Genomic DNA, 56,267 nt, shown 5'->3' with positions numbered 1-56,267 from the left:
GCTGCGCGACCTGAAACGCAGGAATATCGTCGCCATTGCCGACCTGTGCCATTTTGGTGTGCCGGACTGGATCGGCAATTTCCAGAATCCGGATTTTCCTGCCGAGTTTGCAAAATACGCCCGCGCATTTGCCCAGCGCTACCCCTGGGTACAGGTGTACACGCCTGTCAACGAAATGCAGATCTGCGCCCTGTTTTCCGGCATGTATGGCTGGTGGAACGAGCAGATGACATCCGACCGCGGCTTTGTCACCGCCATGAAGCACATCGTCAAAGCCAATATCCTGGCGATGCGTGCGATCCTGGAAGTGCGGCCCGATGCCTTGTTCATCCAGAGTGAATCAAGCGAATATTTTCACGCCGAATGTCCGGCTGCGATTGCCCAATCCGAATTTCGCAATGCCCGCCGTTTCCTGTCGCTGGACCTGAACTATGGGCGCAGGGTTGATTCCGAAATTTACGAATACCTGATGGACAACGGCATGACGCGCGAGGAGTACCACTTCTTCCTGGATAACAATCTCAAGCACCAGTGCATCATGGGTAACGATTACTACATGACCAATGAGCACCACGTGAACGCCGATGGCGCCACCCGTGCCTCAGGCGAAATTTTCGGCTATGCAGTCATCACCCACCAGTACTACAACCGCTATCGGCTGCCGGTGATGCATACCGAAACCAATTTGATGGAAGGGCCGAACGGCGACGAGGCGGTACGCTGGTTGCGCAAGGAGTGGGCGAACGTGCTCAGGGTGCGCAACAATGGTGTTCCGATTGTCGGATTTACCTGGTATTCGCTTACTGACCAAGTGGATTGGGATGTCGCCTTGCGTGAAAATCGCGGCACGGTCAATCCACTTGGACTGTTCGATTTGCAGCGCAAGATCCGCCCTGTCGGCGAAGCGTATCGTGACCTGATCCGCGACTGGTGCGCTGTCCTGCCTACCCAGAGCATCTGCCTGCGCGTGCCGATCGCGCTGCCGCAAGAACATGAAGAGGTTGCGGCGCAAGCTGCGCCCGCGCCGGACACCGATCAGCCAAGCAGCGAGGCGACGGCCGCACCCACCAATACGGATTGATCGGCTTGCTTACTGAAGGACGAGCTCCACCCGGCGGTTCTTCGCGCGGCCGGCCTCGTCTGCATTGGAAGCGACAGGCGCCAGGCTGGCCACGCCCTTGCTCGCCAGGCGGGCCGGAGCAATCTGGTATTGCTTGGCCAATGCGGTCACCACCGCCTGCGCGCGTTGCTGCGACAGGGCCTGGTTGGCGTCTAGGTTGCCCTGGTTGTCCGTGTGGCCAACGATGTAGACCTTGAGTGCGGGCTGGTTCTTCAGGAGTTTCGCCATTTCGTCCAGCTGGGTTTTGGATTCCGCAGCCTTGATTTCGGCCTTGCCGGTGTCAAAGTAGATGCCGTACAGGGCGATTTTGCCGCTGGCCTGCAAGGCGCTCCTCAAGCCATCCGCATTGACGGTCACCTGGCCGCCTTCCATTGCCTGAGGTTCGGCGATTTCGATGTAGGTGGTGGTGAAGTCGGTGTTATAAACCTTGCCGGAGTTCAGCATGACGTGGACGATCTTGCCGTCCTTGGCCAGAGTACCGTAAGTGAAGTAGAGGTCATCGGTACCAAGCATATTTGAGCCACCCAGGGAACCCATGTATTTATACAGCGCGGAGTTCTCCGGCTGACGGTCCCGGTTGGCGTGGAAATCGGCTTCCTTCATGGCCCGGTAATGGTCGTCGAATCCGTAGCGCATGTGTTCGCAACCTTTATCGCGCGGCGTGCAGCTTATCAGGGCTTTGAATCCGGCCGCCTTCAGTGCCTGTTCGTAGTTGCGATGCACTTCCAGCGGCGTCTTGCCGAGCGGGGCGAAATACACCATGCGGGTAATCTGGCCTTCCACGGTGACCGGCGCCAGGAATTCATTGTGGCTGTCCAAGCCCAGCTTGCCCGGGAAAGTCGTCTGGTCAAAGCCAACCTTCTTGTAGGCCATCATCCAGGAATTGTTGTAACGCTGGATCAGGGGATGATCTTCGCCGCCTGCCACATCCGTTGCCCAGTTGGGACCGGCGACGGCGGTGGCAGCAAATGCGAGGGAAGACAGGCAGAAGGCGGTGGCGATGCAATGGCGCGCCACTTTGGCGGACAGCAGTTTCAAGGAAGATCCTTTCGCGATGAAGTGCAACAGCACGGGGTTAAATTAACAATGATGTCAATTTTATACCATGCCGTTGCACAGCCTCGCGCGGATGAGCTGGCGCTTATTCTTCCAGCAGGCTGCGCAGCATCCAGGCAGTTTTTTCGTGCACGTCCAGGCGCTGGGTGAGCAGGTCGGCTGTCGGCTGGTCGTTGGCTTCATCCACGACCGGCAGCAGGGCGCGGGCGGTGCGCGCAGTCGCTTCCTGGGCGGTGACCAGGTGGCGCACCATGTCCATCGCCTTCGGTACGCCTGCCACTTCCTTGACTGAGGTTAGCTTGCCGAATTCGGCATAGGTGCCAGGGGCGGGGTAACCCAGGGCGCGGATACGTTCTGCGATCAGGTCCAGCGCGGTCCATTGTTCGCTGTACTGGGTCATGAACATCTGGTGCAGGGAATTGAACATGGGACCCTTGACGTTCCAGTGGAAGTTGTGGGTCATGAGGTAGAGTGAATAGCTGTCGGCCAGCAGGCGGGACAAGCCATCGGCAATGCGTGCGCGGCTATCGTCAGAGAGACCGATATCAATTTTGACTGCGTCCATCGTCCATTCCTTTCGGTTGGTTGCGTGCCTTGACGATTATTTCATGATTCCCAAAAGACTGCTGTAGTCGTCAGTCCAGGGCCGGACGCCAGTCGCCGGCGGCAGTTCATGCAGGCTGGCGAAGCGCGCCAGTTGTTCGCGCTGGCCCACCAGCACCCAGGTGGAAGCCTTGAGTCCGCGCGCCTCGTCGGAGCCGCTGGCTGCCAGAAATGCGGCGCGCTTGAATGTGTCGGCAGCCTTTTGGACGATGGGGACGAGGTTGAGGTAGCGGTTCGAAACGTGCACGGCCAGCACGCCATCGGGCTTCAGTTCGCGGAAGTAGATGGCAAAGGCTTCCCGCGTCAACAGATGCACCGGCACGGCATCGCCGGAGAACGCATCCACCGCCAGCATGTCGAATTGCTGCGATGGTTCCGCTGCCATCACCAGGCGGGCGTCGCCTGTTGCTATCTCCTTGTGGGCCGGGCAATTACGCAAGTAGGTGAAGTGTTCGTTGGCGAAGCGCTCCACCAGAGGATTGATTTCGTAGAAGCGGTATGCGTCGCCGGGCCGGCAGTAAGCGGCCATGGTGCCGATTCCGAGGCCGATGATGCCGACGTGCTGCGGGCCGCCGCGGCGGCTGGCGGCGATCGCAATGCCGGCGCCGCCCGACATCCCAAAATACGTTGTTGGCCAGCTTTGCCGCGAGGGATCAAGGAACTGGCGGCCGTGGATGATGACGCCATGCGTGAGCTGGCGAACCAGCGCTTCGCCGCTGCCGGTATCCTTGACTTTGACTGTTCCGTAAAAGTTGCGGCCTTTGATCGTCGGCGTGGATGGCGAGATTGCGTTCGCTGCCCACATCACGCCGAGCAAGGTGGTGCAAAGGATCGTCGCCTTGATGGGGCGGGAGTTCGGCGCCGGTCCTGTCTGGCGATATTGGCAAGCGGCGCCAACGATGCACACTGCCGCAATGCAGGATAAGGCCAGTTCGTAATCGTCGTTGAAGATGCGCGGTGCGACCAAGCCGGTGAATATGCCGCCGATGGCGCCGCCGAGCGCGATCATCAGGAAGTACGCGGTCAGTTGCGCAGGCGGCGGTTTCAGCCGCGCCAGTTCGCCGTGGCAGGCCATGCAATACGTGAAGACTGCGAGGCAGAACAGCAGCGTGGGCCAAACGATCCCCGAAGGCATCAGGCTCGGGTAGGTGCTGCACGCGATCAGGAGCGGCGTAAGGACGGCCATCAACGGCAGGAACAGCCTGCGGCGGTACCAGCGGGCGCTGTCAAAACAGAGGATGTAAGTCAGCAGGTAAATAACGAGGAGAATTACCCATAGCAACGGAACTGGCGCAATGTTTGCCGTGAGGTGGCTGGTGGCTGACATCAGGACCACGGTCGGAATTGCGGCAAGTGCGCACCAGAAGAGGCTGTCGCGTACGCTGGGTTTCTCCAGTGGGGCGGGGACACTCAGGACTGACTGGCTGCGGCCGCGCCTGGCCAGGGCCAGTGCCGCGCAGAATACGGCGAAGAGCGCGAAGCCGGATGACCAGAAAGCTGACATTTCCTTCAAGGTAAAGCGCGGCTCGAACAGAAAAGGGTAGCTCAGTAAGCCCAGCAGTGAAGCGAAGTTGGATAGCGCGAACAGCCGGTAGGGGACGCGGCCAGGACGCTCCTGCGCGAACCAGTGCTGCAGCAGCGGACCGGTAGTCGACAGCATGAAGTAGGGCAAGCCAATGGTCGCGGCAAGCAGGCCGAGCAACTGCATGGCTGGGTCGTCGCCAGTAACCGGCTTCCAGCCCTCGCCAGGGATGATCGGCAGCGTCATCGCGGCCAAGCCGAGCAGCCCTGCGTGCAGGAAGGCTTGCCGGCGTGATGTCAGGCAGCGGCTGCTAAGGTGGGCATACAGGTAGCCCAGTAGCAGAGTGAGCTGGAAAAACAGCATGCACACCGTCCAGGCCGAGGCCGAGCCGCCGAACCACGGCAACACCATTTTCCCGATGATGGGCTGAACCTGGAAAAGCAGGAAGGCACTGAGGAAGATTGTCCCGGCATAAAGTATGAGCATGCGAAATATTAACTCGCAATCTACCTGCGGGTTTCACTTAGTCGCCGAAAACCAACGCCCGAATCCGGCCTAAACTGCAAGAGCGATATCTCGAAAGGAGAATCTATGCAACTGATCGAACCGGGCGAAAAGGCGGAATTTGACGCGATCCTGCGTCGTCATCATCTCGCACAGTCGGACTTTTCGCTGAGCGCCATCGACACAACCGACCCCAAAACGGACGAGCTATCAGGATTGCAGGGCGAGCTTACCGTGACACGCAGGTCAACCGGCCAAACAAAGCAATACTTCATCAGCGACAGTACTTCCTGGCTCGACCTGTTCCGCCATGACATTGCAGACCGGGTCTTTCTCGGGCGGCAGAACGGCGGCACTTAACTCAAGACGAGACCGGCGGCCAGCGTCAGCATGACGGCGCCGGTCAGCCCTTCGATGCATTTCCAGGCCAGCGGACGGCCGAAGACGCCTGCCAGGCGGGTGGCGCCGAAACCCAACGCCGTGAACCACAACAGCGAGGCGGTCATGGCGCCGGCTGAAAAGCCGACGCGCTGGCCGTCCGGATAGCTGCCGCCCACAGAACCGAGCAGCACTACCGTGTCGAGGTAGACGTGGGGGTTCAGCAGGGATAGGGCGACCACACTGGCCAGTGCCTGCCGGGCATCCGGCGCTGGCGCTGCGGCGTCGACCGCCAGCGATTTGGGCGTCAGCATCGAACGCAAGCTGCGCAGCCCGTACCACAGCAGGAAGGCGGCGCCGCCCCAGCGTGCGACGGCCAACAGCAGGGGGGAGTCCTGGATCATGGCGCCGGCGCCCGCCACGCCGAACGCGATGAGCACGATATCGATTGCAATGCACGCGGCAACCGTCAGCGCCACGTGCTGGCGCTTGATGCCCATCCGCAGCACATGCGCATTCTGCGCGCCAATTGCCATGATCAGGCTCGCACCCAGTCCCAAACCATTCACGTAACTCTGCATTGTCGACTCCTGTTGTGGAGCAGGCATTGTGTCGCCGCTAGCCAGTTAAATGAAGCTGAATTAATATATTTCAGTATTGATTAATTTTGCTAAAGGAGTGTGCGTGATGATCCCGGACGCGCGACAGGGGGAGGCTCTGCTGGCCGTGGTGGATGCCGGCAGTTTCGAACAAGCTGCGGCGGCCCTGCACCTGACGCCATCGGCGGTGTCGCAGCGGGTCAGCGGGCTGGAGTCGGCGGTTGGCGCGCCCTTGCTGATCCGCAGCCGCCCGATCCGGCTGACCGGCGCCGGGCAGCGCCTTGTGCAATACCTGCGCCGCAGCCGCTTGATGGAGCAGGAATTCCTGGCTGAATTGACGGCGGAGGAAGCGATGCCGCCACGTATTCCGGTTGCAGTCAATAACGATACGTTGGGAACGTGGTTCCTGCCCGAGTTGAGCCCATTCCTGAACCGCGAAAACATTCTGCTGGAGATCATCCTCGACGACCAGGACCACACTTATTCGCTATTTGAAAAGGGTTTGGTGCTGGCGGGCGTCTCAAGTGAGCCGGAACCGATGCGCGGCTGCCGTTCGCAGCATTTGGGCTTTATGCGCTACCGTTTATTGGCCCAGCCAGCATTTGCTGCGCGCTTTTTCCCTGATGGATTCACACGCGAAGCTGCGCGCAAAGCTCCGGTCATGTTTTTCGACCGTAAAGACTCGCTGCAGGAGATATTCATTGAGCGCGAACTGGGATTGCCGCTGGGCGCCTACCCAATTCATTACGTGCCTTCCAGTGATCCATTCGTGGAATCGATCAAGCTTGGCATGGGCTATGGCATGCTGCCTCGCCAGCAATATAAAGAGCTGGTGGCTTCGGGGGAATTGGTGGATTTGGTGCCGGGAAAATACCTGGATATTCACCTTTACTGGCATTCCTGGAAGATCCAGTCGCCCAAGCTGGAACTGCTGACCGAGCAGGTGCTGGCTGCCGCAGGGCGGGCGCTGGATCGGTAGACTCGAAGCTGGCGCAATCGCGCCAGCTTCTGGCAAGTCCAATTAATACATGTAGAACATGCGCTGCAGTTCTTTGGTATTGGAGGTTTTAGTCAGGCCCAGCATCAGCAGGATGCGGGCTTTTTGCGCGCTCAGGGTGTCAGAAACCACGAAATCCAATTCGTCGTCATTTGCTTCGCCATTGCGGGCGACAATGCCATTACCTACACGGCTGGCGCGCACGATAACCGTGCCATTCTTGCGGGCTGCGGCCAGGTCAGGTTTTACTTTGGCGGCTACGCTGCCATCACCGGTGCCGGCATGGACAATACCCTTGGCGCCAGCGGCGATAAAGGCGTTCAACGCGACCGGATTCATATTCGCATAGCCATAAACGATATCGACTTGTGGCAGGGCGCTCAGGTTCGAAATATCAAATTCGGTTTCGACGGTATGTTTGCGGGTCGAGACGTGATAGAAGTGCGCTTTTGGACCCTGCACATAGCCCAGCATGCCCAGTTCCGGCGTCTTGAACGAGTCCGGGGTCGAGGTATTGGTCTTGGTGACGTCGCGTGCTCCATGGATCTGGTCGCCCAGCGCTACCAGCACGCCTTTGCCAACTGCTTCCGGGCTGCCGGCGATCAGGACCGCGTTGTACAGGTTGATCGGACCGTCAGCAGACAGTGCGGTACCTGGGCGCATGGCGCCGACCAGCACGACTGGCTTGCGCGACTTCACGACCAGGTTCAGGAAGTAGGCGGTCTCTTCCAGCGTGTCGGTGCCGTGGGTGATCACGATACCGTCTACGTTCGGCTGCGCCAGCAAGGTGTTGACACGCTTGCCGAGGGTCAGCCAGTGTTCGTTCGTCATGCTTTCGGAAGCGATCTGGAACACTTGTTCGCCGGTGACGTTCGAAATCTTGGACAGTTCCGGCACTGCGTTTATCAATTGTTGGACGCCGACGGTCGCGGCGGTGTAGCCGACAGTGGTCGTGGAAGTGGCGCCGGAGCCGGCAATCGTGCCGCCGGTGGCAAGGATCGTGATGTTTGGAAGCTTCTCTGCATGAACACTGAATGCAATTAAGAAGGCAAACAGGGTCATAATGAAGTGTTTGGCGGTGCTGCGGTACATGAGTTCTCCTGTGGTTGTTTTATGAGAATGTTGCGCATGGTACTAGATTTGGTGCAACATGGTTATACTTCTAAGCAAGGACAATGCCAGTGGAAACAGACGAACTAAGCCTCGCTGTAGTCATGGAGCGCAAACCATTGAAGAGCAACTGGCAGCCATTCCAGTGGTTGCCGGCGGAGGTCGTGCTGTCGCCTATTCCCGCGGGCGCGCCGCGCTGCTTGCGGGATGATCCTTCCGCGACCTTGTGGCTTTATCCCGGCCTGTCGACGCGCTTGTATTCCGACGAGGCGGAGGGCTACTTCCTGAATCTTGATTCCGGCGCGCCTTGCTGGTTCATCATGTGGCGCATGGAGGGGGAACTGGCCGTGCCGCAGTTCGTGACCTTGTCCTATAACGAAGCCGCACGGCTCATGGACGGCGGTGAGCAGGTAGACACCTTGCCATTGCCTGCGCCAATCATGGAGAAGCTGGGCTCTTTTGTCGTGGAATACTATCGCCCGGAGCCCAAAGGCAAGCGCCGCCGTCCATCATTCGAAGGCGGCGCCGCGGTACAGCAGATGGCGCATGACGAGGGAGGGCGGCGTCATGGCCGCTGAAACTTTCTTTGCCCGCTGGTCGCGCGTCAAAGCGGAGGCGCAGTCGGGCGCCGATTTGCCTTCTGCCGAATCGCCCGAGCTGCCCATCGCCGAAGATCCCGAAGCCGAACGCCCTGCGCCAACGCTCGAACAGGTGGGCCAGCTGACGGCGGATTCCGACTTCACCCCGTTCATTGCACGCGGCGTCGATGAGACTGTGCGCCGCGCTGCGCTGAAAAAGCTGTTCTCGGATCCACACTTCAATGTGATGGACGGGCTGGATACCTACATCGACGACTACAACAAGTTCGAACCCCTGACGCCATTGATGGTGGCAGCCCTCAACCACGCCAAGGACTTTATCGCGCGCGAGATCGCGGCGGAAGAAAACGATGAGCCAAAAGACGAGGATCTGTAACTGCAATAACACCATGCCGTTGGACGGCGCCGCAATCGGCAGCGCATTGGGCGATGGGGCGCTGCCAGTGGCCAGCCAGTTATGCCGCCGCGAAGTCAATCAGTACCTTGAAACCCTGGAGGGAGCGGAGCGCATCATCGTCGGCTGCACCCAGGAAGAACCGCTATTCCGCGAGCTGGCGGAGATGAAACCTGCAGTGGCGCCGCTGCGCTTCGTGAACCTGCGCGAAACCGGTGGCTGGAGCGAGGAGGCGCGGCACGCCATGCCCAAGATGGCCGCTTTGCTGGCCGCTGCCCGTCTGCCCGATCCGGAGCCGGTGCCGGAAGTCGAATACGGCTCGGAAGGCCGCGTATTACTGGTCGGCCCTGCACGGCGCGTGCTTGCGTGGGCACGCAAGCTGGAGCGCCAACTGCAGGTGAGCGTCCTGCTCACGGATGGCGATGAAGCCGCGCTGGCCGGCCACGCCTGGCCAACCTTTAGTGGCAGCGCGCCGCGCGTGAAAGGATGGCTGGGCGCTTTCCAGGCCAGCTGGCAGCAAACCAATCCGATCGACCTTGAGTTGTGCACGCGTTGTAACGCTTGCGTAAAGGCGTGCCCGGAAGGCGCCATCAGTCTCGCATATCAGGTTGATCTCGCTGCCTGCACTTCGCATCGCGATTGCGTCGCGGCTTGCGGTGCGGTGGCGGCAATCGACTTCGAGCGCATTGACAGGGACCGCAGCGGCGAATTCGACCTGGTGCTTGACCTGCACGATGAACCGCTGCTGCGCATGCACCAGCCGCCGCAAGGCTATTTCGCGCCGGGCGCCGATGACGCTGCGGCCGCCCTGGCTGCACTGCAGATATCGGAAATGGTCGGCACGTTCAGCAAGCCGCGCTTCTTTCAATACAAGGAGAGCATTTGCGCGCATAGCCGCAGCAGGCAGCCGGGCTGCAACGCCTGTATCGATATCTGTTCGGCGGAGGCGATTTCCAGTGCTGGCGACCATATCAAGGTGACGCCGCAACTATGCGCGGGATGCGGGGCTTGCACGACGGTGTGCCCGTCCGGCGCGCTGACGTATGCCTGGCCGCGTGCGAGCGATTTCGGTGAGAAGCTGCGTACCTTGCTGGCCACTTACGTCCGTGCCGGTGGCGTGCGCCCTGCGCTGCTGGTGCACAGCGAAGAGGAGGGCGGCGGGCTGGTGCGGCAGCTCGGGCAGCTTGCGGCGGCTGGCGCGGCGCGCGGCGTTCCGGCGCGCGTGCTGCCGGTCCCTGTGCATCACGTCGCATCGGTGGGCATGGACTTGTGGCTTGCAGCCGTCGCCTACGGCGCAGCCGACGTGGCCGTCCTGGCGACCGGCGGGGAAGCGCCGCAATACCTTGATGCGCTCACGGCACAAATGGAAATCGCGCAAGCGATCATCGACGGCTTGGGCTATCACACCGTGCGGCTGCACTTGCTGCGTACGCGCGACGCCGAGGAGCTCGATCGCGAACTGCAGCGCTTTGTCTTGCCGGGGCGGCCGGCCGCCATGCCTGCGGCGGCATTCCACGTTGCGGCGGCAAAGCGTGAGACGCTGGACTTCGCGATCACGCATCTCGCGCAGCATGCGCCAACGCCGCAGGACTGCATAGCCCTGCCACCGGGCGCCCCCTTCGGCGCGGTTGCAATCGACACGGACAAATGCACGCTGTGCATGGCCTGCGTCGGCGCCTGCCCCGAATCGGCCCTGACCGACAACCCGCAGATGCCCCAGCTGCGCTTCACGGAAGCGAACTGCGTGCAGTGCGGCCTGTGCGTGAATACGTGCCCGGAACAGGCGCTGGCGCTGCAGCCGCGCCTTGCGATAGGTGCTGCGGCAAAGCAGGCGCGTGTCATCAACGAAGCGCAGCCTTACCACTGCATCAAATGCCAGAAACCGTTTGGCACCTTGCAAATGGTCGAAAACATGGTCGCCAAGCTCGCCGGCCACGGCGCCTTCGCCGGCAACATCGAGCGCTTGCGCATGTGCCCCGACTGCCGCGTCATCGACATGCTGCAGCCCGAAAAAGAAGTCACCATCTTTGAGGTAAAACGCTGATGACCGAAGACGAAGAATATGCACGCTCCGAACTGTACGGTGTGCTCTCCATGCTGTTCTACGGCCCGCCATCGCAGGCGGTGCTGGACCTGATCGAAGGCGCGGCCATTGAAGGAGACGGCGTGCTGGCCGATGCCTGGCGCGGCCTGCAAACCGCCTGCAGCCAGACCGATGCCGAACGCGCGCGGGATGAATATGAAGCGCTCTTCATCGGCGTCGGCAAGGCGGAGATCATGCTGTATGGCTCGTATTACCTGTCCGGCTTCCTGATGGAGAAACCGCTGGTGGCCTTGCGCAGCGACCTGGCGCGGCTGGGGCTGGAACGCTCCGAACACCTGTCCGAGAGCGAAGACCATTTCGCCGCCCTGTGCGATGCGATGAGGCTGCTGCATGGCAGCATTGCAACACAGAAGGAATTCTTTGGTTCCCATATCCAACCATGGGCGAACCAGCTGTTCGATGCGATCGACGCCCATCCCCGGGCGTCGTACTACCGCGCCGTCGGCGGACTGGCGCGCAGCTTCGTCGAAGTCGAAACTCAGGCGTTCGATATGGACTAGCTTGCTGCAATGTTAAATTATTTGTGCTAGTGTAAAAAGACTAACTGTTGTTGGCTAAGGGAGACCAAGATGTCAACCCAATCCAAACCTGGAAGACGGTCATTCTTCACCGGCATAGGGGCCCTGGCCGCTGCCGGTGTCGCTGCGAAAATGGCGAGCAGTCCGCCCGAAGCGACGGCGCCTGCGGAAGCCGAGCCACCTCCCGGCGACGGCTACCGCCTCACGGAACATATCAAGAAGTACTACCGCACCACCAAGATCTGAGTGGAGGGCAAGATGATGCTCCTGACACGTAAAGGGCCGGCAGGCCCTCGTGCGCCTGGCCGATTCGCAGCGAGCCTGGAGGGCAGCCTGGCGCGCGCCCTGCCAACCATGGACCGGCGCGCCTTCCTCAAACGCTCCGGCATCGGCGTCGGCATCGGGCTGGCGGCGGGGCAGCTTTCGCTGATGCGCAAGGCGCAGGCGAAAGAACCTGCCGCTGCTGGTAACGATAGCAAGCCGGTGGTGCGGCGCACCGTCTGCAGCCATTGCTCGGTGGGCTGCTCGGTGGACGCGGTGGTGCAGAACGGCATCTGGATCCGGCAGGAGCCGGTCTTCGATTCGCCGATCAACCTTGGCTCGCATTGCGCCAAGGGCGCCGCGCTGCGCGAACACGGCCACGGCGAGTTCCGGCTCAAATATCCCATGAAGCTGGTGAATGGCAAATACCAGCGCATCAGCTGGGACCAGGCCCTGCAAGAGATTTCAGCCAAGCTGCTGGAGTTGAAAAAGAAGGATGGGCCGGATTCGGTCTTCTTCGTCGGCTCCTCCAAGCACAATAACGAGCAGTCGGCACTGTTGCGTAAATTCGTCTCCTTCTTCGGCACCAATAACTGCGACCACCAGGCGCGCATCTGCCATTCCACCACCGTGGCGGGTGTGGCGAATACCTGGGGCTATGGCGCCATGACCAACAGCTACAACGATATGCAGAACGCCAAGGCGGCCATGTATATCGGCTCCAATGCGGCGGAGGCGCACCCGGTCTCGATGCTGCACATGCTGCATTCGAAGGAAAACGGCTGCAAGATGATCGTGGTCGATCCGCGCTACACGCGTACCGCGGCGAAGTCGGACCAGTACATCCGCATCCGCTCTGGTTCGGACATACCGTTCCTGTACGGGATGCTGTGGCATATCTTCAAGAACGGCTGGGAAGACAAGGAGTACATCGCCGCCCGCGTCTACGGTATGGACAAGGTGCGCGAGGAAGTCGCCAAGTGGACTCCCGACAAAGTCGAGGAAGCTTGCGGCGTGCCGGAAGCGCAAGTCCTGCAGGCTGCCGAAACGATGGCCAAAAACAGGCCCTCCACCGTGGTCTGGTGCATGGGCCAGACCCAGCACTCCATCGGCAATGCGATCGTGCGCGCATCCTGCATTCTCCAGCTGGCGCTGGGAAACGTAGGCAAGAGCGGTGGCGGCACCAATATCTTCCGCGGCCACGACAATGTGCAGGGGGCGACCGACGTCGGCCCCAATCCGGATTCGCTGCCGGCCTATTACGGCCTGGCTGCCGGCGCCTGGAAGCACTGGTGCGCCGTGTGGGGTGTGGATTACGAATGGGTCAAGAGCCAGTTCGCCTCGCAGGCCATGATGGAAAAATCCGGCACGACGGTGTCGCGCTGGGTTGATGCGGTGCTCGAGAAAAATGAACTGATCGACCAGGACAGCAACGTCAAGGCAGTCATTTTCTGGGGCCATGCGCCAAACTCGCAAACGCGCGGGCTGGAAATGAAGAAGGCGATGGACAAGCTGGATCTGCTGGTCGTGATCGACCCATATCCATCCGCCACCGCCGCCATGGCTGCAATGAAGGTGGATGGGCAGCAGCTTAACGCCAACCGTGCAGTCTACCTGCTGCCGGCGGCGACGCAATTCGAAACCTCCGGCTCGGTGACTGCCTCCAACCGCTCGGTGCAATGGCGCGAAAAGGTGATTGAGCCGCTGTTCGAATCGCGCACCGACCACATGATCATGTACCAGCTGGCGGAAAAGCTCGGCTTCGCCAAACAGCTTGTCGCCAAGATCAAGCTGGTGCCTGGCAAGGGCAATATGATGGAGCCGGAACCGGAAGACATGCTGCGCGAGATCAACCGCGGCAGCTGGACCATCGGCTACACGGGCCAGTCGCCGGAGCGGCTGAAGGCCCACATGCGCAATATGCACATGTTCGACGTGAAGACTTTGCGCTGCAAAGGCGGCAAGGATGCGGAGACCGGCTACGACCTGACGGGCGATTATTTCGGCCTGCCCTGGCCTTGCTATGGCACGCCGGAACTGAAGCATCCCGGCTCGGCCAACCTGTACGACAATTCGCAGCACGTGATGGATGGCGGCGGCAATTTCCGCGCCAATTTCGGCGTCGAGCGCGACGGCGTGAACCTGCTGGCGGAAGACGGCTCGTATTCCAAGGGTTCAGAAATCACGACCGGCTATCCCGAATTCGACCATGTGCTGCTGAAAAAGCTGGGCTGGTGGGACGACCTGACCGAGGACGAGAAGAAGGCGGCCGAGGGCAAGAACTGGAAGACCGACCTGTCGGGCGGCATCCAGCGCGTCTGCCTGAAGGTGCATGGCGTGCACCCGTTCGGCAACGCCAAGGCACGTGCCCTGGTGTGGAATTTCCCTGATCCGGTGCCGCTGCATCGCGAGCCTTTGTTCGGCACGCGGCCGGACCTGGTAGCCAAGTACCCGACGCACGACGACAAGAAAGCCTTCTGGCGCATGCCGACGCTGTACAAGACCGTGCAGCAGAAGGCAGTCGACGACGGACTGGCGAAGAAATTCCCGATCATTCTCACGTCCGGGCGGCTGGTGGAGTACGAAGGGGGCGGGGAGGAAACGCGTTCCAATCCCTGGCTGGCGGAACTGCAGCAGGAGAACTTCGTCGAGATCAATCCCAAGGCAGCGTCGGACCGCGGCATCCGCAACGGCGAGTACGTGATCGTGTCGACGCCGACCGGCGCGCGCATCAAGGTGCGGGCGCTGGTAACGCCGCGCGTGGGCGTCGATACGGCCTTCATTCCTTTCCACTTCTCCGGCTGGTGGCAGGGCAAGGACTTGCTGGAGTATTACCCGGAAGGGGCGGCGCCTATCGTGCGCGGCGAGGCGGTCAACACTGCCACAACCTACGGCTATGACTCGGTCACCATGATGCAGGAGACCAAGACGACCATCTGCAATATCGAACGCTTCGTGGGCTGAGGAGATAGCCATGGCACGGATGAAATTCATTTGCGACACGGAGCGCTGCATCGAATGCAACGCCTGTGCGACGGCATGCAAGAACGAGCACGAGGTGCCCTGGGGCGTGAACCGGCGCCGCGTGGTGACGATCAACGACGGCGTCATCGGCCAGGAAAAATCGGTCTCGGTGGCCTGCATGCATTGCTCGGATGCGCCCTGCATGGCGGTCTGCCCGGTCGACTGCTTCTACCGCACAGAAGAAGGCGTGGTCCTGCATAACAAGGATGCCTGTATCGGCTGCGGCTACTGTTCTTATGCCTGCCCATTTGGCGCGCCGCAGTTCCCGTCGAACGGCACGTTCGGCTTGCGCGGCAAGATGGACAAGTGCACGTTCTGCGCCGGCGGGCCGGAAGAAAACGGCTCGCAGGCCGAATTTGAAAAGTATGGCCGCAACCGGCTGGCCGAAGGCAAACTGCCGGCCTGCGCGGAAATGTGCTCGACCAAGGCGCTGCTGGGCGGCGATGGCGATGTGGTGGCGGAGATCTTCCGCACCCGTGTGGTCACGCGCGGCAAGGGCAGCGAGGTGTGGGGATGGGGCACGGCTTACGGCAAACCGGAGGCTAAGTCATGAAACTTTATTTGATAGCGCTGCTGGCGCTGGCGGGTTGCGGCGAAGTGTCGCAGTCGAAGCAGGGCAGTGCGGTGAATCGCGGTGATGAGCCGGCGTACAAGGGCGCACACGATGCGGAAGTGGCCAAGGGCTGGACGCCGGGCGACAAGCTGGCCTGGGAGCGCCAGGTGCGCGAACGCGGACAGCTCCAGAATGAGTACGTGAAGACCAACCGTTAGGGAGGCTTGCCATGAAACGATGGTTGGCAATGCTGGCCGTGGCGCTCGCCGCCGGCACCTCGCTCGCCGCCGATGCTCCCGCGCTCGGCCCGCAAAGCGCCCCACCAGCAGCCGGGCAAAGCCCCGCGCCGGGTAGCGCCGCCGCACCGGCCAAGGACGGCGCAGTGGCAAGCGCCGCGCCGCCGCGCGTCGAATCGATCGACATCCTCAAGCAGAACCAGGCCGAACGTTCGCGCGACCAGCCCGGCAACAACGCGCCGGTATGGCGCAAGGTGGTTTCCGGGGAAGCGAACTACAGCAGCCTGCCATATCCCGAATCCGGCGTCCTGATCCAGCCCAAAGCGCAGTATCCCGGGCAGCCGCTCCCGGTCACCGCCGGCGAGGCCTGGCGCCGCTTCCGCAACGGCCCGATGATCAGCATCGGCGGCTGGCTGATACTTGGCGTACTCGCCATCCTGGCAGCGATGTATTTCGCTAAAGGCCCGATCAAGGTCCATTCACCGCCGACCGGCCGCAAGATACAGCGCTTCACCCCAGTCGAACGCTTCGTGCACTGGACAACAGCCATCACCTTTGTACTGCTGGCGCTCTCCGGCCTGTGCATGATGTTCGGGAAGTTCCTGCTGATGCCGGTCATCGGCCATACGCTGTTCGGCTACCTGACCTATGCGCTGAAGACGATCCACAACTTCGTTGGCCCGCTGTTCACGGTCTCTATCATCGTCACCTTCGCCATCTTCGTGAAGGACAACTTCCCGATTGCTGCCGACATCACATGGCTGGCGAAACTGGGCGGCATGTTCGGCAAGGGCCACGCCCCGGCTGGCCGCTTCAATGCCGGTGAAAAGCTGTGGTTCTGGGGCGGCGTGACTTTGCTGGGCCTGGCCGCCAGCGGCTCCGGTTTCGTGCTCGACAAGCTGGTGCCGAACCTGGAATACACCCGCTTCCTGATGCAGGGCGCCAACCTGCTGCACATCACCTGCACTGTGCTGATGATGGGGTTTGCGCTCGGCCACATCTACCTCGGCACGATAGGCATGCAAGGCGCCTACAAAGCCATGCGCGAAGGCTATGTGGACGACGCCTGGGCGCGCGAGCACCACGATATCTGGTATCAGGAGGTGGTGGAAGGCAAAGTGCCGCGCATGCGCGCCCCTGAACACGATGGCGAGCCCGTCCCGCCGCCGGCGCCCAAGACCGTTTGAGGAGCAAGCGATGATGAAGTCCCTGATTACCCTGGCGCTGTTTGCTGCCTGCGCCGCACAAGCCAAGCTGCCCGTACCTACGGAAGAGCAGAAAGCTGCCGCTGCCGCCGCCAAGGACAAGCAAGCCTGGACCGATAAGGTCGCCGCCTACAAGCTCTGCCTCGCGCAGGACCGCGTCGCTGCCTATTACTTCAAGACCAAGGGAAGCGGCAAAAAGCCATCCGCAACGGCGACCCCATTGCCGTCTTGCACCGATCCAGGGCCCTATGTAGCCCAGGTGGCTGCGACCCACGAGGTCGGCGTGGCCGATGCGAAGCCCGTTCCCGCAGCAGGCGCCAAGAAGTAAGCAAATGAAAAACCCGCCGCAGCGGGTTTCCACGGGGGGATGTGGTTGCGGCTTAGCCCAGCTTGTCGTTGGACTTGCGGCGGGACGCCAGGCCTAGCAGGCCTACGCCAACCAGCAGCATCGCATAGGTAGCTGGTTCTGGAACCGGAGCAGCCAGGTTCAGGTTACCGGCATAGGAACCGCCCATTCCACTGATGGCGGTGCTGCCTGTGACCGTGAAACCGTAGTTACCGGACATCAACGCGTCGATCGGGAAGAACTCGATGCCGCCCGAGGTGTTGAACGTGGTGCCCAGGTCAGTGTGGCTGTCGTCGGCATTGACCCTGAAGAACTGGATGCCAGTTATGCCATAGTTTGCCAGTCGGGAACCATCGAACCAGGTTTTGCCCACCACGGCGGTACCACTCGCATAGCTGGCATTGGTGTCCACCGAGAACAGGTAGGTATCGATATAGTCCCCAGGCGATGCGTGGAGCGCGCCAAAGATGGCGTCGCCCGCAGCGTCAAAGCCCAACGTGGTTTGCGCCATGGCGCCGGAGCTGGCGAACAGCCCGGCGGATAGCATCAGGGTTCCAGCTACCTTGCTTAGTAACGCTTTCTTCATGTTAATACCCCTTGAGATAGTGTTGTTGTGAAGGTGAAGCGGTTGTCAGCGCGCAAGAGGTTGCCCGGTCATATCGTCAGTGGCCTGCTGAAAACATAACCTTTCCTGCTTGCCAACGCTGACCAATATAGCCCACCCCTTTTTGTCGATATTTCATTAATGAAGTGTGTATGTTTTCGAGCGAACAGTCCCTGGCGGCGCTTGCGGGGCACTGCCCAAATTTGAAAATCCGTCAAGCGATAAATTTTTCAGTGCTCGAGCCTGCAAGCCTGGCGCGACACATTTCGTAGGCCGATTCCGACAGGAACAAGAGCCGAACTGACCGAGGAATTGTTCGCAAACGCACCGTTTGCGGGAGGGTGGAGAAATAAGATGGAACCGTGATTGAAGCGAACTAAAAAGCAGAATACGGAGGCCTATCATGACCCAGACGAACCACCCATCCAAGTATGTGGTACGGGAATACCTTGAACGCCGTTCGCAAGCAGTTAAGCCACCTCCATCGCCAGAGGAGATTCGCCGTCAGCTGGGTTGGGGCTTGATGCTGTTCGAAGCGAAAATGGAAACTGGGCGTTAGGCCCCCGTAACCTCCCCGTGACCCGCCGCCCGGCGGGTTTTTTTTCGCCGTTCGCTGAAAACTTCGCCGTTCACCGAACCGCCGCCGCCATTCACCGAACAGCGGTTTCGCCGCCGCGGGCTCCCCGATAAAGTTCACCCATCCAATCAACGGGGAGCAAGAAATGAGCAAGAAGATGGAAAGCCGCAGCCAGCTGCTTTGGGGCTTGATTGTGGTCGCGGTGGGCGTGCTGCTGCTGACCGACATCCAGGTCCCGCCCATCGGCATGTGGTGGCGTTACTGGCCCTTCCTGGCCATGGCATTCGGCGCCCTCAAGCTAATCCCTCCGACTACGCCAAGGCATGTGGTGGATGGCCTGTGCCATATCGCCTTCGCCGGCTGGTTCTACGTTTCGTTCGAACACTTGTGGGGGCTGACCTTCCACAACAGCTGGCCGATCCTGGTCATCATTGCAGGCATCTGCATGCTGGCCCAGCCAGTTGTGATTAAATACACCGCCGATAAAGAGGAGAAGTAAGATGAGAATGCGCAATCGCCGCTACCGCCAACGCAATACCGCAACGCAGATGCTGGTTGGCGCCGGCGTCATCCTGGCCGGTTTCCTGTTCCTGATCGATAACCTGGGCTGGATCGACCTCGACATGCGGGTGCATTTCTGGCCCTTCATCCTGATGCTGGTTGGCGCCTCGACCCTGGCGCAAGCGCCGCGCCGCGGCAGCGGGGCAGCAGTGGCCGGCATCTTCATGATTGGCTTTGGCGCCGTCTCGCTGCTGAAAGGCCTGGGCCTGATCTACATCAGCTGGCAGACGCTGTTCCCGATCGGGATCATCGGCCTGGGCTTGATGATGGTGTTCCGTGCCCACAAGCGCAGCCAGCAAGCGGCCGCCGGCAGCGAAGAGGCGAACGGGCTGGTGGACGACACTGCCATTTTCTCCAGGAGCGAAGGCGCGACCGGTGAGCGCGTGCTGGACCAGACGGCCATCTTCGGCGGCGTTCATTGCAAGGTGACGACCCAGGACTTCCGCGGTGGCGACCTGACCAGTGTGATGGGCGGCATCGACCTGGATATGCGTACCGCATCGATGAACGGCGTCGCTGTGCTGAACGTGTTTGCCCTGATGGGCGGTATCTCGATCAAGGTGCCGACCGACTGGACGGTGGAACTGGAAGGCACGCCTATCCTGGGCGGTTTTGAAGAGAAGACCATGCAGCCCAAGGATGCCAGCAAACGCCTGGTGGTGCGTGGCACCGCCGTCATGGGCGGCGTGGATATCCGTAACTGATGCAGCGCGTCTTGAGCAGCCGAAGCGGCGTCCTGCTGTACCTGACGGTATGGCTGCTGCTGGGGCTGGGCTTGGGCGGTGCGGTGGCGCAGCTGGGCGACGAGCCCTGGCTGCGCGCCATGCTGTTTGCAGTGCCGGTCACGCTGCTGTTTTCCGTCGGCGCCGGCTTTTCGGCCTATTACATGTGCAAGGCCAACCCGCTGCGCGAACGCAGCCCGGCCGTGATTCTGGTGTCGACCTTGACCGCGGCGGTATGGGCAGGCTTCCTGTGGGTGTTCCTGATGCGGGTGTGGAATATCGCCGCCGAATCGTTCGGCGCCACGGGCATCAAGGACAGGCCTCAGCTTACGGCCTTGCTGTTCTCGCTGGGCGTCCTGATGTACGGCCTGCTGGCAACGCTGAATTACCTGCTCGGTGAATTTGTCCGGGCCCGCCAGGCGGAGCAGCGCGAACTGGAGTCCAAGCTGCTGGCCCGCGACGCGGAATTGCGCATGCTGCGCACCCAGATCGATCCGCATTTCCTGTTCAACAGCCTGAACTCGATCAGCGCGCTGACTTCCATCGACGCCAAGCGCGCGCGCGACATGACGCAACGCCTGTCTGACTTCTTCCGCCAAAGCCTGGGCATCGAGGCGCAGGGCAAGATTACGCTGGAGGAGGAGGTGCGCTTGATCGGCCATTTCCTGGCGATTGAAAAAGTGCGTTTCGGCGCGCGGCTTGAGGTGGAGCAGGAAGTGGATGAATCGGCGCTGCCATGCCTGCTGCCGCCGATGATCCTGCAGCCGCTGGTGGAAAACGCTGTCAAGCATGGCATCGGCGGCTTGGCGGAGGGCGGTACGGTGCGCATCGACGCGCGCCGGGAAGGCTCGCTGCTGAAGATTGCCGTGGAAAACGATACCGACCCGGACACGCCGCCCCGTAAGGGCAACGGCATCGGCCTGGTCAATGTGCGCGAGCGGCTGGCGGCGGCCTACGGCCACGAGGCCAGTGTGCATTGCACACACGAGAACAATCATTACCGGGTAGCCCTGATGCTGCCTGCTGAGACGAAGGAGCCCTGAATCATGCGCGTCATCATTGTCGATGATGAAGAATTAGCCCGCGGCGTCCTGCGGGAGTACCTGCATGCCCATGCGGACGTGGAGGTGGTGGCGGAATGCGGTAACGGCTTCGAGGCCGTGAAGGCGATTGCCGAACTGGAGCCGGATGTGGTGTTTCTCGACATCCAGATGCCCAAGCTGGATGGCTTTGAGGTGGTGGAGCTGGCCGGCAGCAAGCCGCATTATGTGTTCGCCACCGCTTATGACCAGTACGCGCTGAAGGCATTTGAAGTCCATGCCATCGATTACCTGCTCAAGCCTTATCCGCAGGAGCGGCTGGACCAGGCCCTGGCGCACGTGCGCACGCGGCTGGGCGCCGAACGGCCTGCTGTGGCGCAGATGGCGGCCGAGGCGGCAACCCGCAACGGCCCGCTGGAGCGTGTGCTGATCCGCGATGGCGCGCGCGTGCACGTGATTTCGGCGGAGCGCATCGACTCCATCGAGGCGCAGGACGATTACGTTGAGATCCTGGCCGAGGGCAAGCCGTACCTGAAAAACCAGCGCCTGTCGGAACTGGAAGAGCAGCTGGACCAGACGCGCTTCGTGCGCCTGCACCGCTCATGGATCGTCAATGTCGAGCGCATCGAACGTATCGAGCAGGTCACCAAGGATAGCCACTGCGCGGTGCTGAAAGATGGCCGCAAGATCCCGGTCAGCCGCAGCGGCTACCAGAAGGTGAAAGGGCTATAGATTCCGAGTATTATTGTTTCGAAAATTTTCAGTCCACACACGGAATCAGTCATGAAATCGACACAGCTCACCCGCGGGCGTGGGAAACGGCTCATGTACATTGAGAACAAGGACGGCCTGCTGGCTGGACAGCCGGCGTGGATTGGCTGGGCTACGTTTTCGAAGACCGGGCGAACCGTCTATTACAAAAGGCGATCACTTCGGTCGATTGCCGGTGGCTGCATTCGCGGCAATTTCATGGACTGCGAAACTGGAGAAGAGTATTGGGTTTCGGGCGTCAAGACACGAGGCTCAAACGTACACCGTGCAGCGCTTGGAATAGCCCCCGTCGTGGATGATGACGCAAAGCTTGAATATGAGCGAATCACGTCGCGATGAATTCCGCTGACTTCCCATTGCTGGAAACCGAACGCCTTCTGTTGCGCGAGATCGTGCTTCCGGATGCTGCTGCGCTGTTTGCGGTGCATGGAGACGGGGAGTCGATGAGGTGGTTTGGTTCTGACCCGCTGCCTGACGAGGCGGCAGCGGTCAAGCTGATCGAACTCTTTGCGGGCTGGCGGAACTTGGCAAATCCCGGCACACGCTGGGGCCTGCAAATCAAAGGTGAAGATCAACTGGTGGGAACCTGCGGCCTGTTCGCCTGGCAGCGCAACTGGCGCCGCTGCACCGTGGGCTATGAATTACATCCCCGCGTGCGTGGAAACGGCTACATGCGTGAGGCATTGGGCGCCGTTTTGCAATGGGGCTGGGAACATATGGAACTGAACCGCGTCGAGGCTCAGATTCATCCTGATAATGCTGATTCCTTGCGCTCGGCCGAAGCCCTGGGCTTCAAGCGTGAAGGCTTGCTGCGCCAGGCTGGATACTGGGCCGGCAAGCATCACGACCTGGTTCAGTACGGCTTATTGCGCGAGGATTGGTTGGGCTGATTGCCGGGACGCCGCCCGTTGGCGGCGAGTGACAATGTGTGAGACATGGCGGGCATTGTTTTCCATATACTTGCCACATGAAAAAAATAATTCCCTTGTTGATCGCAATGGCTGCCGTGCCTGCGCATGCGCAGCTCTATAAGTGGACGGATGCGGGCGGCAAGGTCCATTATTCTGATCGGCCGCAAGATGGCGTCAACTCAAAGGAACTTACGGTGCAGCGCCCAGCGCAGCCGGCAGTTCCAGCGGCACCGGCAGCCGACGATTGGCGCCAGCGCGAACGCGAGTCGCGTGAACGAAGGATGCAGCGTGAGCAGGCAAACGATGACGCTGCCGATGCTGCCGCGCGCGAGCCCTATAATCCGAGCATGCACCGCTCCAACAAGCCGATGACCGATGACGAAGTCTGCACGCGTGACGCGCAGCAGATTGCGTATGCTGAACAGGCCAAGAAAATCAGTTTCAGGCAGGGTGTGGTGGCAACCGAAGAGGAACGCCAGGCTGTTATCCGCCAGCGCAAGGAGAACCACGCCTTGCTGTGTGGCCCAGGCCAGCGCAGGCGTTAAACATGCCGGCCACAAAACCACGTTCCGTAACAAACCGCAGGGGGCGATATTGAGCTTGGGCAGCGACTAGCCGGAAAAGTTCTGCGCTTCGACATGCCACCAGGCGGGCAGCAGGGCCTGGATCTCCGGGCGGGCAAAGCGGTCGTCGATCAGGTGGACGGTGCCGCGGTCGCTGGTGGTGCGGATCACGCGGCCGGCGGCCTGCACGACTTTCTGCAGGCCGGGGTAGAGGTAAGTGTAGTCGTAGCCGGCGCCAAAGGCCGCTTCCATGCGGGCTTTGATCTGCTCGTTGACCGGATTGATCTGCGGCAGGCCGAGGGTTGCGATGAAGGCGCCGATCAGGCGGTCGCCCGGCAGGTCGATGCCTTCGCCGAAGGAGCCGCCCAACACGGCAAAGCCGATGCCTTCGCCGCCGGCGCGGAAGCGGGCGAGGAAGGCATCGCGCGCTGCTTCATCCATGCGGCGCTCCTGCCGCCACAACGGAATGTCCGGGTGCCGCGCGGCGAACAGGTCGGCCACCTTTTCCATGTAATCGAAGCTGCTGAAAAAGGCCAGGTAGTTGCCGGGCTGGCGCTGGTACTGTTCGCCCATCAACGCGGCGATCGGGATGAGCGAGCGGCCGCGGTGCTGGTAGCGGGTCGAGATGTGGCTGGCGATGTGGACTTGCAGCTGCTGTGCGTCGAACGGGGAGGCGACGTCGACCCAGGCCGTGTCCGCCGGCATGCCAAGCGTGTCGGCGTAATAGTTCCATGGGCTGAGCGTGGCGGAGAACAGGGCCACCGCGTGCGCTGCCTCGAAGCGCTGCTTGAGGAAGGGGGCCGGCAGGATGTTGCGGATGCAGAGCACGGAATTCACGCGCCCCGCAGCGGCGCCGCGGCCACCGTCGGACTTTTCGATGTCGAACAGCGAATGCTCGCCGAAACTCTCGGCAAGGCGGCCAAATAGCAGGGCGTTGAAATAGAAGTCCAGTACATCGGCGTCGAACCAGGCCGGGTGCTCGGACATGTAATCGCCAATTTCCGTGCAGGCCGTTTGCAGCGCCGCCATGAACTTTTCGGGCAATACGGCGTGGCTGGCGTATTCGGCTTCCTGCGCCTTTTCCAGCGCGCTCCATTGCCGATGCACGCGGTCCAGCGGCTTGCGCAGCGCTTCCGGCGCGGTCTTGCGCAGCACGCGCAGGCGCACGTGGTCCATTTCGGCGGAATACATCTTGCGGGCGCGCGAAATCATGTTGTGGGCTTCATCCGCCAGCACGCTGACCTTCCAGCCGTTCATCTGCGTCAGGCTGTACAGCATGGCACTGATGTCGAAGTAGTAGTTGTAGTCGCCCACCACCACGTCGGCCCAGCGCACAAGTTCGCTCTGCAGATAATACGGACATACCTGGTACGCCAGCGCGACTTCGCGCACCGAGGCGCGGTCCATCATGTTCTGCTGCAGGGCGGCGGCACGGGCGGCGGGCAGCCGGTCGTAGAAGCCTTGCGCCAGTGGACAGGATTCGCCGTGGCAGGCCTTGTCCGGGTTTTCGCAGGCGGTGGTCTTGGCGGCAAGTTCGAGCGCGCGCAGCGGCAGCAAAGGCGCGCTGCGCTTGATGGTCTCGACCGCGCCCAGCGCCATGCTGCGGCCACTTGTTTTGGCGGCCAGGAAGAACACCTTGTCGAGGCCATGCTCGGCGCTGGCCTTCAGCATGGGGAAGATGCTGCCGATGCTCTTGCCGATGCCGGTCGGCGCCTGCGCCAGCAGCGCGCAGCCGCGCGCGCTGGCCTTGAACATCGCTTCGGCCAGTTGGCGCTGGCCGGGGCGGAAGTCGGCGTGCGGGAAGCGCAGCGTTCGCAATTGCCCGTCGCGTGCGGTACGGTGCGCCAGTTCCTGCTCGGCCCAGGCGATGAAGCGGCCGCATTGTTCTTCAAAGAAGGCGCGCAGCGTGGCGGCATCCGCCTCTTCGGTCAGCACGGTTTCCTTTTGCGTGCCGATGTCGAAGTAGACCAGGGCCAGGCGCACGGCCGGCAATTCGCGCGCGGCGCAAAGCAGGTGGCCATATACCTTGAGCTGGGCCCAGTGCAGGATGCGGTGGTTGGCCGGCTGGCGCGACAGGTCGCCGCGGTAGGTCTTGATTTCTTCGAGCTGGTTCTGGCGCGGGGCGTAGCCGTCGGCGCGGCCGCGCACGTGCAGCGGGCCGAAGTCGCCGGACAGGCTCACTTCGCGCTCATAGCCTTCATCGCGGCGGCTGGTGACGATGGCGTGGCCTTCGATGCCCTCCTGCGCGGTTGGCGTGGGCGTGAAGCGCAAATCCAGGTCGCCTTGTTTGGCGGTGAATTCGCACAGGGCGCGGACGGCAATGGTGTAGCTCATTCTTCCCATGCCAGGTAACAGACCGAAACTGGCATGCCGTGCTCGGCGCAGTAATCGATCCAGCGCAGCTGGTTGTCCTGCAGGCGGTCGCCCGGCCCTTTGACTTCCACCATCTGGTAGCGCTTTTCGTCCGGCCAGAAGCGGATCAGGTCGGGGAAGCCGCTGCGGTTGGCCTTGATGTCGAGCAGGATGCGTTCGAACCACAGCTTCAAATGGGCGGCGGGAATGCAGTCCAGCGCCAGGCCGAGCAGCGCTTCGTCGATCGCATCCCAATACACGAAGGGCGACTGCAGGCCTGCCTTGGCGGCGAAGTTGGCGCGGATGGCGTCGCGGTAGCTGCCGTCTCCCAGCCTTGCCATGCAGGTTTCGAACAGCGCGGCGCGGCGGCGCTGGAAGTCGGCGCTGTGCAAATCGGCCGGGCCATGATGGAAGGGATGGAAGAAGGCTCCCGGGATGGCGGCAAACACCGCATCCCAGCACAGCAGGCCAAACAGGGAATTGGCCAGCGCATTCTCCACATAGAAGCAGGGCGCTTCGTCTTGCCACAGGTGGTCGCGCACCACGCCTTCCACCCACCATTCTTCGGCCGGCATAGGCAGCACCAGGTCGATGCGTTCGACCGGCGTTGGCTTGTGCGCGGGCTCGCGCATATGCCCCAGCTTGCGGCGCAGGCGCGGTGCAATGCGCAGCAGCTGCTGGCGTTCGGCCTCGCTTTCCGGCGCGGCTTGCGCGCGCTGCAGCCATTCGTAGGCCAGGCCAAGGCGCTCGTCCTTTTCCAGCACGCGGATGGCGCGGGCGCGGGCGCCGGGATAGGCGCATTGCTCGTACAGCTCGAAGGCGCCGGCCCAGTTGCCCAGCTTTTCCAGCTGCTGGCCAAACTGGAACAGCATCTTCTGGCGGCGGCTGAGCAGCCATTCATTGTCTTCGGCCAGCGCGGGCAGCTCGCGCGCCAGCAGCAGCGGGTCTTCTCCCTCCGAAAAGCGTTCGCGGCAGGCATGCAGGGCGAGGTAATCGTCGATGTCGCGGCGTGAACGGAAGCCGCGCGCCGCTGGCGAAAACTCCACCTTTTCGTAGCGGTAGATGCCCAGGTTGGACAGCACGAACTCGGACCAGTCCTGGTGGAAGTTCCCGAAAAAGATCAGGCGCAGCCGGTCGCACAGGGGCTTGGACAGGATGTGGTAGACCTGGTCCCCGGCGTCGGCATACCAGGTGGTAAAGCGATGGCTGCCTTCGTGGCGTTCGCGCAAGGCCTCCAGCTGCTCGGCCTTGCGCGCGCTGCGTTCGGCGCCGCTCAGGGCGAAGACGCGGGTGATTTCGGGCTTTTGCAGCAGGTCGAACAGCTCGTCCAGCGTCAGCTCCGGGTCTTGCACCAGCCAGCCTTGCTCGACCAGCGGCGCGGCGGCGCTCATGGTGCAGCCGATCTCGGGATAGCTCAACTTGGAGGCGCGGAACAGCTCACCCTTGCGCATCACCATGCGCACGAACAGGGCGCGGGATGGCTGGGGCAGGGTGGGGAAACTGGCGAGGAATCCGGCTTCTTCGTCGGTCAGCAGGTCGCTATAGCGTTCGCCAATCCAGTGCAGGACCTGGTGGAAGTTGTCCAGGTAGTAGAACGGATTTTCAAGGATCTGGTTCATGCAGGCGAGGCGACGCGAAAACTGTATTTATATACAGTATAACGCGTCCCCCGCCGCATTGTCACTTCTTGGAAGCGGCGTTGGCTTTTTCCACCTGCTGTTCGAAGGCGGTGACGGCGTCGCGCGTGGCCTGGGTCACCTGTTCATAGCCTTTGAAAGCGTTTTCGATGGCGTTTTTGACAATTTCCACCGCGTTGTCCGAGCCGGGGCGCACGTTCTTGGTCACGTCGTAAATCAGGGCGCTCAGGTTGGATTTTGCTTCGGCCAGGTGGGCATCGGCCGCTTTGTGGAAGTCGTTCGACATTTCCGACAGCAGGGCGCCCAGCTGCTGGTTGTAGGCGTTCGTAGCGGCCATGCCGGGCTGCAGGCGGGCGTTGATCACGTCCAGCGCTTCTTGCGGCGTGACGGAGGCATTGACCTTGCGGCCGGCTTCAATCTGCTCGTCCAGCGCCTTGCGCGCCGTGGCAATGTTCAGTGCGACCGCTTGCTCAACCCCTTGCATGGCGCGGTTGGTCAGGGTGTTGAAGGTCTCCAGCTGGAATTCAAACAGTGTCTTGGTGGCGTTGGCGAACTGCTCGGGATTCTGAAACATACGGTCTCCTTGTCGTTGTGGGATGGCGTTGCTTCTTGCTTTGACTTCATTATTGAGGACGCACCAACTTTTCGCAATGGGCATCTTTGAATGGACCAGCCATTTGCACCCAGCCCTTGCCCAGCGGGGTTTGCGAGCAGGCGCGCTGGCCGTCGATGCGGCTCTGGTACAGGTACCACCAGGCGGGGCGGGCGAAGGCGCCAGTGGCGGCGATCGCGGCGCTGGCGGCCAGGAACAGGAAGGCGAGGCGTGCTTTCATAGCGGGGCCGTGGCAGGTATGCGGATGGTGAAGGTGGCGCCCTGGCCGGGCGTGCTGGTCACGGTGATGTTGCCGGCCAATACCCCGGTGACGATATTGTGCGTGATGTACAGCCCCAGGCCGGACTGGCCGGACCCCAGCCGCGTGGTGTAGAAAGGGTCGAACACGCGCCGCAGGTGGTCGGGAGCGATGCCGGCGCCGTTGTCCGCCACCGACAGCAGGATCTCGCTGCCCACGGCGCTGGCGGAAATCGTCACGCAAGGCTCGCCGCCCGGCGTGCTGAAGGCGTGCACGATGCAGTTGTCGACCAGGTGGCCCACGGCCTGGCTGAGGGGGCCGGGATAGCTGTCCAACTGGAGGCCGGGCACCACGTCCAGCACCAGGTTGGGGCGCGGCTGCGGCAGGCTGGCCCACAGCGGCGCCAGCATGTCCTGCAGCAGCTGGTCGAGGAAAAAGCGGCGGCGCTGGGCGTCGGTGGTCTCGACCGCGATCTGGCGGAAGCTGGCCACCAGGTTGGCGGCGCGCTGCAGGTTGCGCTGGATGATGTCCCCCGCTTCGCCGGCGCGCGCCAGGTAGTTGTCCAGTTCCGAGCGGCGGATGCCTTCCTTCACCTGGGCGCTCAATTGCGCTGTGTGGTCGGCCAGGGTGGAAGCGGTAACCAGGCTGTTGCCGATCGGGGTGTTCAGTTCATGCGCCACGCCCGCCACCAGCGAGCCGAGCGCGGCCAGCTTGTCGCGCCGTACCAGTTCTTCCTGCGTCATGCTGAGGTTTTCCAATGCCGCTTGCAGCTCCTCGTTGGTCTGCTCCGCGTGCTCCTTGGCGCGCGACAGTTCGGCGGTGCGGGCCTCGACCAGTTCTTCCAGGTGGCTGCGGTGGCGCTGCAATTCCGCTTCGCGCCGTGCGCGTTCGATGGCGATGCTGGCCAGGTGGCTGGCGACGCCGATCAGGCGCTGCTCGTCGGCGTCCGGATGGCGCACGGTGCGGTAGTACATGGCGAAGGAGCCCAGCACCTTGTGCTCGTCCTGCATGATCGGCATCGACCAGCAGGCGCGCAGGCCGTAGTCCTTGATCAGGTCCAGGTAGGGCGCCCAGAGCGGATCGTGCTCGATATCCGACACCACGACGGCTTCGCGGCGGTGCATGGCGGTACCGCAGGAGCCGACGCCGGGGCCGATCGCCATGCCCTCCAGCAGCTCGGCGTAGGAAGCGGGGAGGCTGGGGCAGCAGCCGCAATGCATATGCACGCCGTCCTCGTCGAGCAGCATGACGGAACACAGCACGCCATCCGACTGCGACTCGACCAGCTGCACCAGCTTATGCAGCGTGTCCTCCAGCGGAACGCCGCGCGCCATCATTTCCAGCAGCCTTTCCTGGCCCACGCGCAGGTCTTCGGCACGCTGGGTGCCTGTGACGTCGACAAAGCGGACGTGGAACAGCCTGCGGCCAGGCTTGGCGATGCGCACGCCGCGCGCGTTGCAGTCGATCAGGCGCCCGCTGCTGTGGCGGAAAGTCAGGCGGTGGACGCGCAATTCGCCGGCCAGCACGCTTTGCATCATGGCCTCCATCTGCCCCCGCTCGCACAGCGAAGACAGCGGGGAGGACAGCAATTCCAATGCGCTGCGCCCCAGCATCTGCTCAGCGCGGTGATTCAGGTCGATGGGGCGGCCGCTGTCCAGGTCCAGCAGCATGACGGCGTCGGGGGAGGCTGCCGCCATCATGTGATAGTTCACTTCCAGGTCGAAGCCGCCGATACGCTGGCCCTTCAGTGCGAACAGGACATGGTCGACGACGCTGGTGGTGGCGAGCGGCAGCGAGAAATACCCGTCTGCCCCGGCACGGGCCGCGCGCTGCTGTTCGTCTTGCGTGGGGCGGTGCGACATCAGCAGTACCGGAATGCGGCGGTCGGGCGCGGCCTGCGTCAGCTGGCCGGTCAGTTCAAGGTCGGCACTGCCGGCCAGGATGGTATCGAGCAGTACCAGGACGATGCCGCCGTCGCGGGCAAGCTGCAGCGCATGTTCGCCGCTGTTGACCGATTCAACCCGGTACTGGTGCCGGGCGAGCGCCAGCTCCAGCGCCGCGACATCGAGGCTGGAACTGCTGGCGACCAGGATGGTGTTGTTCTGCTCCACGCTGCAAGTGTATTACACCTGCGGCGCAACAATGCGCGGCATGTTGTCTTCGATCCAGTCGACCAGCACTTCCAGGCGTTCCGCGACCTCGCGGCCAAGGGGCGTCAGGCTGTATTCCACATGGGGTGGGATCACGGGCAGGGCGGTGCGCAGCACAAAGCCGTCGCCCTCCAGCGCGACCAGGGTCTGCGCCAGCATTTTTTCGCTGACACCGCCCACTTCCTTGCGCAGCTGGCTGAAACGGTGCATCCCGCCCAGGAGCACCACCAGCACCAGGACGCCCCAGCGGCTGGTTACATGGCTTAATACCGCCCGGGATGGGCACTCGGGGGCCAGCACATTGGCAGGCCTTGTGGCGCGGCTCGATAGCGCGGCGCGCAGCGATTTTGAAGTTTTTTCCATACTTACCAAAAAGTACGTACTTACGAAAAGTTAGTGTTGGTCCTATTATAGCCCTACATCGTTTTCAACCAAGGAGAAAAACATGATCGTCGTAACTGGCGCCACGGGCGCATTGGGTCAATTGGTGGTGGAAGGCTTGCTGGAGAAAGTGCCGGCGGCGCAGATTGTGGCAGCCGTGCGGGATCCGGCCAAGGCGGCGCACCTGGCGGCGCGTGGCGTGCAGGTCCGCCGCGCGGATTATGAAGATCCGGCTAGCCTCGATGCTGCCTTGGTAGGCGCGGAACGGGTGCTGCTGGTCTCCGCCAACGTGGTGGGCAAGCGCACAGCGCAGCACCGCGCCGTGATCGACGCGGCGAAACGTGCGGGCGTCAAGCTGCTGGCCTACACCAGCATCCTGCGTGCCGACACTTCGCCGCTGAAGCTGGCGGAGGAGCATGTCGCCACCGAGGCGGCTATCCGCGACAGCGGCCTGGCGTATTCCTTCCTGCGTAATGGCTGGTATTTCGAGAACTTCAACAGCCGTATCCAGGGCGCCGCGCAGCGTGGCGACATGGTGGGCAGCGCAGGCGAGGGCCGTATTTCCGCCGCCGCCCGCGCCGACTATGCCGCCGCTGCAGTGGCCGTGCTGACGGCCGCTACGCCGCAAGCGGTGTACGAGCTGGCAGGCAGCACCTCGTTCACGCTGGCGGAACTGGCTGCCGAAGCATCGCGCCAATCCGGCAAGCCGGCGGTCTACCGCAACCTGCCGCAGGCGGAGTTTGCCGCCGTGCTGGCCGGCGTGGGCGTGCCGGCGCCATGGCCTGATTTGCTGGCTGATTCGGATGCCGGCGCAGCGCGCGGCGGCCTTTTCGATGACGGGAAAGCGATGGAGAAGCTGATTGGACGCCCAACCCGCAGCGTGGCGCAGGCCGTGGAAGCGGCACTGAGCGCCTGACCCAGCCCGGAAATGAAAAAAGCTCCCCGAAGGGAGCTTTTTGCGGAATTCTTGGTGCCCACGGAGGGACTCGAACCCCCACACCTCGCGGCACATGGACCTGAACCATGCGCGTCTACCAATTCCGCCACGTGGGCACTGGTACTGCATTCGTTTCAGAAGATAGCGTTTGGTGCCCACGGAGGGACTCGAACCCCCACACCTCGCGGCACATGGACCTGAACCATGCGCGTCTACCAATTCCGCCACGTGGGCGCTGTCTTCTTCAACTCTCTGTTGCGGTGTTGTGTGCAACAGAGGCACGCATATTAATGGCCGAAGCAGGATTGGTCAAGGACTAATTGATTTTTTCCTGCAACTTTCTGATTTTCCGGCTTGCGGGCGCCGGAAAACAAAAAAGCCGCTTTTCAGCGGCTTTTCTGCGGAATTTTTGGTGCCCACGGAGGGACTCGAACCCCCACACCTCGCGGCACATGGACCTGAACCATGCGCGTCTACCAATTCCGCCACGTGGGCATTGTCGCGTTGTTCTGCAACGAGGCACGCATAGTAATGGCCGGATGCCCAAGCGTCAAGACATTTATGAAAGCTTGCTGGAACGGCCACGACGGCGCGCCGTCATCACCAGCATGCCAGCGCCCAGCATGGCCCAGCCGGACGGCTCGGGAACCGCTGCCACGTTCCAGCCAATGACGTCCATGGCCCGGGTGTCGTTGGCGGTGATGTGCAGCGTTTCGCCGAGGCCTGCTGTAGGGTCCATCAGGCCAATGAACATATCGTCTTTCCAGTGACTGGCCTGGCGCCCATCGCCGAAGTTCACGCCGGTCGCGAATTGCGGTCCCATTGTAGTGCCGTCGAGCGAGAAGTATTTCGCGCGGTTGTCGGCAGTCCAGTCGATCACGCCCTGCGCCGAGCTGAGGGTGGAGTAGCGGAACATGTCGAGCGCAGACACGTAGACAAACTGGTTATCGTTGAACGGCCCGTTGTAAGGAGGGGAATTGCCGTCAAGGATATCGACGCCGCTGATGAAGCCCAGCGTGTGCCCGATCTCATGTGCAGCGACGCCGACGAAATCGAAGGCATTGGCGTCGGTGCCGTTGTTCGGGTTGAAGTCGAAATTGAAATTGCTGTTGAACTGGATGAAGCCATCGCAGGTGCCAATGCAGCCGGACAAGGTTTGCGGCGTGATAGCCAGGCCGAGGGCCTTCGCTTCGGCGTCGGCGATGTGCAAGGTCTTGTTGTTGGCGCCGCCGTCATTATCGAGGTAGGGCGTAGCGCTGCCTGCGCCATGGGGATTGTCAGAGGTGCGGTTGATCAGCATATTGAAGGTCGAGCCGCCCGGCAGGTGTGTCACGGCAGTGGCGTCAGCTGCGGAGGTGGCATCCGCCGCCAGTGCGTTGCGCACCGTTGAATAGCTGTAAAAGTTTTGCGCTGTTCCCGCCTGGCCGAGAATGCCGCCGCTGAGCGCGTTAAAGCCAACCGTCAAATTGATCGTCACGTTGTCGTGCAGTAAATTAGACCAGCGCGCAGCAGCGGCCTGGAAGCCTTGCTGGGCCTGGGCTGAAGTGCCGGGGACGTACTGGAAATGGAAAGTAGGGTTGGCGGATGCCGTGCCGGCGGCCAGAAGTAGGCCGGCGAGAAGGGTTTTCATGGCGGTTCTCCTTCGAGTTAAGGTGCGAGGAGGGTGGCGCAAGAATCGTGCGCAGGAGAGCGCTGCCGGGCGCTAAAGCGGTGCTGGCCAAGGCAGTGTAAAAGAGACCGACTGAAGCGCGTCGCGCAAAACAAAAAAGCCGCTGACATCAGCGGCTTCTCTGCGGAATTTTTGGTGCCCACGGAGGGACTCGAACCCCCACACCTCGCGGCACATGGACCTGAACCATGCGCGTCTACCAATTCCGCCACGTGGGCATTAGCAACAACATCTGCTATCATACTGCTTTGGTGAGTTTTGCGCCAGATGAACTTTCATTCCACGCTGCACATCGACTCGCCATTCCCGCATCGCTGCGAGAGCCAGAATTATAGAGGAAACTCTGCCGATGTCAAAGGGTCTGCGAAAGATTTTTGTGTGCGGCCCTTCCTGTTACACTACCAACCAATAATAAGATTACTGAAGAACTTTTGAACTCCACTCATACCATTCCTAGCCGCGAAGAGATTCTCGGCATCTTCCGCAGCGCCAAAGCGCCGCTCGACCTGCGCACGCTGGCGCTGTCGCTCAAAGTCAAAGCCGATTCCCAAGCCGTCCTGACGCGCCGCTTAAATGCGATGGAGCGCGACGGCCAGATCCGATCCGATACCAGCGGCTTCTACGTGTTGGCGGACCATTCCGAATTCATTGCCGGCCGCGTGTCCAGCCACCGCGACGGCTACGGCTTCCTGATTCCTGACGAGCCGGGCGAAGACCTGTTCCTGGCCGAGCGCGAAATGCAGAAGGTGCTGCACGGCGACAAGGTGCTGGGCCGCATCATCGGCTACGACCGCCGCGGACGCCCGGAAGGCACCATTGTCGAAGTGGTCCAGCGCGGCACCACCCATATCATCGGCCGCCTGCTGAAGGAAAACGGCGTATGGGTCGTGGCGCCGGAAGACAAGCGCATCAGCCAGGACATCCTGGTGCAGGGCGCCGTCGGCAAGGCCAAGGCGGGCCAGATCGTCAGCGTGGAGCTGACCGAACAGCCTGGCCGCTTCAAACAGCCATCGGGCAAGATCGTCGAAGTGCTGGGCGACATGGACGACCCGGGCATGGAAATCGAAATCGCCGTGCGCAAGTTCGGCGTGCCCCATATCTTCTCGGACGCGGCGCTGAAGCAGGCCGCCAAGCTGCCGGACGTGGTGCGTGAATCCGACTGGGGCGAGCGCGTCGACCTGCGCGACGTACCGCTGGTGACCATCGACGGCGAAGATGCGCGCGATTTTGACGATGCGGTGTATTGCGAGCCGGTGAAAGTCGGCCGCAGCAAGGCCTTCCGCCTGATCGTGGCGATTGCCGACGTATCGCATTATGTGAAGCCGAACGATGCCCTGGATGGCGATGCCATCGAGCGCAGTACCTCGGTCTACTTCCCGCGCCGCGTGATCCCGATGCTGCCGGAGAAGCTGTCCAACGGCCTGTGCTCGCTGAACCCGCGTGTCGACCGCCTGACCCTGGTGTGCGACGCCGTGATCACCGCGCAAGGTGAACTCAAGGCCTACCAGTTCTACCCGGCCGTGATCCACTCGGCGGCGCGCCTGACTTACACCGAAGTGGCCGCCATCCTCGGCAACACCAAGGGCCCGGAAGCAGCGCGCCGCGCGGAAATCGTGCCGCACCTGCAGGACCTGTACGATGTGTATCACGCGCTGCAGAAGGCGCGCCTGGAACGCGGTGCGATCGATTTCGAAACCACCGAGACCTACATTGTCTGCAACCCGGCCGGCAAGATCGAGAAGATCATCCCGCGCACCCGCAACGATGCGCACAAGCTGATCGAAGAATGCATGCTGGCGGCGAACGTGTGTGCGGCGGACCTGCTGCTGCGCCACAAGCACCCGGGCACTTACCGTATCCACGCCGGTCCGACCAAGGAAAAGCTGACCCAGGTCCGCGATTTCCTGAAGCAGCTTGGCCTGTCGCTGGGCGGCGGCGATACGCCGGTGGCCCGCGATTACGCCGACTTGATGAAGAAGATCAAGGAGCGTCCGGATGCGCAGCTGCTGCAAACCATGCTGCTGCGCTCCATGCAGCAGGCGGTGTACAGCCCTGACAATATCGGCCACTTCGGCCTGGCGTATGAGGCGTATGCCCACTTCACCAGCCCGATCCGCCGCTATCCGGACTTGCTGACCCACCGCGCCATCAAGGCGATCCTGGCGGGCAAGAAGTATGAGCCGAAGATCAGCAACATGTCGGTGCTGAACACCACGATCTCGAATGCCCAGCGGCGCCAGGCACTGAAGGACAAGCAGGAAGGCAAGGAGAAGAAAGCCAAGGGCGACCAGACCATCTGGGACGCGCTGGGCGTGCACTGCTCGGCCAACGAGCGCCGCGCCGACGAAGCTTCGCGCGACGTGGAAGCCTGGCTGAAGTGCTACTTCATGCAGGACAAGCTGGGCGAAGAGTTCAGCGGCATCATCACTGGCGTGACCAATTTCGGCATCTTCGTGCAGCTGGACCAACTGTTCGTGGAAGGCCTGGTGCACATCACCGACCTGGGCGCGGACTTCTTCGAGTACGACGATGCGCGCCACGAACTGCGCGGCGAGCGCACCGGCAAGCGTTACCAGCTGACCGGCCGTGTGAACGTGCAAGTGGTCCGTGTCGACCTCGAGTCGCGCAAGATCGACCTGCGCCTGGCTGACAGCGAAATTTCGACCCTGCCACCGCAAGGCAAGAAGGGCTCCCGCAAGGGCGGCGGGCTGGTGGGCTCGTTCGGCGATTTCGACAGCTTCGACGAAGACGAGAGCCCGGCCGTAGCGCGCAAGCGCAAGGCTGCACGCAATGCAGCGCAAGCGCCGTCGATTTCGGCGCGCGATGAAGCCCCGACCCGCGCACCGGGCCGCTCGACTTCCAAGCGTGGCCCTTCCGCTCCGGCCTACGCGCCATCGGCGCCGCCTGCCCGCAAGGCCGCCAAGCCGAAGGCGAAGGCCAAGCCGAAGCCAGCCACCGCCAAGCGCGTCACCAAGGCTGCAAAGCCTAAGAAAAAACGATAAGCACCCATCCGGCGCTTCGGCGCCGGAATTATTTTGAGAACTACGATGTCCAAGAACAAAATGATTTTCGGCTTCCACGCCGTTACCTCGCGCCTGCGCCACGAAGCCTCCAGCGTTGAAGAGATCTTCTTCGACCAGGCCCGCGACGACCGCCGCATGAAAGACCTGATCGCCCACGCGAAAGCCGCTGGCGTACGCGTGATGCCGGTGGAATCCGAACGCCTCGACAAGATCGTCGGCACCCGCCGCCACCAGGGCGTGATTGCGTTTGCTTCCCAGCTGGCGCTGGCGCGCAACCTGGATGAATTGCTGGATGCGGTGGAAGGCCCGCCGCTGCTGCTGGTGCTGGACGGCATTACCGATCCGCACAACCTGGGTGCTTGCCTGCGTGTGGCCGACGGCGCCGGTGCGCATGCGGTGATTGCGCCGAAGGATCGCTCCGTTGGCCTGAACGCCACCGCTGCCAAAGTGGCTTCCGGTGCGGCGGAGTCGGTGCCGTTCATTACGGTGACCAACCTGGCGCGTACGCTGCGTGAGCTGAAAGAGCGTGATATCTGGCTGATTGGTACTTCGGACGATGGCGACAAGACGCTGTACGAAGGCGATTACACCGGTCCGACCGCGATTGTGATGGGTTCGGAAGGCGAGGGCATGCGCCGCTTGACGCGCGAGACTTGCGATGTGCTGGTGTCGATCCCGATGTTTGGTTCGGTTGAGTCGCTGAACGTTTCGGTCGCTTCCGGCGTCTGCCTGTACGAAGCGCGCCGCCAGCGTATTGCTCGCGAAGTCTAAACCCGGTAAATCTGGGGCCGACCCAAGGGTCAGACCCGACCGGCGGCAGCCGCGGGCCCAGGGTCCGACCCTTGGGGCGTACCCAGGTTTACCGGGTTGGCAGCCAGCAAACCCCAGGCATATGCGCTATGATATTTGCCTGAACAACATCCCGCCAAAGCACCACCATGTTTGACCACCTCCGTGACGACATCCGCAGCATCATCGAGCGCGATCCTGCAGCTCGCAATGGCTGGGAGGTGCTGACCTGTTACCCGGGCCTGCAAGCCATCGTCATGCACCGCTGGGCGCATTGGTGCTGGACCCACGGCCTGAAATGGCTGGGCCGCTTCATCTCCTACCTGGCCCGCATTATTACAGGCATCGAAATTCACCCCGGCGCCACGATTGGCCGCCGTGTCTTCATCGACCACGGCTTCGGCGTCGTTATCGGCGAAACCGCGGAAGTCGGCGACGACTGCACCATCTACCAGGGCGTCACGCTAGGCGGCACCTCGCTGCATGCCGGCGCCAAGCGCCACCCCACGCTCGAACGTGGCGTGATCATCGGCGCCGGCGCCAAGATCCTGGGCGGCTTTACGGTCGGCGAATATGCCAAGGTCGGCTCCAACGCCGTAGTGCTGAAACCAGTGCCGGCGGGCGCCACCGCCGTCGGCAACCCCGCCCACCTGGTGCAGAAAGAACACGCAGCGCCGTCGCCATCCTCGCGCTTCTTCTCCGCCTACGGTGTGACAGCAAACGGCGACGACCCGCTATCCAAGGCCCTGCATAGCCTGATCACGCACGCGGTGGCGCAGGAAGAACAGATCGAACGCCTGTCAGCAGCGATGAAGGCGGCGGGCCTGGCCTGTCCGGACCTCAAGCCCTGCGACAAGCTCGATCAGACAGAACTCAACAAACTGGTCGAATAAGGAAGAACCATGGACGAGATACTGGACCCGTTTGAGATCCGCGTGCTCGCGGTACTGGCTGAAAAAGAAGGCCTGACTCCGGACAACTACCCGCTGTCGCTGAACGCGCTGACCAACGGCTGCAACCAGCTTTCCAGCCGCGAACCGGTGATGCAGCTGTCCGAAGATACCGTGGCCGACGTGCTGGCACGCCTGGCCGAACGCAAACTGGTCGGCACTGTCAGCCAGTCCGGCGCCCGCGTGGTCAAGTACGAACACCGCATGCGCATGAAGTGGACACTGGAGCAGGACAAGCTGGCGGTCCTGACCATCCTGATGCTGCGCGGCCCGCAAACGGCCGGCGAAATCCGTACCCGTACCGGCCGCCTGCATGAATTCAAGTCCGTGGCCGATGTGGAGACGGCACTGCAATTCCTGATCGACAAATATCCGCCGATCGTCGCCAAGCTGCCGCTGGCGCCCGGCTCTCGCGAACCACGTTATGGCCAGTTGCTGGCAGGCGAGGAAGCGCTGGCGCGCGAATCGACAGCGGGCGCTTATGGCGGCAGCGCAAGCGGCGCAGGTGAGGGCGGCGCCAGCCGCGCCGACCGCGTGGCGCAATTGGAGCAGGAAGTCGCTTCCCTGCGTGAAGAAGTCGCCGCCCTGGCAGCGCAAGTCGCTGAATTGCGGGCGGTAATCGAGTAGCGGTAGCTGTTGTGAGAATCCGCCATATTCGTTTAGATTGATTGTGGCGGCCCCCGGGCGTTGTTATGCTGGATGCAGAACAATATCACTTGGGGGAGTACGAATGGAATTGCTGCGCCGCTTGTCCATCCGGCACAAGCTTCTTCTCAGCATGGGCCTGTGCCTGCTGCTGTTCATTATCATCTCGTCCACGTTAAGCATCATGAAAACCAGCCAGGCTGCGCGCGAGCGCGTGCTTGGCCATGAGCTGCCGGCGCAGGTGGCCGCCATCCGGAACGACGTGCTGCGCCAGATCGCTACGCCGCTGGCGGTCTCGCAAACGCTGGCCAACAACACCTTCCTGCACGCGTGGGAAGAAGCCGGCGTGCCGGAAGAGGGCGTGGCCGCATGGTCGGCGCAGGCCAAAAACCTGAAGTCGAAGAACAATGCCGCCACGGTTTTCTGGGTTTCGCGCAGCACCGGCAAATACTTTACCGACAAGGGCTATGACCGCACACTGAACGAAAAGGCCGCGAGCGACCAGTGGTTCTACGGCTTCCTGTCCGGCAGTTCGCCCTACCAGCTGGACATCGACAAGGACGTCAGCGCCGATTCCTATATGTTGTTCATCAACACCCGCGTGCAGACGGCGGGCGGCAAGCAGGCCGTGGCCGGCCTTGGCCTGTCGGTCAATGCGCTGGCCGAGGCGGTGCGCAACTACAAACTGGGACAATCGGGCTATGTCTTCCTGGTGCGCGCCAACGGCATGGTCCTGATCCACCGCGATCCGGCCATGGTGGATGGCAAACACCAGCTGGCCGACATGAAGGGCATGACGCCGGCCCTGGCCAAGCGCTTGCTCGGCGGCGAAGCTTTTATAGCCGACAGCTTCAAGGGCGCGGATGGCGAGCAGCTGGTGGCTTCCTCCTTCATTCCCGAGCTGAACGCTTACCTCGTGGCCCAGGTACCGGAAGCCGAAGTGCTGGCCGGGATCGCGCGCGGCGCCGCCATGACTTCGCTGATTGCGGCTGTGATCGGCGGCGGCATCGGCATGCTGGCCATTTTCGTCATTGCCCGTGCGATCGCGGCGCCGGTGGCGCATGCGGCGGAACTGCTGGAAGACATCGCCAGCGGCGGCGGCGACCTGACACGCCGCATGCCGGTCGAAACACAGGATGAAATCGGCGCGCTGGCTGCAGCGTTCAACAAATTCGTTGAATCGCTCAACGTCACCATCCTGCGCGTGCGCGAAAGCAGCCGCGCCATCGGTGAAGCGACGGGCGACATCGCCAGCGGCAATATGGATTTGTCGGCCCGCACCGAAGCGCAGGCTTCCAACCTGGAGCAGACGGCTGCGGCAATGGAAGAACTCACGTCGACCGTGCATAACAACACCGCCAACGCGGAGCAAGCCAACAAGCTGGTGGCCGGAACTGCGGAATCGGCCAAGCGCGGTGGCGTTGTAGTCGGACAGGTTGTCGAGAAAATGGCGTCCATCACCGCCAGCTCGAACAAGATTTCCGACATCATCGGCGTAATCGACGGCATTGCGTTCCAGACCAATATCCTGGCGCTGAATGCCGCGGTGGAAGCGGCGCGTGCCGGCGAGCAGGGACGTGGCTTTGCCGTCGTCGCCAGCGAAGTGCGCAACCTGGCGCAGCGCAGCGCCGCAGCCGCCAAGGAAATCAAGGAGCTGATCACCGAATCGGTGCAGCAGGTGGCCGATGGCGGAAAACTCGCCGATTCTGCCGGCATGGCAATGCAGGACATCGTCAAATCGGTGCAGAACGTCGCGGGCCTGATGCAGGAAATCGCCAGCGCAAGCCAGGAGCAGAGCCTGGGCATCGACCAGGTCAACCAGGCAGTGACCCAGATGGACGACACTACGCAGCAGAATGCCGCGCTGGTGGAAGAAGCCGCAGCCGCTGCACAATCGCTCAGTGAGCAGGCTGCGCGCCTGGAACAAGTAGTGGGACTGTTCAAACTAAAGGAGAAAGCATGACCCGAGCCGCATTTGCCGTAGCCGCATTGTCGCTGGCCGCCGTACAACCTGCCTTTGCGCTGGACTGGATGGATAACTCTGTCAGTTACCGCTATGGCACCAGGTTTGCTGAACCATACAACCCGGAAGACATCCACAAGAATATCTTCAATTTCACGCATGCCAGCGGCTACGCTTACGGCAGCAATTACCTGAACATCGACGTGCTGAAGTCCGACAGCACGGATGACCGGGCGACCGAGACCTATTTGCTATACCGCCACACACTCGATATCGGCAAGATCAGCGGCAGGGAGTTCAAGGGCGCCGGCATGCGTGGCCTGGGCTTCACACTGGGCTTCGACTGGAACCACAAGAACGACAAGGGCTACGCCTCGCGCAAGCAGATGCTGGTGGCGGGACCAACCTTGATGGTGGACGTGCCGGGCTTCCTGAATATCAGCTTGCTGGCGCTATGGGAGAGCAATAAACCGATCGGTGTCGATTCGCGCTACAACTACGACACGCACGCGATGCTGAATGCCGCCTGGGGCATCCCGCTGGGCAGCGGCTGGTCATTCGAAGGGTATATGAACTACATCGGCAGCAAGGGCCGCAACGAGTTTGGCGGGCCTACCGGGCCGGAGACCAATATCGACATGCAGGTGATGTACGACTTCAGCGCGGCCGTTGGACTGAAGCCGGGCAAGGTCAAAGCCGGCTTCGAATACCAATACTGGCGCAACAAGTTCGGCAATCCTTCCGACGTGCCAGGCAGCCTGGCGAAAACGCCGATGGTCCGCGCTGAGTACCACTTCTAAGCGCCGCGCCGATTAATCCTTGGGCTTGCCCTGGCTGTCGCTGATACGGAATTTCTTGCGGCGGTCTCCCATCAGGTAGCGCAAGTCGGTGATTGTCAGTTCGGAGACTTCGTGCATGCGAATGAGGAGGGCGGCGCCCACCGGCAGGCGGCGATGGCGGATCTTGCTGATCACCGGCGGCGCCACTTCGAGCGCGCGGGCCAGGGCCGCATCGTTCTTCAGCCTGAGATGTTCGATGAGTGCATCGAGTAAGCGGTTCGGGTCGTAAACCCGTTCGGATGTCGATACTGCGCTTGCTTCTGAATCGGCCATGATGTTCCTTTTCCTTCCACAACTTTGCGAATACTTGGCATATATTACCTTAAAGTAAATTAAATTGCATTAAAATAACGACCAATGGAAGGAACGCGCCGATTACCAGCTGTAATCGGCGCGGATGCAAGGCGGTTTGTTATTGCTGCGGCTGCTGCTGTTGCGATTGCTGCTGTTCGTGCTTGGCAATTTCGTTACCGACGTAGCCGCCACCGATAGCACCGGCAATGGTGGCCAGCTTACGGCCGTTACCATGGCCGACCTGGTTGCCAAGCAAGCCACCGACCACTGCGCCGATGCCGATGCCTACCGCACTATTTTGCGCAGGTGCCGGGGCAGGCGCCGGTGCCGGAGCGGCAGCAGCGACTTGCGGCGAAACCGAGGTTTGCGCTTGCTGTGGCGCTGCTTGCGCCACAGGCGAGTAGGTATGATGCGTCACGGTCTTATGCTCCACTACGCGGCGTACTTCTGGTTCACGCACCGGTTCCGCCGCTGGCGCAGGCGCAGTCACGGCAGCTACCGGGGCTGCTGCTGCGGCAGGCATCGTGTTGGCATTGGAGTTCGGCAGAAGGCCTGCAATCGATGCGGCTCCAACCAGGCTCACAAGCGCTACCGAAGCGGCGGCGGCAATCATCATTGGATGAATTTTGGTACGTGCGGTGCTTTCCATGTTCTTTTCTCCTGAATTCGCCATCATCGGCGCTTGCTCGTTAAACGGCTTGGCAGGAAAGGACGGTGACGCCAAAATTGTTTCGGCGGTAAGCAATTGTTACCAGCCGCCGCACCGTGCTATAGTCCGCATGTCGGAAAAGGCAGACTTGGTTTGGTAAGCCCAAGTCCCTTCGGTAACGAAGGCTCTGGTCTTTGGCCCTTGCATCAGATCCCCACGACGAATTGTTTGACGCCGCATGGCGTCCAATTGTTCGTCCGTGTGCATCCTGAACCTGGGAACGCTCCGGTCGAACATCGACTAAGGAGCTAGATATGCCTGCACCACACACCATTTCCCATGACGTCCTGATCGCCGGCGCCGGCCCGGTTGGTCTATTTCTCGCCTGCGAACTGCGCCTTGCCGGCTGCTCGGTGCTGGTACTGGAGCATATGCGCGAACCGCATGCACTGCTGAAGGCACTCCCGTTTGGACTGCGGGGCCTTACCGTGCCGACAATCGAAAGCTTCGACCGCCGCGATCTGCTGGGCGCCCTCGAAGAGCGTATCGCCAGTCGAAGCGTCTCCGCCGCGGCGCATTGGATGCAGCAAGCGCGGCGTCCCGCAGGCCATTTCGCCGGCATTCAATTCTTTCACGATCAGATAGACAGCGAGCAGTGGCCGTATCGCTTGCCTGGCCCGGTCAGTCATTTCGCCGCGGACATGGCCAGTATTGAAGCAGTGCTCGCGAGCCGCGCAGGCAGCTTGGGCGTAGAGATTAGGCGCGGCTGCGGCGTTGAAGAATTCGAGCAATCGACAAACGGCGTTACGGTGTTCGCGGGAGGCGAAGCATTCCAGGCGCAATGGCTCGTTGGCTGCGACGGCGGAAGGAGCATCGTGCGCAAGGCTGCGGGAATCGCTTTTGCCGGTACCGATCCGGATTTCACAGGCTATTCAGTCCAGGTCAAGCTGGCAGGCCCGGAGATGCCCAAGCCCGGCCGCCATTACACCGCGACGGGGATGTACACATTTGCAGCCCCAGGCACCATCGGCATGGTCGATTTTGACGGTGGCGCTTTCCACCGCGGCGATCCGATCACGCGCGAACATATCGAGGCAGTTCTGCGCAAGGTTTCCGGCGCCGATGTCCGCGTGACGGACTTGGAGCTCGCCACCACCTGGACCGATCGCGCCTTCCAGGCAACGGAATACAGGAGGGGCCGAGTGCTGCTGGCCGGCGACGCTGCCCACATCCATTCGCCGCTGGGTGGGCAAGGCCTGAACCTCGGACTTGGCGATGCAATGAACCTTGGCTGGAAACTCGCTGCGACAATACGCGGAAACGCGCCCGCCGGTCTGCTGGACACCTATGCCCGCGAGCGACAGCCGGAGGCCGCGCGAATTCTCGACTGGTCACGCGCGCAGGTGGCATTGATGCGCCCAAGCCCCAGTTCACGGGCACTGGAAGCCATCATGCGCGACCTTATCGACACGCGTGACGGCGCTACCTATTTCGCGAAGCGTGTATGGGGTGTCGGACTTCGCTATGACCTCGGTCATGCACATCCGCTTGTTGGCCGCAGTGCGCCGAACTTCGAGTTCGACGACGGGACGAGCTTGAACCAGCATCTTCGAACAGGGCTTGGAATTTTGCTCGACTTCGATGGATGCGATGCCTTACGGTCACTTGCTCGCCGCTGGGATGGCCGCATCCAATATGTCGCAAGCGATGCGAAGGATCGATTGGGAGTGACCGCGCTGTTGATACGGCCTGACGGGATTGTTGCTTGGGCGAGCGGCGTTAATGGCGACGAGATTAATGCTGCCAGTAGTTTATCCAAATGGTTTGGAAATCCCTTAAGGAACCAGGATGTGATGCTTCGGTGATAAGGAGCTATGTCCGGCTGGTAGTTCCTCGGCATGCTATATTGGCAATTTGTGCCTGCGAGAGATCGATCCTGGTTTCAGCCGCCGCATCCATTTTCGCCGACGTCATTGTCCCTTTAGTTTCGATCGCTTTGGAAATGTGGCGAGCCTGACAGTCGTCGTTGGCTCCATCTGGCTCTCGTCCCACATAGAGTCTCGGACCAAGTTGGGGTAGCAAATAATGAGTGTTTTGAAATGGACAGTCGGAATCTTGTGCTGCGCCCTTATCCTTGTGGGCGCGTCGCTCTTCATGATGGCGGACCCTTATTACCTTAGCGCGCCAACAGATGCCTCATTGATTGAGCGTCTCCATAAGAACAAGGCGAGCTTCGATTTGCTGCATCAGATGATGGTCGATGATGCAATGTCCTACGTCAGTTCGACGAAGTTGGGCAAGCCCGTGAGCGATAGGCGGCGAAAAGAATATGTCCGACTGCTTGAGGCGATTGGCAACCCAATACTCCGTTCAGATGGGAACATGACGAAATACAGTTACGCGGGAGGTGGCCTATCGGCGATTGGTCCGGGGTGGCAGAAAGCGATTCAATTTAATTGCGAACAGAACTTACCGACTTTGGCGAGCCTCGATAATGCCGGCGAACTGAACGCCGGCGAACTCAATCAACGCACGGTCGACGATGACTGGTGCTTGATCTTTGAGAAATTCGATTAGGTTTCCTACGAAGGCTGGGGCGGTGACGGCCTGATCCCGGTCGCCGCGATGGCGGGTTTCCGTTATGATGCGCGGATGAGCAAACTTACGCCATCCCCAGCTGCCGGTCTGGACCCGAATGCTTCGGTGCGGGTCTTGCGGCAATTTCGAATGATCTTCAACGCCGTCCGAGGACATTTCCGCCAGATCGAACGCGAGTCCGGCATTGGCGGCGCACAGTTGTGGGCCCTCAGCGAGATCGCCGCCAACGAGGCGATGGGTGTTACGGATTTGTCGAACGCGCTCGATATCCATCAGTCTACGGCAAGCAACCTGGTGCGGATCCTGTCCGATCGCCAGCTGATTGAGGTCGACAAGCGCACTGATGACCGGCGTGCCACGCAGCTCAGTCTGACCGAGCAAGGCAGGGCGCTGCTGGCAACGGCGCCCGCGCCCTTCAAAGGAGTATTGCCGGCAGCACTTGAGCGAATGGATCCTGATCTACTCAGCCGGCTCGAGCGGGACCTGGCGACAGTCATTGAAGCGCTGGGCGCCGATGCGCGCGGCGCCAAGACTCCACTCGCCGAGTTGTGACGTAAGGCTCCGGCCAGTTTCAGTGTGGCTGGCCCGTACCCGGCTCGGTGTCGCCAGTCGATGAGGTTGGGCGGACGGTATCCAACTGTTGCTGCGCCAGGGCCCCATACAGCGGTGGACTCAGGACGCGGGAAATCGTTCCGGCGATTACGGCGCATGCCATCAGGCTAAGCACCATCGCATGACCGTCGACCATCTCCATCACGATAATGAACGAGGTCAGTGGCGCCTGCGTTACCGCCGCGAGGAACCCCACCATGCCTAAAGCGATCAGGGCAGGAACGAAGGGATAGTGGGTAAGGGCCGCGATATTGTCGCCCAGGCCAGCGCCAATTGCGAGCGATGGCGCGAATATGCCGCCGGGAATACCGGACCAGACGGTCAGCCAGGTGGCGATAAATTTGAAAAAGGCGAAGCTTTGGGACGACGCTGCGCCGCCATCGAGCAGCATCAAGGTTGAATTGTTGCTGCTTCCGAATACCGTGCCATGGGTGACGATACCGACTACGGCGACGCCAGCGCCGCAAAGTGCCGCAAATCGCACCGGATAGCGGCGGCGCATGCGGCCGGCAAAATCAATCGGTTTATTGGCGAGGGACGCGAGCAGGAGCCGGGCAAACAATCCGCCGACTGCGCCCGAAACAAGCGTCACCAGCAAGCCAGGCCATAGCAGGGCGGCGCCAATCGGGCCAGGATGGATGACACCAAAGTGGGTCGAATTGCCATTGATGGAAACGGCAATCAGGCCCGCGAGAACGATGCCTGCAACAATCACCCCGCTGTTGCGCTGCTCTGGCGACCTGGCCAGTTCTTCAATTGCAAACATCACGCCGGCCAAGGGCGTGTTGAAGGCAGCGGCGATACCTGCGGAGCCGCCGGCAATGAGCAGGCCCCGGGAATTGATTGCCGCATGGGCGGGCAGGATACGGCGCGCGGCAAGCATCACCCCGGCTGCAATTTGTACCGATGGACCCTCGCGCCCCAGTGACAAGCCGCCCAGCAGGCCGGCCGCTGTCAACACAGCTTTGTACAGGCTGAGCCGAATCGAGACGAAACGGCTACGTTCGCCGACCGGCATCGCTGGATCCAGCGATGCCATGACATTCGGGATGCCGGAGCCGGCAGTCCCCGGAGCAAAGCGCCGGACGCACCACACGATGACCGCGCAGGCCAGTGGCATCCACAGTAAAGTCAGCCACCAATGCGGTGCAATCCAGCGAGCGAACACGTCAAACGCGCTCTCGGCCAATTGGGTGAAGCCGACGACAATCAGTCCAGCAGCAGCGGATGCCGCGATGACCACCGCCCGCGAGCGCCATGTCGACAGGGAGGCAAACTCGCGCTTGAAGGCCTGGTGCATGTCATGGCGCTGGTATTTCATTGGAAGGTGCAGGAGAACGGGACAAGCGTCTATTATAGAGATATATTTGTCCAAATGTAGTTGCTTCATTGCATCAAAAGAAAACGCCCTGCCTGCCACGCGGCAGGACAGGGCGCCTGAAGGATGGGTCAGAACTTGTACTGCAGGTTGGCGAAGAAGGAGCGGCCACGCGGATCACCGTAGGTTGGATCCCAGGTCACTTCGAAATAGCGTGACTGGTTGGTGAATGGCGGCGGCGTATCGAACATATTGATCACGCCAGCGCGCAGCTTGAGGTTCTTGTTGAATGAATAGCTGCCCGTCAGATCCCACAGCGAATAGAACTTCACGTCGCGGTCGTTCCAGCCCGGATCAGCCAGGCCCGGAATATTCTGGTCGCGATAGCCGGAGAAGAAGGTGTTGCCCAGGCTCAGGTTGACGGGCCCATAGGTCCAGTCAATATTGAGCTTGTGGCGCCAGCGCTGCACGGCTTTGTCATCACGGAATACGCCCAGGCCGTTCGTCAACGGCGAGTTCGGATCGGACTGGAACTTGTACTCGGTGATCAGCGTGCCATCGAGGCTCGCGCTGAAGCGGCCGATAGAAGTGGCATCCCCATGCCAGTTCAGTGCAATATCAAAACCGGAGGTGTTGAGCTTGCCGCGGTTCTCTTTCTTGAACTGAAGGAAGGATACGGCGCCATCTTCGTCACGCACCACGATGTTCGGATCGTTGTAGTAGACCGGGTTGTCGAACACGGTTTGCTCGCCGATCTCCGAGATGATGTCGGTCTTGCGAATGATCCAGTAGTCGATGCTGGCGTTCCAGTTGTTGTTAGGCTGCAGCACCACACCGGCCGAAAACTGCTTGGATTTTTCCGGTTTCAGCTGTGGGTTGCCGTAGCGGTCCACGTCGAACTGGGCGACCTCGCCCGATATCGGGTCTTTCACAAAGCTGGCCGTGGTATCGGAACGTACAGGCAGGAACATTTCGGCAATCGACGGTGCGCGGAAGCCGGTGCCATAGGAAACACGGCCCAATACTTCCTTGCTCGGCCGGTAGCTGACGGCGATTTTCGGATTGACGGTGTTCAGTGCCCCCGTCGTGATGTTGGTCAGTGGATCATGCACGCCCTTATAGCGGTCGTAACGGACAGCGAACTGGCCTTCCCACTCCTTGCTGAATGGCGCATTGATCTCTGTGAAAATGCCGGCGATGTCGCGTGAATTGGACGAGTCAGCCAGCAATTCGTCCGAGCTGGAGCGGTCACCCTGCACGTCGTTTCCGCGCAGTGCTTCGGTGGAGGTGAACGAGGTCTTTTCGCGCCGCAGTTCGGCGCCTACCGCCAGCATGGCATCGCCACCGCCCAATGCCATCAGCGGACGGGTCACCTTGCCATCAAAGCTGTCGCTTGTGCCTTTCGAAATGCGCGCTGCGTCATGGATTTTGATCGAGTCCATGAACTTACGGCCAGAGTCGTCCGTGGCGGGGACAAATGGGTTGTACTTGCCAGCGGCAATGCCAGCCAGCATCTTGCTGCGTGAAACCCAGCCGTCAATATCGAGGTCGGTGGCCTTGTTTTCACTGTGGTTGTAAGCGGTATCGTAATCCCAGTCGCCGAATTTGCCAGTCGCGCCGAGCACGAAGCGCTGCGCTTTACTGGTCACTTCCGAAGTGCGGCGGCCGGCGTCCGACAGGCGGAAGCGGAAGTTGACCGGGGTGGTGATGCCGGTCTTGGCTTGCAGGTCGGCTGGCAGGTAAATGCCGTAGGTGGTGCCGTTGATGCTGCTGGAGACGGCGGGCGAGGCGGCGTAGCTGGTCACCGCCCTGCTCAGCAGGACTTCGGCAAACAGCTGGTGGTCGTCGCTCACCTGGAAGGTGGCACGGCCGATAAAACTCTGTTTCTTGGAATCCGGATAGACCTCCGAATCGCCCATGTAGTTGAAGGAGCAGCCTTCGGTGCCCCCGGGGCCGAGCGGACGCACAACGTTCGGGGTGCCGTCCTTGCAGGAGTCCCTGCCGAAGTTGACGCGGGTGTCGGTCCAAGTGCCGCCCGGGCCTGACCCTTTCAGGTAGCCGGAGCTGTTCAGGGTCGCCAACTGGTCGTCAGTCAGGTCGACGTTGCCGGGGAAAGAGTAACTGGACAGCTGTGGCGACAGGCGGTCGGGCAGGCTGTATTCCTGCATGAATTTGCGTTGCGAGCTGGCCAGGCGGTCCGTCTTTTGCACGTCCAGCGCACCGAACACGTTGAAGCGGTCAGTGCTCAGGTCACCAAAGCCGCCAGACAGCGTGGCCGATCGTTTGCCACCGCCGCCTTCGTCCGTACGGAGCGCGTACACGCTGGCATCGCCACCCTGGTAATCCTTGCGGGTGATGAAGTTGATCACGCCGCCCATGGCATCGGTACCGTAAATGGCCGATGCACCGTCCTTGAGAATTTCCACGCGCTGGATGGCGCCGGCCGGGATATTGTTCAGGTCGACGCCGGAATTGTCGCCAGGGCTGGCAAAGTTGGCCAAGCGGCGGCCGTTCAACAGCACCAGCGTGCTCGAAACACCCAGGCCGCGCAGGTTGGCGCCGTTGAAGCCGCGCTGGCCGCCCATCACATCGCTGGTGCTGGCGCCATCGGTAAGGCCACCTACATTGGAGGAAATCTTTTGCAGCAGCTCGGAAGCCGTGGTCACGCCGGTCTTCTCGATATCTTCCCGCTTGATGACTTCGACTGGCAATGCTGTCTCGCCCTCGATGCGCTTGATGCTGGAGCCGGTGATTTCCACGCGCGGCATGGTTTGCGCGTAAGCGTCCAGGCTCATGCTGCCAAGCGCGAGTAATACAGCGTGGGTGCAGCGGGTGCGGCGGAATGCCGATGCCTTGTGCGTGCCAGGTATTTTCATGCGATCAGTCCTCTCAAGTGGATATTCATACGCAAGCAAGGTGCTTGTGTTGAATATGAAGCAATTGCAGTGTAAGTAACGTTGCACTGCTTGCGTGCGCTGACACCGGCGAGGGTCGCTCTGTGAAAAAGCCGTGTCGCATTGCTGCAAAGAAGGAAGCCATTACTTGTTGCGGACTTTCCACAGCGCGACATGCAATTGCCAATGTGCGCAAACAAGCGCACATGTCTGGCTATAGTCGCCAGTTCAATGGCAACATACCCAGCAATTCCATCGTGAAGGAGCTTGCTTCGTGAAAGTCGTTTCGATACTGCTGCTATGCGTGGCGCAACTGAGCGCGGCTGCGGAGCCTTCGCCGTCGCTGGCTTTCCAGCCCGTCGCTGGAACGGTGATACCGATGGGCGGCGCCGTGCGCAACGACAATGAAGCGGTACGCCAGCGCCTGGTGCAACTGGCCGGTGGTTCTGCGGCACGCTTTGTCGTGATTCCCAGCGCATCGGATCGTCCCGAAAAGTCGGGCGCGGACGCTGTCGAGCAATTGCGGCGCCGGGGGGCGCAAGCGGAATTGCTGAAGATCGCGCCGCGCTGGGCCGGTGAGACGCTGGAGTCGGCACGCCGGGCCGCAGCCGACCCTGCCAACATCGCCAAGATCCGCAACGCCACCGCCGTCTTCTTCACCGGCGGCGCGCAGGAGCGCACGGCCGACGTTCTGAATCCGGATGGTGTAGCGTCGCCCGTGCTGCAAGCTGTGCGCGAGCTGCAGGCACGCGGTGGCGTGATTGCTGGCAGTAGTGCCGGCGCCGCCATCATGAGCAGCACGATGTTCCGCGATGCGATGAATTCCGTGCAGGTGATGAAGGGCGTTATGCGCGACGGCAAAGAGATCGACCGGGGGCTGGGCTTTGTCGGTGACCAGCTGTTCATCGACCAGCATTTCCTCAAGCGGGGCAGGGTGGGGCGTATGCTGGCGCTGATGCTGGCCAAAGGCTACAAGGTGGGCCTCGGGGTGGACGAAAATACCGCGGCCATCATTCACGGCAGCGAAATTGAAATCGTCGGCGGCAGCGGCGCGCTCCTGCTGGATTTGCGCCAGGCGACGCAGGAAGCGGGGCCTGTGAACGTGCGCAATGTGCGGATTTCTTATCTCGATAATGGTGACCGCTATGACCTGTCCAAACTGCAGGGGCAGGTGCTGGCCGCCAAGCAGGCCAGGGGCGAGATCAAATTCCGCCAGCCGGGCTTTGAGTCGGAGCTGGAATTTGTCCGTCCCGCCTTTACCGATATCCTCGGCGAAAACACCATCCTGCGCGCATTGACGCAATTGGTGGACGGCCCGCGCGACCATATTCGCGGCATTGCTTTCGACCTTGAGAATTTACCCGATGCGCCAGTGGCCGATCCCGCACCGGAGCTGGGCTTCGAGTTCATGCTGCGGCGCGATGACCGCACGCATGGCTGGGATAACGAGGGACTGGACAACAATGATTACTCGATCTTCGATGCGCGGCTCGATGTGCGTCCCGTGCGCATGAAAGCACCTTTCTATCAGGCGTGGTAAGCATGGAGCAGATCAACATCACGCTGCCTTCTCCCGCCGCTGGCACTACCCGCAGCCTGAGCTATCTGCGATTTGGACGTCCCGGTCAAGGCCCCAAGGCCTATATCCAGGCATCGCTGCACGCGGATGAATTGCCTGGCATGCTTGTCGCCCACCACTTGCGGGCATTGCTCGCCGATCTGGAGCATCAGCGAAAAATGTTGGGCGAAGTAATCCTGGTGCCGGCAGCAAATCCGGTCGGACTCGCGCAAACGCTGCTGGGAACCAGCCAGGGCCGCTTCGATTTGCGCACCGGGCAGAATTTCAACCGCATGTTCCACGATTTGTCGAACGACGTTTGGCAACGCGTACAGCCCGAACTGGGCCAGGATGCGCAAGCGAACCAGCTGCTGATTCGCGCCGCCATCAGCGCCAGCCTGTCCGGTAGCCAGCGCGATCAGGCAGCCAGCGATGAACTGTCGGCCCAGCGCCTGGCTCTCATGCGTTTGGCTGCCGATGCGGACGTGGTGCTGGACCTGCATTGCGACTGCGAATCGCTGCTGCACATCTACACGGGGACACCGATCTGGGAGCGGGTGGCACCGCTTGCAGGCTTGCTCGGCGCCCATGTCGCCTTGCTCGAGACGGAATCCGGCGATGATCCTTTTGATGAAGCCTGTTCTCGCATCTGGTGGGATATTGCGGCGCTGGCCGATGGCGCGTACCCGATCCCGCTGGCTTGCCTGGCCGTCACCATCGAGTTGCGCGGCTATAGTGATGTCAACCACGCCACGGCGGCCCATGATGCAGCCGCGATACTGGATTACCTGCGCTTGCAGGGCATTGTGGCCGGCCCCCTGTCGCAGCAAGTGCCCCCAGCTTGCGAGCCGACACCGCTAGCCGGCTGCATGCCGGTGGCCGCGCCGTCGGCAGGGCTGGTGGTTTATCTGCGCGAACTGGGAGAGAGCGTCCGTGCGGGTGATCCTTTGATTGACCTGATCGATCCGGTCAGCGGCAGCGTCCAGCAGTTATTGGCCCCGGTTGACGGCTGCTGCTTCTCCCGCGAAAACCGGCGCTACGTCGCGCCCGGCACGCGCTTGAGTAAAGTGGCCGGCAAGCATGCGTTGAGGAGTGGTTCGCTTCTATGGGCTTGAGTCTCTATCCCGTCTCACTGGTTTTGCTGCCAGGCTTTTCGCTGTTCACGCTGGGGGCTGTGCGTGCTGCGCTCACCGTTGCCAATGAAGTAGAGGGGGAGGCCTTATATCAGCTGCGTCAATATAGTCTTGAAGGAGAAGCGGCCTTGTCCCAATGTGGCCTGGCGCTGACGGCAGAACCACTGGCGAACTTGAATCCCGGGCAGCCCGGCCTGCTGCTGCTGATCGCGGACGAGCGTCCGAGCGAAGACGCCAGCCGCCAGCTCGGGCAGCACTTGCGCCGCCTGGGGCAAGACGGTGACTGGGTACTGGGCGCCTGTGGCACGGGCGCACAAGTGCTGGCGCAACACGGACTGCTTGATGGCTACCGGGCTGCGATCGACTGGCAACTCCAGGCGGAGGCCGCAGAGCGGTATCCCGGTACTGTGTTCTCGCCAGGGCTCTATGAGCTTGACCGCAATCGAATCAGTGCCGGTGCAGGCGCCGCGGTGACAGATTTGCTCCTGCACTGGTTGGGCAAGCGTCACGGCAGCATGTTTGCCGCCGAAGTGGCGGTCGCATTGGGCGTGGAAAGGCTGCGCGGTGGCGACGAACGCCAGCCCGTGCCCGCATCGACGCAGCCGGCGGTGGGCTCCGTACGGCTGAAGGATGCGCTGGAACTGATGGCGGCCAACCTGGCCGAACCGCTGCCGGCGGAAGATATTGCGCAACTGGTTGGTGTGTCGCGCCGCCAGCTCGAGCGGCTGTTCCGCCAGCACCTGGATACCTTCCCGTCTCGCTACTACCTGGAATTGCGGCTCAAGCACGCGCGCCGCCAACTGAAACAGACCACGCTCTCGATCCAGCAGGTGGGGCTTGCCTGCGGGTTTACTTCGGGCTCGCATTTTTCCACCACCTACCGTAATTATTTCGGCTGCACTCCACGCGAGGAGCGCGCCCGGAATACCATGCCCTTAGTCGAGTCTTATAACGCCGGAGAGGACTTGGAATGAATCACCTGGACTACCTGTTGCGTCCGGCAACCCTGGACGATCTCGACGTCATCGAAAAATTTTCCAGGGCTGCGACATTCAGCATCCGAACGTTGAAACCCGATCGCGCGCGGCTGGCGGCGCGCCTCGAACGCTCGCACAAAGCCTTTGCCGGTAGCGAGCCGCTGAACGGGGACGAAATCTACCATTTTGTGCTGGAGGATTTGCAGGCCGGACGGGTGGTGGGCACCAGCGGCATCGTGGCGAGCGCGGCATCGAACGGCCGCTTCTACTGCTATCACAACGAATTCCTGGTGCACGACAGCGAGGAACTGGGCATCACCAACCGCGAACACACCTTGCGATTGTGTGAAGATTTGTCCGACCATACCTTGCTCAGTTCGTTCTACATCGAGCCCGAATATAGTGGGACGCTGGCGCCGCAGCTGCTTTCGCGCGGCCGGCTGCTGTTCATCCGCAACTACCCGCAGCTGTTCGCGGAACGGATAGGCGCGGAGAATCCCGGCCTGTGTGATGATGAGGGACATAGTCCGGTGTGGGACGCGCTGGGACATCGCTTCTTCAAAATGCCATTCCCGGAGGCGGAGCAGCGTACCGGCGGGCGTTCCAAAGCTTATATCGCCGAGCTGATGCCGCGTATGCCTGTGTATGTGTCGCTACTGTCCAAGGAGGCCCAATGGGCCATGGGGCAGTTGCATCCGGATGCCGAACTGCCGTTTGGCATATTGGTGGCGGAAGGGTTCGATGTGGATTCCTACGTCGACATCTTCGATGGCGGACCTATCGCGGAGGCGCGTGTCGCCATGCTGCGCTCTGTGGTGTCGGCGCTCAATGTGGAACTGCGTGGCGGTGCCGATGGAGAGGGCGAGCCATGTCTGGTGGCGAATATGGAACGTGCAGGTTTCCGTGCGACGCTGACGCGAGGCGAATTCGCCGAAGATACATTGAGGGTGATGCGGCCTGCGATTCTGCGACTCGGGCTGACGGATGGTGCGCCAGCTAGCGCTGTGCGGATGGGGGCATACGACATGATAAGATGAGAAACTTTTGTTAAATCACGCTGTATCAATGAAAACAATCGTCTTTTGCACCAGTTTTATAAGAGACAGCAAGGCGTGGGAATCCCGATATCAACGCTGGCTTGATTTTTACCGGGATGTGCCGCTTGAGGCATTCAAGAAAATCATGATCGACGACGGCTCGCCATATCTGCCGCCCGCGAGTGTCATCAAGACGGTTTCCAATACGGCCCCTCTGGCGTCGGAAGACGATGAAAACCTGATCATCCGGTTCGACAATAATCTGGGCCGCCAGAACATCAAGGACTATCCGGGGTGGTGGCGCAGCTTCATGCATTCGCTGGCCGTCGCCAAGGAGCTGGGCGCGGACAAGATCGTTCACATCGAGTCGGACGCATTCCTGTTAAGTCAGCGCCTGGTCGATTTTATCAATCAGACGCAGAACGGATGGCACGTCCTGTGGACGGAGCATAACAATTTCGCCGAAACGGCGATCCAGGTGATCTGCCGCGATCAGTTCGAGGCCTTCCAGAAGTTCAAGGACGCCAATCCGTCGCTGCACTTCCCCGATCTCGCTGAGAACCTGCTGCCGTTCACCGAGGTGCATCGCGAGTTCATCGGCGACCGCTACAGCGAGCTGAAGCGGAACCGATGGATATTCAAGTCGAAGAAATTCAACTTCCTGCCGATGTTTCAGTGGGATTTCTTTGTCGAGCCAATTCCGGGAAACGCCGACTTTGTCACCCAGGGCGTACCGCGCCAGCGCCTCGCATTCAGGGCAAGTTCACCTGTTGCATGATTTTCAACTGAGACAATTTGTCTCAATGTCTGGAAATCGCTTTCAGGTAGTATGCGATTGAGAGCGCAGCACAAATGTGCTACTCACGATTGATCGCATCAAGTAACAGCCTGGAAATATACAAAATGGATTGGATCCCTGTCGTCTTCGCCACCTTCAAGATTCTCGTGCTCGGCACGGGCATGTTCTTCGCCATCAAGTGGCACTACGATCAAGGGAAGAAGGAGAAGGGCGTGGAGCCGCGTGAAGTCCTGCGCGCGAGCGGCAAGGTGGCCGCTGTCTTTTCGCTTTCACTCCTGGGCTTGGGATTCGTTACCTTCGAGGTATGCCGGACGCTCGGATTGGACCTGAACTTCCTCTGAAGGTAAGGGGCAAGCGGCCATATCCGGTAGCTCGCTTCGGCAGCTCGATCCTTGAGAGTTGCGCTTTATTCTTCACGCCAGCGGCATATGGCTGGGACTCCGAGTCAAATTTCAGACCAATTGCCACCCCGCGACAATGCCAGGAGATTTCGGACTGGAGGAGTTCGGCCAAAAGTAACCAGTAACAATTGGTGAGATTTTTGTAAGTCTGGCAGCGTATCATTCCCCTCTGCAACAACAATCATCAGCACCTAGGGAATCATATGAGCTCGCTAAGCATCTGGCACTGGCTAATCATTCTTTTCGTTTTTTCTACCTACATCGTTCCCGTGTGGCGGATTATTAGTAAGGCTGGATACTCTGGTGCATGGAGTCTAATCACCTTTATTCCGGTCCTGAACTTCATCATGCTGTGGGTTTTTGCCTTCAGCCGCTGGCCGAACGAACCCAAATGAAGGCCGAAGCGGTCACAGGAGCGAAAGCATGAATATTAAAGTGGTGGCGGCCATGTCCGCGATCGTCGTTGCAAATAATTCGTATGCCCTAAGCCAATGTCCAACCGATGTCGAACATTGTGGGACGAATCCATTCGCTGCGTTGGTTGTCGGCTTTTCACAAATATGTTCCGAAAGGCAGCCCGTGAACGCGGAATTGTATGAGGCTGCCGTTACAGCGTATTTTACGAGGCATACGAGTGAATATGAACAGTTAAGCCGAGCCCCTGAATTCCCCCAAAGGCTCGAAGAAGTCAGAAAAGTCGCAGCAATGATGTCACGGGCCGAACTTGATAACGAGTGTGCAACGCTTCTGTCGAAAGGCAAGAACAACACGCCACCGGACGCAATAAAGAAATGAGCTACCGAGTCCGGCCAATTGCGGACCGTCACAGGAATATTTTAGAGGAGAGTGCGATGCTTGAAAGGCTAAGATGGTCTGCGCAATCAATCGCCCAGCCTTCAGCGGTTCAAATTGCACTTTTCCCAGAATTCGTCG

The 56,267-nt window shown here is 61.2% G+C and carries 54 protein-coding genes and 4 tRNA genes (1 of these 58 running past the window's edge); 37 read left to right on the top strand and 21 right to left on the bottom strand.

Going from position 1 to position 56,267, the window contains the following annotated elements; genetic code table 11:
* Positions 1-1,081, top strand: the 3' portion of a protein-coding gene (locus GM658_RS00285; RefSeq protein WP_155452017.1) for a family 1 glycosylhydrolase. 227 nt of this gene lie to the left of the window's left edge; only the last 1,081 of its 1,308 coding nucleotides appear in the window; the start codon falls outside the window, past its left edge; the stop codon is at positions 1,079-1,081.
* Positions 1,082-1,090: 9 nt separating this feature from the next.
* On the opposite strand, the gene GM658_RS00280 is transcribed toward GM658_RS00285, so the two are convergent.
* The 3 genes from GM658_RS00280 to GM658_RS00270 form a co-directional block, all read right to left on the bottom strand.
* Positions 1,091-2,158 carry an OmpA family protein gene (locus GM658_RS00280; protein WP_229416694.1) on the bottom strand — a complete coding sequence of 356 codons (1,068 nt, stop codon included), beginning with the start codon at positions 2,156-2,158 and terminating at the stop codon, positions 1,091-1,093.
* 103 nt (positions 2,159-2,261) lie between these two features.
* Positions 2,262-2,741, bottom strand: coding sequence for a Dps family protein (locus tag GM658_RS00275; protein WP_155452016.1), 480 nt, complete (start codon positions 2,739-2,741; stop codon positions 2,262-2,264).
* Between the two features lie 36 nt (positions 2,742-2,777).
* Positions 2,778-4,787 carry a fused MFS/spermidine synthase gene (locus tag GM658_RS00270; protein WP_155452015.1) on the bottom strand — a complete coding sequence of 670 codons (2,010 nt, stop codon included), beginning with the start codon at positions 4,785-4,787 and terminating at the stop codon, positions 2,778-2,780.
* A 105-nt stretch (positions 4,788-4,892) separates the two neighbouring features.
* Between GM658_RS00270 and GM658_RS00265 the strand changes: the two genes are divergently transcribed.
* Complete coding sequence (locus tag GM658_RS00265; protein WP_155452014.1) at positions 4,893-5,165, top strand: transcriptional regulator; 273 nt, start codon at positions 4,893-4,895, stop codon at positions 5,163-5,165.
* Here the strand turns inward: GM658_RS00265 and GM658_RS00260 are convergent.
* Entirely contained in the window at positions 5,162-5,764 is a 603-nt protein-coding gene (locus GM658_RS00260; protein WP_229416693.1) for a LysE/ArgO family amino acid transporter, read from the bottom strand. The two genes, GM658_RS00265 and GM658_RS00260, sit on opposite strands and share 4 nt — an antisense overlap.
* Positions 5,765-5,870: 106 nt before the next feature.
* Here GM658_RS00260 and GM658_RS00255 point away from each other — a divergent pair, with 106 nt between their 5' ends.
* Positions 5,871-6,761, top strand: coding sequence for a LysR family transcriptional regulator ArgP (locus GM658_RS00255; protein ID WP_155452423.1), 891 nt, complete (start codon positions 5,871-5,873; stop codon positions 6,759-6,761).
* Between the two features lie 42 nt (positions 6,762-6,803).
* Here GM658_RS00255 and GM658_RS00250 read toward each other — a convergent pair whose 3' ends face one another.
* On the bottom strand, positions 6,804-7,841 hold the full coding sequence (locus GM658_RS00250; RefSeq protein WP_229416718.1) for a type II asparaginase: 1,038 nt from the start codon (positions 7,839-7,841) through the stop codon (positions 6,804-6,806).
* Positions 7,842-7,954: 113 nt separating this feature from the next.
* On the opposite strand from GM658_RS00250, the gene GM658_RS00245 reads away from it, so the two are divergent.
* From GM658_RS00245 to GM658_RS00200, 10 genes are all read left to right on the top strand, one after another.
* Complete coding sequence (locus GM658_RS00245) at positions 7,955-8,467, top strand: DUF3305 domain-containing protein (RefSeq protein ID WP_155452012.1); 513 nt, start codon at positions 7,955-7,957, stop codon at positions 8,465-8,467.
* On the top strand, positions 8,457-8,864 hold the full coding sequence (locus GM658_RS00240; protein WP_170298613.1) for a DUF3306 domain-containing protein: 408 nt from the start codon (positions 8,457-8,459) through the stop codon (positions 8,862-8,864). The genes GM658_RS00245 and GM658_RS00240 overlap by 11 nt, the downstream gene beginning before the upstream one ends.
* A complete protein-coding gene (locus tag GM658_RS00235) occupies positions 8,839-10,926 on the top strand; it encodes a 4Fe-4S binding protein (RefSeq protein WP_155452010.1) in 2,088 nt (695 codons plus the stop codon). Before GM658_RS00240 ends, GM658_RS00235 begins: the two co-directional genes overlap by 26 nt.
* Positions 10,926-11,486: a TorD/DmsD family molecular chaperone gene (locus tag GM658_RS00230; RefSeq protein WP_155452009.1), complete on the top strand. Its 561-nt coding sequence runs from the start codon at positions 10,926-10,928 to the stop codon at positions 11,484-11,486. Before GM658_RS00235 ends, GM658_RS00230 begins: the two co-directional genes overlap by 1 nt.
* A gap of 69 nt (positions 11,487-11,555) precedes the next feature.
* Positions 11,556-11,750, top strand: coding sequence for a hypothetical protein (locus tag GM658_RS00225; protein ID WP_155452008.1), 195 nt, complete (start codon positions 11,556-11,558; stop codon positions 11,748-11,750).
* A gap of 15 nt (positions 11,751-11,765) precedes the next feature.
* A complete protein-coding gene (locus GM658_RS00220) occupies positions 11,766-14,729 on the top strand; it encodes a formate dehydrogenase subunit alpha (RefSeq protein WP_155452422.1) in 2,964 nt (987 codons plus the stop codon).
* Positions 14,730-14,739: 10 nt separating this feature from the next.
* Positions 14,740-15,342 carry a formate dehydrogenase FDH3 subunit beta gene (gene fdh3B / locus GM658_RS00215; protein ID WP_155452007.1) on the top strand — a complete coding sequence of 201 codons (603 nt, stop codon included), beginning with the start codon at positions 14,740-14,742 and terminating at the stop codon, positions 15,340-15,342.
* Positions 15,339-15,560 carry a hypothetical protein gene (locus GM658_RS00210; protein WP_155452006.1) on the top strand — a complete coding sequence of 74 codons (222 nt, stop codon included), beginning with the start codon at positions 15,339-15,341 and terminating at the stop codon, positions 15,558-15,560. Before fdh3B ends, GM658_RS00210 begins: the two co-directional genes overlap by 4 nt.
* An 11-nt stretch (positions 15,561-15,571) precedes the next feature.
* Complete coding sequence (locus tag GM658_RS00205; protein ID WP_155452005.1) at positions 15,572-16,765, top strand: formate dehydrogenase subunit gamma; 1,194 nt, start codon at positions 15,572-15,574, stop codon at positions 16,763-16,765.
* Positions 16,766-16,775: 10 nt separating this feature from the next.
* Complete coding sequence (locus GM658_RS00200) at positions 16,776-17,111, top strand: hypothetical protein (protein WP_155452004.1); 336 nt, start codon at positions 16,776-16,778, stop codon at positions 17,109-17,111.
* Between the two features lie 52 nt (positions 17,112-17,163).
* Here GM658_RS00200 and GM658_RS29045 read toward each other — a convergent pair whose 3' ends face one another.
* Positions 17,164-17,715: an FxDxF family PEP-CTERM protein gene (locus tag GM658_RS29045; RefSeq protein WP_211841788.1), complete on the bottom strand. Its 552-nt coding sequence runs from the start codon at positions 17,713-17,715 to the stop codon at positions 17,164-17,166.
* 740 nt (positions 17,716-18,455) lie between these two features.
* On the opposite strand from GM658_RS29045, the gene GM658_RS00190 reads away from it, so the two are divergent.
* The 7 genes from GM658_RS00190 (at position 18,456) to GM658_RS00165 (ending at position 22,860) form a co-directional block, all read left to right on the top strand.
* On the top strand, positions 18,456-18,809 hold the full coding sequence (locus GM658_RS00190) for a LiaF transmembrane domain-containing protein (protein WP_155452003.1): 354 nt from the start codon (positions 18,456-18,458) through the stop codon (positions 18,807-18,809).
* A gap of 1 nt (position 18,810) precedes the next feature.
* The gene (locus GM658_RS00185; protein WP_229416692.1) at positions 18,811-19,575 is read left to right on the top strand and encodes a LiaF transmembrane domain-containing protein; all 765 of its coding nucleotides are present in this window, start codon (positions 18,811-18,813) and stop codon (positions 19,573-19,575) included.
* Between the two features lie 11 nt (positions 19,576-19,586).
* A complete protein-coding gene (locus tag GM658_RS00180) occupies positions 19,587-20,636 on the top strand; it encodes a sensor histidine kinase (protein WP_308612704.1) in 1,050 nt (349 codons plus the stop codon).
* Between the two features lie 3 nt (positions 20,637-20,639).
* Entirely contained in the window at positions 20,640-21,365 is a 726-nt protein-coding gene (locus tag GM658_RS00175) for a LytR/AlgR family response regulator transcription factor (RefSeq protein ID WP_155452001.1), read from the top strand.
* Positions 21,366-21,416: 51 nt separating this feature from the next.
* Positions 21,417-21,743 (top strand): hypothetical protein, encoded by a 327-nt coding sequence (locus GM658_RS28785; protein ID WP_170298612.1) that lies wholly within the window; start codon positions 21,417-21,419, stop codon positions 21,741-21,743.
* Positions 21,740-22,294, top strand: a complete 555-nt coding sequence (locus tag GM658_RS00170) for a GNAT family N-acetyltransferase (RefSeq protein WP_155452000.1) — start codon at positions 21,740-21,742, stop codon at positions 22,292-22,294. The genes GM658_RS28785 and GM658_RS00170 overlap by 4 nt, the downstream gene beginning before the upstream one ends.
* 77 nt (positions 22,295-22,371) lie before the next feature.
* Entirely contained in the window at positions 22,372-22,860 is a 489-nt protein-coding gene (locus GM658_RS00165) for a DUF4124 domain-containing protein (protein ID WP_155451999.1), read from the top strand.
* 66 nt (positions 22,861-22,926) lie between these two features.
* Here the strand turns inward: GM658_RS00165 and GM658_RS00160 are convergent, their stop codons facing one another.
* The 6 genes from GM658_RS00160 to GM658_RS00135 form a co-directional block, all read right to left on the bottom strand.
* Complete coding sequence (locus GM658_RS00160; protein ID WP_155451998.1) at positions 22,927-25,212, bottom strand: ATP-dependent DNA helicase; 2,286 nt, start codon at positions 25,210-25,212, stop codon at positions 22,927-22,929.
* On the bottom strand, positions 25,209-26,849 hold the full coding sequence (locus GM658_RS00155; RefSeq protein ID WP_155451997.1) for a VRR-NUC domain-containing protein: 1,641 nt from the start codon (positions 26,847-26,849) through the stop codon (positions 25,209-25,211). Before GM658_RS00155 ends, GM658_RS00160 begins: the two co-directional genes overlap by 4 nt.
* Positions 26,850-26,910: 61 nt before the next feature.
* The gene (locus tag GM658_RS00150) at positions 26,911-27,441 is read right to left on the bottom strand and encodes a phasin family protein (protein ID WP_155451996.1); all 531 of its coding nucleotides are present in this window, start codon (positions 27,439-27,441) and stop codon (positions 26,911-26,913) included.
* Positions 27,442-27,490: 49 nt separating this feature from the next.
* Positions 27,491-27,700, bottom strand: a complete 210-nt coding sequence (locus tag GM658_RS00145; RefSeq protein WP_155451995.1) for a hypothetical protein — start codon at positions 27,698-27,700, stop codon at positions 27,491-27,493.
* Complete coding sequence (locus GM658_RS00140) at positions 27,697-29,829, bottom strand: ATP-binding protein (protein ID WP_371865003.1); 2,133 nt, start codon at positions 29,827-29,829, stop codon at positions 27,697-27,699. The genes GM658_RS00145 and GM658_RS00140 overlap by 4 nt, the downstream gene beginning before the upstream one ends.
* A 12-nt stretch (positions 29,830-29,841) precedes the next feature.
* A complete protein-coding gene (locus GM658_RS00135; RefSeq protein ID WP_155451994.1) occupies positions 29,842-30,231 on the bottom strand; it encodes a winged helix-turn-helix transcriptional regulator in 390 nt (129 codons plus the stop codon).
* Positions 30,232-30,313: 82 nt separating this feature from the next.
* On the opposite strand from GM658_RS00135, the gene GM658_RS00130 reads away from it, so the two are divergent.
* The gene (locus GM658_RS00130) at positions 30,314-31,165 is read left to right on the top strand and encodes an SDR family oxidoreductase (RefSeq protein WP_155451993.1); all 852 of its coding nucleotides are present in this window, start codon (positions 30,314-30,316) and stop codon (positions 31,163-31,165) included.
* A 52-nt stretch (positions 31,166-31,217) separates the two neighbouring features.
* On the opposite strand, the gene GM658_RS00125 is transcribed toward GM658_RS00130, so the two are convergent.
* The 5 genes from GM658_RS00125 to GM658_RS00105 form a co-directional block, all read right to left on the bottom strand.
* Positions 31,218-31,302, bottom strand: a tRNA-Leu gene (locus GM658_RS00125).
* A 33-nt stretch (positions 31,303-31,335) separates the two neighbouring features.
* Positions 31,336-31,420, bottom strand: a tRNA-Leu gene (locus GM658_RS00120).
* 176 nt (positions 31,421-31,596) lie between these two features.
* Positions 31,597-31,681 (bottom strand) — tRNA-Leu (locus GM658_RS00115).
* 64 nt (positions 31,682-31,745) lie between these two features.
* A complete protein-coding gene (locus GM658_RS00110) occupies positions 31,746-32,816 on the bottom strand; it encodes an NF038122 family metalloprotease (protein ID WP_155451992.1) in 1,071 nt (356 codons plus the stop codon).
* A gap of 172 nt (positions 32,817-32,988) precedes the next feature.
* A tRNA-Leu gene (locus tag GM658_RS00105) sits at positions 32,989-33,073 on the bottom strand.
* Between the two features lie 213 nt (positions 33,074-33,286).
* Here GM658_RS00105 and rnr point away from each other — a divergent pair.
* The 6 genes from rnr to GM658_RS00075 all read left to right on the top strand — a co-directional run bounded on the left by rnr (position 33,287) and on the right by GM658_RS00075 (position 41,025).
* Complete coding sequence (rnr, locus tag GM658_RS00100) at positions 33,287-35,857, top strand: ribonuclease R (RefSeq protein WP_155451991.1); 2,571 nt, start codon at positions 33,287-33,289, stop codon at positions 35,855-35,857.
* Positions 35,858-35,917: 60 nt separating this feature from the next.
* Positions 35,918-36,649, top strand: coding sequence for a 23S rRNA (guanosine(2251)-2'-O)-methyltransferase RlmB (gene rlmB / locus GM658_RS00095; RefSeq protein WP_211841799.1), 732 nt, complete (start codon positions 35,918-35,920; stop codon positions 36,647-36,649).
* 167 nt (positions 36,650-36,816) lie between these two features.
* The gene (cysE, locus tag GM658_RS00090) at positions 36,817-37,560 is read left to right on the top strand and encodes a serine O-acetyltransferase (protein ID WP_155451989.1); all 744 of its coding nucleotides are present in this window, start codon (positions 36,817-36,819) and stop codon (positions 37,558-37,560) included.
* A gap of 9 nt (positions 37,561-37,569) precedes the next feature.
* Positions 37,570-38,244 (top strand): YceH family protein, encoded by a 675-nt coding sequence (locus GM658_RS00085; protein ID WP_155451988.1) that lies wholly within the window; start codon positions 37,570-37,572, stop codon positions 38,242-38,244.
* A 103-nt stretch (positions 38,245-38,347) separates the two neighbouring features.
* Positions 38,348-40,225 (top strand): methyl-accepting chemotaxis protein, encoded by a 1,878-nt coding sequence (locus GM658_RS00080; protein ID WP_155451987.1) that lies wholly within the window; start codon positions 38,348-38,350, stop codon positions 40,223-40,225.
* Positions 40,222-41,025 (top strand): outer envelope protein, encoded by an 804-nt coding sequence (locus tag GM658_RS00075; protein ID WP_155451986.1) that lies wholly within the window; start codon positions 40,222-40,224, stop codon positions 41,023-41,025. The genes GM658_RS00080 and GM658_RS00075 overlap by 4 nt, the downstream gene beginning before the upstream one ends.
* A gap of 12 nt (positions 41,026-41,037) precedes the next feature.
* Here the strand turns inward: GM658_RS00075 and GM658_RS00070 are convergent, their stop codons facing one another.
* Positions 41,038-41,337, bottom strand: a complete 300-nt coding sequence (locus GM658_RS00070; protein WP_155451985.1) for a hypothetical protein — start codon at positions 41,335-41,337, stop codon at positions 41,038-41,040.
* A 139-nt stretch (positions 41,338-41,476) separates the two neighbouring features.
* Positions 41,477-42,007 carry a glycine zipper 2TM domain-containing protein gene (locus GM658_RS00065; protein WP_155451984.1) on the bottom strand — a complete coding sequence of 177 codons (531 nt, stop codon included), beginning with the start codon at positions 42,005-42,007 and terminating at the stop codon, positions 41,477-41,479.
* Between the two features lie 314 nt (positions 42,008-42,321).
* Between GM658_RS00065 and GM658_RS00060 the strand changes: the two genes are divergently transcribed.
* The 3 genes from GM658_RS00060 to GM658_RS00050 all read left to right on the top strand — a co-directional run bounded on the left by GM658_RS00060 (position 42,322) and on the right by GM658_RS00050 (position 45,157).
* Positions 42,322-43,872 carry an FAD-dependent monooxygenase gene (locus GM658_RS00060; RefSeq protein WP_155451983.1) on the top strand — a complete coding sequence of 517 codons (1,551 nt, stop codon included), beginning with the start codon at positions 42,322-42,324 and terminating at the stop codon, positions 43,870-43,872.
* A gap of 229 nt (positions 43,873-44,101) precedes the next feature.
* Positions 44,102-44,584 (top strand): hypothetical protein, encoded by a 483-nt coding sequence (locus tag GM658_RS00055; protein WP_170298611.1) that lies wholly within the window; start codon positions 44,102-44,104, stop codon positions 44,582-44,584.
* Between the two features lie 75 nt (positions 44,585-44,659).
* Positions 44,660-45,157 carry a MarR family winged helix-turn-helix transcriptional regulator gene (locus tag GM658_RS00050; protein ID WP_155451981.1) on the top strand — a complete coding sequence of 166 codons (498 nt, stop codon included), beginning with the start codon at positions 44,660-44,662 and terminating at the stop codon, positions 45,155-45,157.
* A gap of 19 nt (positions 45,158-45,176) precedes the next feature.
* On the opposite strand, the gene GM658_RS00045 is transcribed toward GM658_RS00050, so the two are convergent.
* On the bottom strand, positions 45,177-46,607 hold the full coding sequence (locus GM658_RS00045) for a chloride channel protein (RefSeq protein WP_229416691.1): 1,431 nt from the start codon (positions 46,605-46,607) through the stop codon (positions 45,177-45,179).
* 59 nt (positions 46,608-46,666) lie between these two features.
* A complete protein-coding gene (locus GM658_RS00040) occupies positions 46,667-49,411 on the bottom strand; it encodes a TonB-dependent receptor (protein WP_155451980.1) in 2,745 nt (914 codons plus the stop codon).
* Between the two features lie 292 nt (positions 49,412-49,703).
* Between GM658_RS00040 and GM658_RS00035 the strand changes: the two genes are divergently transcribed.
* The 7 genes from GM658_RS00035 (at position 49,704) to GM658_RS00005 (ending at position 56,129) form a co-directional block, all read left to right on the top strand.
* Positions 49,704-50,969, top strand: coding sequence for a cyanophycinase (locus tag GM658_RS00035; protein WP_155451979.1), 1,266 nt, complete (start codon positions 49,704-49,706; stop codon positions 50,967-50,969).
* A 2-nt stretch (positions 50,970-50,971) separates the two neighbouring features.
* Entirely contained in the window at positions 50,972-52,102 is a 1,131-nt protein-coding gene (locus tag GM658_RS00030; RefSeq protein WP_155451978.1) for a succinylglutamate desuccinylase/aspartoacylase family protein, read from the top strand.
* Positions 52,103-52,248: 146 nt separating this feature from the next.
* Positions 52,249-53,094, top strand: coding sequence for a GlxA family transcriptional regulator (locus tag GM658_RS00025; RefSeq protein ID WP_170298610.1), 846 nt, complete (start codon positions 52,249-52,251; stop codon positions 53,092-53,094).
* Positions 53,091-54,134, top strand: coding sequence for an arginine N-succinyltransferase (locus tag GM658_RS00020; RefSeq protein WP_155451976.1), 1,044 nt, complete (start codon positions 53,091-53,093; stop codon positions 54,132-54,134). The genes GM658_RS00025 and GM658_RS00020 overlap by 4 nt, the downstream gene beginning before the upstream one ends.
* A gap of 28 nt (positions 54,135-54,162) precedes the next feature.
* Positions 54,163-54,912: a hypothetical protein gene (locus GM658_RS00015; RefSeq protein ID WP_155451975.1), complete on the top strand. Its 750-nt coding sequence runs from the start codon at positions 54,163-54,165 to the stop codon at positions 54,910-54,912.
* Positions 54,913-55,037: 125 nt separating this feature from the next.
* Complete coding sequence (locus GM658_RS00010) at positions 55,038-55,274, top strand: hypothetical protein (RefSeq protein WP_155451974.1); 237 nt, start codon at positions 55,038-55,040, stop codon at positions 55,272-55,274.
* 483 nt (positions 55,275-55,757) lie between these two features.
* On the top strand, positions 55,758-56,129 hold the full coding sequence (locus GM658_RS00005) for a hypothetical protein (RefSeq protein ID WP_155451973.1): 372 nt from the start codon (positions 55,758-55,760) through the stop codon (positions 56,127-56,129).
* Positions 56,130-56,267 lie beyond the last annotated feature (138 nt).

The sequence above is a fragment of the Massilia eburnea genome (assembly GCF_009720745.1).
GTDB classification, from domain to species: domain Bacteria; phylum Pseudomonadota; class Gammaproteobacteria; order Burkholderiales; family Burkholderiaceae_D; genus Rugamonas; species Rugamonas eburnea.
The sequence above is the reverse complement of the archived record's forward strand: the minus strand, read 5'-3'. Positions and strand labels throughout refer to the sequence as shown.

Coding starts and splice junctions, on each gene's coding strand:
- rlmB (WP_211841799.1), top strand. CDS start 35,918: ATGATTTTCGGCTTCCACGCCGTTACCTCGCGCCTGCGCCACGAAGCC.
- GM658_RS00170 (WP_155452000.1), top strand. CDS start 21,740: ATGAATTCCGCTGACTTCCCATTGCTGGAAACCGAACGCCTTCTGTTG.
- GM658_RS00065 (WP_155451984.1), bottom strand. CDS start 42,007: ATGGAAAGCACCGCACGTACCAAAATTCATCCAATGATGATTGCCGCC.
- GM658_RS00220 (WP_155452422.1), top strand. CDS start 11,766: ATGCTCCTGACACGTAAAGGGCCGGCAGGCCCTCGTGCGCCTGGCCGA.
- GM658_RS00085 (WP_155451988.1), top strand. CDS start 37,570: ATGGACGAGATACTGGACCCGTTTGAGATCCGCGTGCTCGCGGTACTG.
- GM658_RS00015 (WP_155451975.1), top strand. CDS start 54,163: ATGAAAACAATCGTCTTTTGCACCAGTTTTATAAGAGACAGCAAGGCG.
- GM658_RS00270 (WP_155452015.1), bottom strand. CDS start 4,787: ATGCTCATACTTTATGCCGGGACAATCTTCCTCAGTGCCTTCCTGCTT.
- GM658_RS00185 (WP_229416692.1), top strand. CDS start 18,811: ATGAGAATGCGCAATCGCCGCTACCGCCAACGCAATACCGCAACGCAG.
- GM658_RS00255 (WP_155452423.1), top strand. CDS start 5,871: ATGATCCCGGACGCGCGACAGGGGGAGGCTCTGCTGGCCGTGGTGGAT.
- GM658_RS00235 (WP_155452010.1), top strand. CDS start 8,839: ATGAGCCAAAAGACGAGGATCTGTAACTGCAATAACACCATGCCGTTG.
- GM658_RS00175 (WP_155452001.1), top strand. CDS start 20,640: ATGCGCGTCATCATTGTCGATGATGAAGAATTAGCCCGCGGCGTCCTG.
- GM658_RS00080 (WP_155451987.1), top strand. CDS start 38,348: ATGGAATTGCTGCGCCGCTTGTCCATCCGGCACAAGCTTCTTCTCAGC.
- GM658_RS00165 (WP_155451999.1), top strand. CDS start 22,372: ATGAAAAAAATAATTCCCTTGTTGATCGCAATGGCTGCCGTGCCTGCG.
- fdh3B (WP_155452007.1), top strand. CDS start 14,740: ATGGCACGGATGAAATTCATTTGCGACACGGAGCGCTGCATCGAATGC.
- GM658_RS00240 (WP_170298613.1), top strand. CDS start 8,457: ATGGCCGCTGAAACTTTCTTTGCCCGCTGGTCGCGCGTCAAAGCGGAG.
- GM658_RS29045 (WP_211841788.1), bottom strand. CDS start 17,715: ATGAAGAAAGCGTTACTAAGCAAGGTAGCTGGAACCCTGATGCTATCC.
- GM658_RS00020 (WP_155451976.1), top strand. CDS start 53,091: ATGAATCACCTGGACTACCTGTTGCGTCCGGCAACCCTGGACGATCTC.
- GM658_RS00070 (WP_155451985.1), bottom strand. CDS start 41,337: ATGGCCGATTCAGAAGCAAGCGCAGTATCGACATCCGAACGGGTTTAC.
- cysE (WP_155451989.1), top strand. CDS start 36,817: ATGTTTGACCACCTCCGTGACGACATCCGCAGCATCATCGAGCGCGAT.
- GM658_RS00155 (WP_155451997.1), bottom strand. CDS start 26,849: ATGAACCAGATCCTTGAAAATCCGTTCTACTACCTGGACAACTTCCAC.
- GM658_RS00205 (WP_155452005.1), top strand. CDS start 15,572: ATGAAACGATGGTTGGCAATGCTGGCCGTGGCGCTCGCCGCCGGCACC.
- GM658_RS00245 (WP_155452012.1), top strand. CDS start 7,955: ATGCCAGTGGAAACAGACGAACTAAGCCTCGCTGTAGTCATGGAGCGC.
- GM658_RS00265 (WP_155452014.1), top strand. CDS start 4,893: ATGCAACTGATCGAACCGGGCGAAAAGGCGGAATTTGACGCGATCCTG.
- GM658_RS00200 (WP_155452004.1), top strand. CDS start 16,776: ATGATGAAGTCCCTGATTACCCTGGCGCTGTTTGCTGCCTGCGCCGCA.
- GM658_RS00225 (WP_155452008.1), top strand. CDS start 11,556: ATGTCAACCCAATCCAAACCTGGAAGACGGTCATTCTTCACCGGCATA.
- GM658_RS00190 (WP_155452003.1), top strand. CDS start 18,456: ATGAGCAAGAAGATGGAAAGCCGCAGCCAGCTGCTTTGGGGCTTGATT.
- GM658_RS00045 (WP_229416691.1), bottom strand. CDS start 46,607: ATGAAGCAACTACATTTGGACAAATATATCTCTATAATAGACGCTTGT.
- GM658_RS00250 (WP_229416718.1), bottom strand. CDS start 7,841: ATGACCCTGTTTGCCTTCTTAATTGCATTCAGTGTTCATGCAGAGAAG.
- GM658_RS00230 (WP_155452009.1), top strand. CDS start 10,926: ATGACCGAAGACGAAGAATATGCACGCTCCGAACTGTACGGTGTGCTC.
- GM658_RS00030 (WP_155451978.1), top strand. CDS start 50,972: ATGGAGCAGATCAACATCACGCTGCCTTCTCCCGCCGCTGGCACTACC.
- GM658_RS00260 (WP_229416693.1), bottom strand. CDS start 5,764: ATGCAGAGTTACGTGAATGGTTTGGGACTGGGTGCGAGCCTGATCATG.
- GM658_RS28785 (WP_170298612.1), top strand. CDS start 21,417: ATGAAATCGACACAGCTCACCCGCGGGCGTGGGAAACGGCTCATGTAC.
- GM658_RS00145 (WP_155451995.1), bottom strand. CDS start 27,700: ATGAAAGCACGCCTCGCCTTCCTGTTCCTGGCCGCCAGCGCCGCGATC.
- GM658_RS00110 (WP_155451992.1), bottom strand. CDS start 32,816: ATGAAAACCCTTCTCGCCGGCCTACTTCTGGCCGCCGGCACGGCATCC.
- GM658_RS00130 (WP_155451993.1), top strand. CDS start 30,314: ATGATCGTCGTAACTGGCGCCACGGGCGCATTGGGTCAATTGGTGGTG.
- GM658_RS00150 (WP_155451996.1), bottom strand. CDS start 27,441: ATGTTTCAGAATCCCGAGCAGTTCGCCAACGCCACCAAGACACTGTTT.
- GM658_RS00075 (WP_155451986.1), top strand. CDS start 40,222: ATGACCCGAGCCGCATTTGCCGTAGCCGCATTGTCGCTGGCCGCCGTA.
- GM658_RS00010 (WP_155451974.1), top strand. CDS start 55,038: ATGGATTGGATCCCTGTCGTCTTCGCCACCTTCAAGATTCTCGTGCTC.
- GM658_RS00275 (WP_155452016.1), bottom strand. CDS start 2,741: ATGGACGCAGTCAAAATTGATATCGGTCTCTCTGACGATAGCCGCGCA.
- GM658_RS00160 (WP_155451998.1), bottom strand. CDS start 25,212: ATGAGCTACACCATTGCCGTCCGCGCCCTGTGCGAATTCACCGCCAAA.
- GM658_RS00040 (WP_155451980.1), bottom strand. CDS start 49,411: ATGAAAATACCTGGCACGCACAAGGCATCGGCATTCCGCCGCACCCGC.
- GM658_RS00005 (WP_155451973.1), top strand. CDS start 55,758: ATGAATATTAAAGTGGTGGCGGCCATGTCCGCGATCGTCGTTGCAAAT.
- GM658_RS00050 (WP_155451981.1), top strand. CDS start 44,660: ATGAGCAAACTTACGCCATCCCCAGCTGCCGGTCTGGACCCGAATGCT.
- GM658_RS00135 (WP_155451994.1), bottom strand. CDS start 30,231: ATGGAAAAAACTTCAAAATCGCTGCGCGCCGCGCTATCGAGCCGCGCC.
- GM658_RS00060 (WP_155451983.1), top strand. CDS start 42,322: ATGCCTGCACCACACACCATTTCCCATGACGTCCTGATCGCCGGCGCC.
- GM658_RS00210 (WP_155452006.1), top strand. CDS start 15,339: ATGAAACTTTATTTGATAGCGCTGCTGGCGCTGGCGGGTTGCGGCGAA.